This is a genomic window from Pseudomonas sp. LFM046, assembly GCF_000949385.2.
GTDB lineage: Bacteria > Pseudomonadota > Gammaproteobacteria > Pseudomonadales > Pseudomonadaceae > Metapseudomonas.
The window spans coordinates 1,293,560-1,350,470 of record NZ_JYKO02000001.1; the positions used below are offsets into that span (position 1 = coordinate 1,293,560).

At 65.3% G+C, this 56,911-nt stretch carries 49 protein-coding genes and 1 pseudogene (1 of these 50 only partly in view); 41 read left to right on the forward strand and 9 right to left on the reverse strand.

Annotated features, from left to right (window positions below; all coding sequences use genetic code 11):
- Positions 1–123 precede the first annotated feature (123 nt).
- From TQ98_RS06075 to TQ98_RS06100, 6 genes are all read left to right on the forward strand, one after another.
- The gene (locus tag TQ98_RS06075) at positions 124–1,377 is read left to right on the forward strand and encodes an ABC transporter substrate-binding protein (RefSeq protein WP_044875166.1); all 1,254 of its coding nucleotides are present in this window, start codon (positions 124–126) and stop codon (positions 1,375–1,377) included.
- Positions 1,378–1,600: 223 nt separating this feature from the next.
- The gene (locus tag TQ98_RS06080; RefSeq protein ID WP_044875165.1) at positions 1,601–2,509 is read left to right on the forward strand and encodes a sugar ABC transporter permease; all 909 of its coding nucleotides are present in this window, start codon (positions 1,601–1,603) and stop codon (positions 2,507–2,509) included.
- Positions 2,502–3,347: a carbohydrate ABC transporter permease gene (locus TQ98_RS06085; RefSeq protein WP_044875164.1), complete on the forward strand. Its 846-nt coding sequence runs from the start codon at positions 2,502–2,504 to the stop codon at positions 3,345–3,347. Before TQ98_RS06080 ends, TQ98_RS06085 begins: the two co-directional genes overlap by 8 nt.
- A gap of 11 nt (positions 3,348–3,358) precedes the next feature.
- Positions 3,359–4,510 carry a sn-glycerol-3-phosphate ABC transporter ATP-binding protein UgpC gene (gene ugpC, locus TQ98_RS06090; RefSeq protein WP_044875163.1) on the forward strand — a complete coding sequence of 384 codons (1,152 nt, stop codon included), beginning with the start codon at positions 3,359–3,361 and terminating at the stop codon, positions 4,508–4,510.
- A 143-nt stretch (positions 4,511–4,653) separates the two neighbouring features.
- Entirely contained in the window at positions 4,654–5,787 is a 1,134-nt protein-coding gene (locus tag TQ98_RS06095) for a carbohydrate porin (RefSeq protein ID WP_242443188.1), read from the forward strand.
- Positions 5,787–6,674 (forward strand): D-hexose-6-phosphate mutarotase, encoded by an 888-nt coding sequence (locus tag TQ98_RS06100; protein WP_082073329.1) that lies wholly within the window; start codon positions 5,787–5,789, stop codon positions 6,672–6,674. The genes TQ98_RS06095 and TQ98_RS06100 overlap by 1 nt, the downstream gene beginning before the upstream one ends.
- A 135-nt stretch (positions 6,675–6,809) precedes the next feature.
- Here TQ98_RS06100 and TQ98_RS06105 read toward each other — a convergent pair whose 3' ends face one another.
- Entirely contained in the window at positions 6,810–7,670 is an 861-nt protein-coding gene (locus tag TQ98_RS06105) for a MurR/RpiR family transcriptional regulator (RefSeq protein WP_177410211.1), read from the reverse strand.
- 182 nt (positions 7,671–7,852) lie between these two features.
- Between TQ98_RS06105 and zwf the strand changes: the two genes are divergently transcribed.
- The 5 genes from zwf to TQ98_RS06130 all read left to right on the forward strand — a co-directional run bounded on the left by zwf (position 7,853) and on the right by TQ98_RS06130 (position 13,603).
- Entirely contained in the window at positions 7,853–9,322 is a 1,470-nt protein-coding gene (gene zwf, locus TQ98_RS06110; protein ID WP_044875160.1) for a glucose-6-phosphate dehydrogenase, read from the forward strand.
- Positions 9,309–10,022, forward strand: a complete 714-nt coding sequence (gene pgl, locus TQ98_RS06115) for a 6-phosphogluconolactonase (RefSeq protein ID WP_044875159.1) — start codon at positions 9,309–9,311, stop codon at positions 10,020–10,022. The genes zwf and pgl overlap by 14 nt, the downstream gene beginning before the upstream one ends.
- A gap of 16 nt (positions 10,023–10,038) precedes the next feature.
- Positions 10,039–10,728 carry a bifunctional 4-hydroxy-2-oxoglutarate aldolase/2-dehydro-3-deoxy-phosphogluconate aldolase gene (locus TQ98_RS06120; RefSeq protein WP_177410158.1) on the forward strand — a complete coding sequence of 230 codons (690 nt, stop codon included), beginning with the start codon at positions 10,039–10,041 and terminating at the stop codon, positions 10,726–10,728.
- A 264-nt stretch (positions 10,729–10,992) separates the two neighbouring features.
- Positions 10,993–12,618, forward strand: coding sequence for an NADP-dependent glyceraldehyde-3-phosphate dehydrogenase (locus TQ98_RS06125; RefSeq protein ID WP_044875158.1), 1,626 nt, complete (start codon positions 10,993–10,995; stop codon positions 12,616–12,618).
- Positions 12,619–12,781: 163 nt separating this feature from the next.
- Positions 12,782–13,603, forward strand: coding sequence for a shikimate 5-dehydrogenase (locus tag TQ98_RS06130; RefSeq protein ID WP_044875157.1), 822 nt, complete (start codon positions 12,782–12,784; stop codon positions 13,601–13,603).
- A 23-nt stretch (positions 13,604–13,626) separates the two neighbouring features.
- Here the strand turns inward: TQ98_RS06130 and TQ98_RS06135 are convergent, their stop codons facing one another.
- Positions 13,627–14,100: a MarR family transcriptional regulator gene (locus TQ98_RS06135; RefSeq protein ID WP_044875156.1), complete on the reverse strand. Its 474-nt coding sequence runs from the start codon at positions 14,098–14,100 to the stop codon at positions 13,627–13,629.
- Positions 14,101–14,874: 774 nt separating this feature from the next.
- Here TQ98_RS06135 and TQ98_RS06140 point away from each other — a divergent pair.
- The 10 genes and pseudogenes from TQ98_RS06140 to TQ98_RS06185 form a co-directional block, all read left to right on the forward strand.
- Positions 14,875–15,987: an amidase gene (locus TQ98_RS06140; protein WP_044875490.1), complete on the forward strand. Its 1,113-nt coding sequence runs from the start codon at positions 14,875–14,877 to the stop codon at positions 15,985–15,987.
- A gap of 25 nt (positions 15,988–16,012) precedes the next feature.
- Positions 16,013–17,185: an acyl-CoA dehydrogenase family protein gene (locus TQ98_RS06145; RefSeq protein ID WP_044875155.1), complete on the forward strand. Its 1,173-nt coding sequence runs from the start codon at positions 16,013–16,015 to the stop codon at positions 17,183–17,185.
- A 27-nt stretch (positions 17,186–17,212) separates the two neighbouring features.
- Positions 17,213–17,575, forward strand: a complete 363-nt coding sequence (locus tag TQ98_RS06150; RefSeq protein ID WP_044875154.1) for a hypothetical protein — start codon at positions 17,213–17,215, stop codon at positions 17,573–17,575.
- A gap of 5 nt (positions 17,576–17,580) precedes the next feature.
- Positions 17,581–18,096 (forward strand): nuclear transport factor 2 family protein, encoded by a 516-nt coding sequence (locus tag TQ98_RS06155; RefSeq protein WP_044875489.1) that lies wholly within the window; start codon positions 17,581–17,583, stop codon positions 18,094–18,096.
- 43 nt (positions 18,097–18,139) lie between these two features.
- Positions 18,140–19,414: an aromatic ring-hydroxylating dioxygenase subunit alpha gene (locus TQ98_RS06160; RefSeq protein WP_044875153.1), complete on the forward strand. Its 1,275-nt coding sequence runs from the start codon at positions 18,140–18,142 to the stop codon at positions 19,412–19,414.
- Between the two features lie 13 nt (positions 19,415–19,427).
- Complete coding sequence (locus TQ98_RS06165; protein WP_044875152.1) at positions 19,428–19,904, forward strand: aromatic-ring-hydroxylating dioxygenase subunit beta; 477 nt, start codon at positions 19,428–19,430, stop codon at positions 19,902–19,904.
- Between the two features lie 10 nt (positions 19,905–19,914).
- Complete coding sequence (locus TQ98_RS06170; RefSeq protein WP_044875151.1) at positions 19,915–20,655, forward strand: SDR family NAD(P)-dependent oxidoreductase; 741 nt, start codon at positions 19,915–19,917, stop codon at positions 20,653–20,655.
- Positions 20,656–20,746: 91 nt separating this feature from the next.
- Positions 20,747–21,706 carry a PDR/VanB family oxidoreductase gene (locus TQ98_RS06175; RefSeq protein WP_044875150.1) on the forward strand — a complete coding sequence of 320 codons (960 nt, stop codon included), beginning with the start codon at positions 20,747–20,749 and terminating at the stop codon, positions 21,704–21,706.
- Positions 21,707–21,724: 18 nt separating this feature from the next.
- Complete coding sequence (locus tag TQ98_RS06180; RefSeq protein ID WP_044875149.1) at positions 21,725–22,225, forward strand: flavin reductase; 501 nt, start codon at positions 21,725–21,727, stop codon at positions 22,223–22,225.
- Positions 22,226–22,311: 86 nt separating this feature from the next.
- Positions 22,312–22,521 (forward strand): annotated as a pseudogene (locus tag TQ98_RS06185) (NIPSNAP family protein); the annotation flags it as partial.
- Between the two features lie 328 nt (positions 22,522–22,849).
- On the opposite strand, the gene TQ98_RS06190 reads toward TQ98_RS06185, so the two are convergent.
- The gene (locus tag TQ98_RS06190) at positions 22,850–23,734 is read right to left on the reverse strand and encodes a LysR family transcriptional regulator (protein ID WP_044875148.1); all 885 of its coding nucleotides are present in this window, start codon (positions 23,732–23,734) and stop codon (positions 22,850–22,852) included.
- 125 nt (positions 23,735–23,859) lie between these two features.
- Between TQ98_RS06190 and TQ98_RS06195 the strand changes: the two genes are divergently transcribed.
- The 4 genes from TQ98_RS06195 (at position 23,860) to TQ98_RS06210 (ending at position 26,976) form a co-directional block, all read left to right on the forward strand.
- The gene (locus TQ98_RS06195; protein WP_044875487.1) at positions 23,860–24,981 is read left to right on the forward strand and encodes a muconate cycloisomerase family protein; all 1,122 of its coding nucleotides are present in this window, start codon (positions 23,860–23,862) and stop codon (positions 24,979–24,981) included.
- Between the two features lie 16 nt (positions 24,982–24,997).
- Positions 24,998–25,288: a muconolactone Delta-isomerase gene (gene catC, locus TQ98_RS06200; protein WP_044875147.1), complete on the forward strand. Its 291-nt coding sequence runs from the start codon at positions 24,998–25,000 to the stop codon at positions 25,286–25,288.
- Positions 25,289–25,327: 39 nt separating this feature from the next.
- Positions 25,328–26,254 carry a catechol 1,2-dioxygenase gene (gene catA, locus TQ98_RS06205; protein ID WP_044875146.1) on the forward strand — a complete coding sequence of 309 codons (927 nt, stop codon included), beginning with the start codon at positions 25,328–25,330 and terminating at the stop codon, positions 26,252–26,254.
- A 425-nt stretch (positions 26,255–26,679) separates the two neighbouring features.
- On the forward strand, positions 26,680–26,976 hold the full coding sequence (locus TQ98_RS06210) for a hypothetical protein (RefSeq protein ID WP_177410159.1): 297 nt from the start codon (positions 26,680–26,682) through the stop codon (positions 26,974–26,976).
- A 184-nt stretch (positions 26,977–27,160) separates the two neighbouring features.
- Here TQ98_RS06210 and antC read toward each other — a convergent pair whose 3' ends face one another.
- Genes antC through antA form a run of 3 tightly spaced genes read right to left on the reverse strand, consistent with a single transcriptional unit; the run spans position 27,161 to position 30,088 of the window.
- Positions 27,161–28,186 carry an anthranilate 1,2-dioxygenase electron transfer component AntC gene (gene antC, locus TQ98_RS06215; RefSeq protein ID WP_044875144.1) on the reverse strand — a complete coding sequence of 342 codons (1,026 nt, stop codon included), beginning with the start codon at positions 28,184–28,186 and terminating at the stop codon, positions 27,161–27,163.
- A gap of 19 nt (positions 28,187–28,205) precedes the next feature.
- Complete coding sequence (antB, locus tag TQ98_RS06220) at positions 28,206–28,697, reverse strand: anthranilate 1,2-dioxygenase small subunit (protein ID WP_044875143.1); 492 nt, start codon at positions 28,695–28,697, stop codon at positions 28,206–28,208.
- The gene (gene antA, locus TQ98_RS06225) at positions 28,694–30,088 is read right to left on the reverse strand and encodes an anthranilate 1,2-dioxygenase large subunit (RefSeq protein WP_044875142.1); all 1,395 of its coding nucleotides are present in this window, start codon (positions 30,086–30,088) and stop codon (positions 28,694–28,696) included. Before antA ends, antB begins: the two co-directional genes overlap by 4 nt.
- Before the next feature lie 740 nt (positions 30,089–30,828).
- On the opposite strand from antA, the gene TQ98_RS06230 reads away from it, so the two are divergent.
- Positions 30,829–31,842 (forward strand): AraC family transcriptional regulator, encoded by a 1,014-nt coding sequence (locus TQ98_RS06230; protein ID WP_044875141.1) that lies wholly within the window; start codon positions 30,829–30,831, stop codon positions 31,840–31,842.
- A 108-nt stretch (positions 31,843–31,950) separates the two neighbouring features.
- Positions 31,951–32,688 (forward strand): thioredoxin family protein, encoded by a 738-nt coding sequence (locus tag TQ98_RS06235; RefSeq protein ID WP_044875140.1) that lies wholly within the window; start codon positions 31,951–31,953, stop codon positions 32,686–32,688.
- 50 nt (positions 32,689–32,738) lie between these two features.
- Here the strand turns inward: TQ98_RS06235 and TQ98_RS06240 are convergent, their stop codons facing one another.
- Both TQ98_RS06240 and TQ98_RS06245 read right to left on the reverse strand, forming a co-directional pair.
- Positions 32,739–35,813 (reverse strand): efflux RND transporter permease subunit, encoded by a 3,075-nt coding sequence (locus TQ98_RS06240; protein WP_044875139.1) that lies wholly within the window; start codon positions 35,811–35,813, stop codon positions 32,739–32,741.
- Position 35,814: 1 nt separating this feature from the next.
- Complete coding sequence (locus TQ98_RS06245; RefSeq protein WP_044875138.1) at positions 35,815–36,912, reverse strand: efflux RND transporter periplasmic adaptor subunit; 1,098 nt, start codon at positions 36,910–36,912, stop codon at positions 35,815–35,817.
- A 144-nt stretch (positions 36,913–37,056) separates the two neighbouring features.
- Between TQ98_RS06245 and TQ98_RS27870 the strand changes: the two genes are divergently transcribed.
- The 10 genes from TQ98_RS27870 to TQ98_RS06290 all read left to right on the forward strand — a co-directional run bounded on the left by TQ98_RS27870 (position 37,057) and on the right by TQ98_RS06290 (position 51,505).
- A complete protein-coding gene (locus tag TQ98_RS27870; protein ID WP_177410160.1) occupies positions 37,057–37,197 on the forward strand; it encodes a hypothetical protein in 141 nt (46 codons plus the stop codon).
- Positions 37,194–38,393: a multidrug effflux MFS transporter gene (locus tag TQ98_RS06250; RefSeq protein WP_044875137.1), complete on the forward strand. Its 1,200-nt coding sequence runs from the start codon at positions 37,194–37,196 to the stop codon at positions 38,391–38,393. The genes TQ98_RS27870 and TQ98_RS06250 overlap by 4 nt, the downstream gene beginning before the upstream one ends.
- A gap of 182 nt (positions 38,394–38,575) precedes the next feature.
- On the forward strand, positions 38,576–39,052 hold the full coding sequence (locus TQ98_RS06255; protein ID WP_044875136.1) for a chemotaxis protein CheW: 477 nt from the start codon (positions 38,576–38,578) through the stop codon (positions 39,050–39,052).
- Complete coding sequence (locus TQ98_RS06260; RefSeq protein ID WP_052659265.1) at positions 39,039–40,553, forward strand: CheR family methyltransferase; 1,515 nt, start codon at positions 39,039–39,041, stop codon at positions 40,551–40,553. Before TQ98_RS06255 ends, TQ98_RS06260 begins: the two co-directional genes overlap by 14 nt.
- 14 nt (positions 40,554–40,567) lie before the next feature.
- Positions 40,568–41,155, forward strand: a complete 588-nt coding sequence (locus TQ98_RS06265) for a chemotaxis protein CheW (RefSeq protein WP_082073317.1) — start codon at positions 40,568–40,570, stop codon at positions 41,153–41,155.
- 18 nt (positions 41,156–41,173) lie between these two features.
- Positions 41,174–42,805, forward strand: a complete 1,632-nt coding sequence (locus TQ98_RS06270; RefSeq protein WP_082073316.1) for a methyl-accepting chemotaxis protein — start codon at positions 41,174–41,176, stop codon at positions 42,803–42,805.
- 31 nt (positions 42,806–42,836) lie between these two features.
- Positions 42,837–44,597 carry a HAMP domain-containing methyl-accepting chemotaxis protein gene (locus tag TQ98_RS06275; RefSeq protein WP_197708591.1) on the forward strand — a complete coding sequence of 587 codons (1,761 nt, stop codon included), beginning with the start codon at positions 42,837–42,839 and terminating at the stop codon, positions 44,595–44,597.
- 7 nt (positions 44,598–44,604) lie between these two features.
- Positions 44,605–46,803 carry a response regulator gene (locus tag TQ98_RS06280; RefSeq protein WP_044875134.1) on the forward strand — a complete coding sequence of 733 codons (2,199 nt, stop codon included), beginning with the start codon at positions 44,605–44,607 and terminating at the stop codon, positions 46,801–46,803.
- Between the two features lie 47 nt (positions 46,804–46,850).
- Positions 46,851–47,921, forward strand: a complete 1,071-nt coding sequence (locus TQ98_RS06285) for a chemotaxis protein CheB (RefSeq protein ID WP_044875133.1) — start codon at positions 46,851–46,853, stop codon at positions 47,919–47,921.
- Entirely contained in the window at positions 47,918–51,505 is a 3,588-nt protein-coding gene (locus TQ98_RS06290; protein WP_197708592.1) for an EAL domain-containing protein, read from the forward strand. The genes TQ98_RS06285 and TQ98_RS06290 overlap by 4 nt, the downstream gene beginning before the upstream one ends.
- 91 nt (positions 51,506–51,596) lie before the next feature.
- Here TQ98_RS06290 and csiR read toward each other — a convergent pair whose 3' ends face one another.
- Positions 51,597–52,298, reverse strand: coding sequence for a DNA-binding transcriptional regulator CsiR (csiR, locus tag TQ98_RS06295; RefSeq protein ID WP_044875131.1), 702 nt, complete (start codon positions 52,296–52,298; stop codon positions 51,597–51,599).
- Between the two features lie 182 nt (positions 52,299–52,480).
- Here csiR and glaH point away from each other — a divergent pair, with 182 nt between their 5' ends.
- The 4 genes from glaH to gabT form a co-directional block, all read left to right on the forward strand.
- Positions 52,481–53,458, forward strand: coding sequence for a glutarate dioxygenase GlaH (gene glaH, locus TQ98_RS06300; RefSeq protein WP_044875130.1), 978 nt, complete (start codon positions 52,481–52,483; stop codon positions 53,456–53,458).
- A 137-nt stretch (positions 53,459–53,595) separates the two neighbouring features.
- Positions 53,596–54,846 carry an L-2-hydroxyglutarate oxidase gene (gene lhgO, locus TQ98_RS06305; RefSeq protein ID WP_044875484.1) on the forward strand — a complete coding sequence of 417 codons (1,251 nt, stop codon included), beginning with the start codon at positions 53,596–53,598 and terminating at the stop codon, positions 54,844–54,846.
- A gap of 38 nt (positions 54,847–54,884) precedes the next feature.
- A complete protein-coding gene (gene gabD, locus TQ98_RS06310) occupies positions 54,885–56,333 on the forward strand; it encodes an NADP-dependent succinate-semialdehyde dehydrogenase (RefSeq protein WP_044875129.1) in 1,449 nt (482 codons plus the stop codon).
- 79 nt (positions 56,334–56,412) lie between these two features.
- On the forward strand, positions 56,413–56,911 hold the beginning of the coding sequence (gene gabT, locus TQ98_RS06315; protein ID WP_103103132.1) for a 4-aminobutyrate--2-oxoglutarate transaminase. Its footprint extends 782 nt past the window's final position; 499 of the gene's 1,281 nt are visible here — the first part of the coding sequence; the start codon lies at positions 56,413–56,415; the stop codon falls past the right edge of the window.

Genomic DNA, 56,911 nt, shown 5'->3' on the forward strand with positions numbered 1-56,911 from the left:
GTAACCACCCCGTGACCATCCACTATCCCTTTGTTACCCGCGGTCTTGAGGGCCGTGGTTAGACTGCAGGCAAGCGCAAGCACCGACTTGCTCAGTCATAAAAACAAGAAGGTAACCCTGTCCATGAACGCCATCTCCCGCCTGGCCGCTGTCGTTTCCCTCGCTTCGCTGTTCCCGCTTTCCGCCCTCGCCGGTGAAGTGGAAGTCCTGCACTGGTGGACTTCCGGTGGCGAGAAGCGCGCCGCCGATACCCTGCAGAAACTCGTCGAAGAGAAAGGCAACACCTGGAAGGACTTCGCGGTCGCCGGAGGGGGTGGCGAGGCCGCCATGACCGTGCTGAAGACCCGTGCCGTTTCCGGTAATCCGCCGTCTGCCGCACAGATCAAGGGGCCGGACATCCAGGAGTGGGGTGAGCTGGGCCTGCTGGCCGAGCTGGATGACGTCTCCACCGAGGGCAAGTGGGACTCCCTGCTGCCGAAACAGGTGGCGGACATCATGAAGTACGACGGCCATTACGTGGCGGTGCCGGTCAACGTGCACCGGGTCAACTGGCTGTGGATAAACCCCGAGGTGTTCCAGAAGGCGGGCGCTACGCCGCCCACCACCCTCGATGAATTCTTCGTGGCCGCCGACAAGCTCAAGGCCGCCGGCTTCATTCCGCTCGCCCATGGCGGGCAGCCCTGGCAGGACGGCACCGTGTTCGAGGACCTGGTGCTGAGCATTCTCGGCCCAGAGGGCTTCCACAAGGCCTTCGTCGAGCAGGACAAGGCCACCCTCACCGGCGACAAGATGGTCGAAGTCTTCGTTGCCCTGAAGAAACTGCACGGCTACGTCGACCCCGACGCCGCCGGCCGCGACTGGAACAGCGCCACTGGCCTGGTCATCAACGGCAAGGCCGGCATGCAGATCATGGGCGACTGGGCCAAGAGCGAGTGGAGCGCCGCAGGCAAGGTGGCGGGCAAGGATTACCAGTGCCTGCCGTTCCCCGGCACCCAGGGCAGCTTCGCCTACAACATCGACTCCCTGGCCATGTTCAAGCTCAAGGACGAAGCGAACATCCAGGCGCAGAACGATCTCGCACGTACCGTGCTGGAGCCGCAGTTCCAGCAGTTCTTCAACCAGAACAAGGGCTCGATCCCGGTCCGCCTGGACCAGGACATGAGCAGCTTCGACGCCTGCGCCCAGCAGTCCATGAAGGACTTCAAGGAAGCGGCGGCGGGAAAAGGGCTGCAACCCAGCCTGGCCCACGGCATGGCCGCATCCAGCTACGTGCAGGGCGCGGTGTTCGACGTGGTGACCAACTTCTTCAACGACCCAGCCGCCGACCCGAAGAAGGCCGCGCAGCAACTGGCCGCCGCGATCGAAGCGGTGCAGTAAGCGGTCGGGCCGCGTAGGCGGCCCCTGATTCCCATTCCCCACGCCGGTGCAGGCTTCCAGGCCTGCGCCTCGGGGTCGGCCGCGCCGAGCTTTTCTCCCCTCTCCCTCCGGGAGAGGGGCGGGGGGTGAGGGAAGGTCGGCGTGGCTCGATGCATCCCTCACCCCAACCCTCTCCCAAGGGGAGAGGGGGCTGTCCGTGCAACCTGCAACAACGGAGTCTCCCATGAGCTCAACCGCAGTCTTCGCCAAGGCCTCGCCGCTGGACGCGCTGCAACGCTGGCTACCCAAGCTGGTGCTGACGCCCAGCGTGCTGATCGTGCTGGTCGGCTTCTACGGCTACATCCTCTGGACCTTCCTGCTGTCCTTCACCAACTCGCGGTTCATGCCCAGCTACAGGTTCGTCGGCCTGCAGCAGTACGAGCGTCTGCTGGATAACGACCGTTGGTGGGTGGCCAGCCACAACCTGCTGGTCTACGGCGGCCTGTTCATCACCATCAGCCTGGTGCTTGGCGTATTCCTGGCGGTGCTGTTGGACCAGCGCATCCGCCGCGAGGGCTTTATCCGTACCGTCTACCTCTACCCCATGGCGCTGTCGATGATCGTCACCGGGACCGCCTGGAAATGGCTGCTCAACCCCGGCCTCGGCCTGGACAAGTTGCTGCGCGACTGGGGTTGGGAAGGCTTTCGCCTGGACTGGCTGGTGGACCCGGACCGGGTGGTCTACTGCCTGGTGATCGCAGCCGTGTGGCAGTCCTCCGGCTTCGTCATGGCGCTGTTCCTGGCCGGCCTGCGCGGGGTGGACCAATCGATCATCCGCGCGGCCCAGGTGGATGGCGCGAGCCTGCCGACCATCTACCTGCGCATCGTCCTGCCGAGTCTGCGGCCGGTGTTCTTCAGCGCACTGATGATCCTCGCGCACATCGCCATCAAGAGCTTCGACCTGGTCGCCGCCATGACTGCGGGCGGTCCCGGCTACGCCTCCGACCTGCCGGCGATGTTCATGTACGCCCACACCTTCACCCGTGGCCAGATGGGCCTCGGCGCCGCGAGCGCGATGCTCATGCTCGGCGCGGTGCTGGCGATCCTCGTGCCCTATCTGTACTCCGAACTGAGGAACAAGCGCCATGACTAGCCTGGCCGGAAAGCCCGCCTTCAGTTTCAGCCGCCTGGCGATCCACGCCACGCTGATCTTCGCCTGCGCCCTCTACCTGGTGCCGCTGGTGGTGATGCTGCTGACCAGCTTCAAGACGCCGGACGACATCCGCACCGGCAACCTGCTGTCGATACCGGATGTGTTCACGGTGATCGGCTGGGCCAAGGCCTGGGCCAGCGTCGGGGGCTATTTCTGGAACTCGGTGAAGATCACCGTGCCGGCGGTGATCATCTCCACCCTGCTCGGTGCGCTGAACGGCTACGTGCTGTCCATGTGGCGCTTCCGTGGTTCGCAGCTGTTCTTCGGCCTGCTGCTGTTCGGCTGCTTCCTGCCGTTCCAGGTGGTGCTGCTGCCGGCGTCCTTCACCCTCGGCCAGTTCGGCCTGGCCAACACCACCGGCGGCCTGGTGCTGGTGCACGTGGTCTACGGCCTGGCCTTCACCACGCTGTTCTTCCGCAACTTCTACGTGAGCATCCCCAATGCCCTGGTGCGGGCGGCGCGGCTGGACGGGGCGGGGTTCTTCACCATCTTCGGGCGCATCCTGCTGCCCATGTCGGTGCCGACCATCATGGTCTGCCTGATCTGGCAGTTCACCCAGATCTGGAACGACTTCCTCTTCGGCGTGGTGTTCGCCAGCGGCGACACCCAGCCCATCACCGTGGCCCTCAACAACCTGGTGAACACCAGCACCGGGGTCAAGGAATACAACGTCGACATGGCCGCCGCGATGATCGCCGGCCTGCCCACCCTGCTGGTCTACGTATTCGCCGGCAAATACTTCCTGCGCGGCCTCACCGCCGGCGCCGTCAAAGGCTAGGAGTCGCACCCATGGCAACCCTCGAACTGCGCAATGTGAACAAGTCCTACGGCAGTGGCCTGGCGGACACCCTGAAGAACATCGAGCTGTCCATCGACTCGGGCGAGTTCCTGATCCTGGTGGGGCCGTCCGGTTGCGGCAAGTCCACGCTGATGAACTGCATCGCCGGCCTGGAGAGCATCAGTGGCGGCGGGATCATGGTCGACGGCCAGGACATCAGCGGCATGAGCCCCAAGGACCGGGACATAGCCATGGTGTTCCAGTCCTACGCCCTGTACCCGACCATGAGCGTGCGCGAGAACATCGCCTTCGGCCTGAAGATCCGCAAGCTGCCCCAGGTCGAGATCGACGCCGAAGTCGCCCGTGTGGCCAAGCTGCTGCAGATCGAGCACCTGCTGGAACGCAAGCCGGGCCAGCTCTCCGGTGGCCAGCAGCAGCGCGTGGCCATGGGCCGGGCGCTGGCGCGGCGGCCGAAGATCTACCTGTTCGACGAGCCGCTGTCGAACCTCGATGCCAAGCTGCGGGTGGAGATGCGCACCGAGATCAAGCTGATGCACCAGCGGCTGAAGACCACCACCGTCTATGTCACCCATGACCAGATCGAAGCCATGACCCTGGGCGACAAGGTGGCGGTGATGAAGGACGGCATCATCCAGCAGTTCGGCACCCCGCAGCAGATCTACAACGACCCGGCCAACCTGTTCGTCGCCGGTTTCATGGGCTCGCCGCCGATGAACTTCATCCCCCTGCGCCTGCAGCGCCGTGACGGCGGCCTGGTGGGGCTGCTGGACAGCGCGGATGGCCATTGCGAGCTGCCCCTGGGCGAGGTCGCCGGAGCGTTGGAAGGGCGCGAGCTGATCCTCGGCATCCGCCCGGAGCAGATTCAGGTCGGCACCGGTGACCTGCGCGCCATTCGCGCCGAAGTGCAGGTGTTGGAGCCCACCGGGCCGGACACCCTGGCCTTCGTCGAGATCAACCAGACCAAGGTCTGCGTGCGCCTGGCCCCGGATGCCGCGCCCAGGGTGGGGGACGCCCTGGAGCTGCAGTTCGCCCCGGACAAGGTGCTGCTGTTCGACGCGCAAAGCGGCGAGCGTCTCTGTGCTCCGCAAATGGCGGCAAGCCCTGAGCGGCCGGCCAGGGTGGCACAGCTCAAGGGCCTGTAGGGGCGCCACGGAAACGATCCATCGCAACACAACAATAAAAATCTGGAGTGGACATGAGCACGACGATCAAAGGTTTGTGGGTACTGCCTTGCGCGCTGTTTGCGATTTCGGGGGTTGCGCAGGCGGTGGAATTCACCGGCTACATGCGCAGCGGCGCCGGTGGCTCCAGCGAAGGCGGCACGCAATCCTGCTTCCAGCTGCCGGGGGCGCAATCGAAGTACCGCCTGGGTAACGAGTGCGAGCAATACATCGAACTGGACCTGCGGCAGGACGTGTTCAAGCTTGATGACGGCTCGGTGATCAGCGTCGAAGGCATGGCGCAGCTGTTCAACGAATATGGCCATACCCCTGAATTCACCGGCGATCATGGTTTCGCGCGGATGAACCAGATGTACACCGAGTGGAGCAACATGCCGGCGCTCAATGGCGGTTCGTTCTGGGCCGGTCGCCGCTTCTACAAGCGGAACGATATCCACATTTCCGACTTCTACTACTGGAACCAGAGCGCCACCGGCTTCGGCTTTGACGAGGTGGCCATCGGCGACCTGAAGTACAGCTACGTGTTCTCGCGCAAGGACAACGTCTTCCAGGACCCCTACATCAACCGCCACGACTTCGATATCGACGGCTTCCAGACCAATCCCGGCGGGGAAGTTGGCGTAGGTGTGAGCTACATCGACAAACCCGACAGCACCGACGCCCACAGCGGCTGGTCGGTGGCGGCGCAGCACAAGCAGAAGGCGTTCCTCGGTGGGGTGAACACCTTCGCCCTGCAATACGGTCGCGGGCCGGGCACCGCGCTGGGTTACACCGGTGATCCGACCCTGGACAACAGCAACCAGAGCTGGCGTGTGGTGGAGTTCTTCGACTGGCAGGTGACGCCGCGTTTCGGTGGTCAGTTCGAAGTGGTCTACCAGAAGGACAAGCGCCCGGATGGTGACGACCAGAACTGGCTTTCCGTGGGGGTGCGCCCGGTCTACGCCATTACCGACCAGTTCAAGCTGGTCACCGAGCTGGGCCGCGACCAGGTCGAAGCCCCCGGCGGCACTCGCAAACTCACCAAATTCACCCTCGCACCCACCTGGTCGCCCGCCGGCCCCGGCTTCTGGCAACGCCCGGAAATCCGCCTCTATTACACCCACGCCAGCTGGAACGAGGCCGCCCAGCGCGCCGCCAGCGACCTTGCCGCAGGTTCGGCGCTGTCCGATACCGGCGCCTTTGGCGATGCGCTGCACGGCTCCAACTTCGGTGTGCAACTGGAGTACTGGTGGAAGTGATGCGCAGCGCCAGGCCGCATCGGGTGACGGCGGGGGAGGGCACGGACCATCCCCTCGCCGGCCTGCTGCGGCCGGCGTCCGGGCAGCCGTTCCGCTGGAGCGAACAGCAGGGGCGCGAACTGCTGCTGGTGGAGCATCCGCGCTGCCAGGCGGTGTTCAGCTGCCAGGGCGGTCAGCTGCTGCATTTCCAGCCGCGCGGCGAGCGTCCGCTGCTCTGGTGTGCCGCACGCTGGCCGCGCATCGGCGCCATCCGGGGCGGCGTGCCGGTCTGCTGGCCCTGGTTCGGCCGTCATCCCATGGAAGGCGGCTGGCCTCACCACGGCTGGGCGCGCCTTTCCGATTGGCGACTTATCCACAAGGAAGCCGATGCCGAGGGTGTACACCTGAAATGGCGTCTTGATCTGCACGATTGGCAGGTGGAGCTGGAAGCCCAGCTGGGTGAGCGCATGAGCCTGCAACTGGTGACCCGCCACCGCGACAGTGAGCCCTGCGTGCTCAGCCATTCCCTGCATGCCTACTGGCGGGTCAGCGATGTGGCGCGAGTGGCGCTGCTGGGGCTGGATGGCGCCGAAGGCCGCGACCTGATGAGTCGCGATCCATGCCGGCAAGACGGCGAACTGCGGATCATCGACGGTTGCCACCGGGTATTTCAGCGCGGTGGCCGCGTGAAGATTCAGGATGCCGGCTGGCAGCGTCGGCTGTGCATCGACGGAGGCACGAATCCCAATACCGTGGTCTGGCATCCCGGCAGCCGGCCGCTGTCCGAGGTGAGCTGGACGGAGGGGCTGGGGTTCGTCGCCGTGCAGGGCGCGGCTTGTGGAGAAAAAAGCGTCGAGCTGGCGGCGGGGGAGGAGGCGAGGTTGAGTGTGAAGGCGTGGGTGGGGTGATCGGGGGCTGGCCTGGTCACGAGCGGTGTAGGGGCGAATTCATTCGCCAAGCAGGCCGAAGGCCTGCCCGCCAACCCCGCAAGGGGCCGCTGCGCGACCCGTGGCGAATGAATTCGAGGAGGCGGGGCGCTTCACTCAGGAAGGCTCCTCATCCGCCGGATAGCGGCTGGCATTGAGGCTTTCCTTGATCTTGCGCAGGTGCGGCTGGAAGTCGACGCCGCGGCGCAGGGTCATGCCGGTGGCGAGCACGTCGAGCACGGTGAGCTGGATGATGCGCGAGGTCATCGGCATGTAGATGTCGGTGTCCTCCGGCAACGGGATGTCCAGGCTCAGGGTGCTGGCCTTGGCCAGGGGCGAGCCGGCTGCCGTGAGGCCGAGCACCGAGGCGCCGTTCTGCCGCGCCAGCCGCGCCACTTCCACCAGTTCGCGGGTGCGGCCGGTGTAGGAAATGATCACGAAGAGGTCACCCGTATGGGCCACCGACGCCAGCATGCGCTGCATCAGTACATCGGAATGGGCGCTGACGGCGAGGTTGAAGCGGAAGAACTTGTGCTGGGCATCCAGGGCCACGGAAGCCGAGGCGCCGAGGCCGAAGAAGTGGATCTGTCGGGCCTGGATCATCAGGTCCACGGCGCGACTGATCAGTTGCGGGTCCAGGTTCTGCAGGGCGCTGTCCAGGGAGGCGATGGCGCTGCCGAAGATCTTCCGGGTGTAGGCCTCGGGGCCGTCGTCGGCGGCAACCGCCTGGCTCACGTAGGCGGCGCCGCTGGCCAGGCTCTGGGCCAGCTGCATCTTGAGTTCGGGGTAGCCGTTGACGCCGAAGGAGCGGCAGAAGCGGTTCACCGTCGGCTCGCTGACCTGCGCCGCCTGTGCCAGGGCGGCGATGCTGTAGCGGGTGGCCTGTTGCGGGTCGCGCAGGATCACTTCAGCGACCTTGCGCTCGGCCTTGTTGAGCTCGTCGAGGCGGTTCTGGATCTGTTCCAGCAGGTTGTGCACGCGGTCCATTTGGGTTCCTGGAGAGGGGCCTGCAATCGGTGGCCTATCGTACTGAGCGCACCCAGGCGGAGCCACCGTAATCTCGGATGTTGGTAAATGTAGTTTTATTACTACATTTTGTCTTGCTGTAACGCATTCCAAGGTGTATTCATACGCTCATGTTTGATGGAAGAACAAATATCATGGCCTCACGACCTGTCGAACCCTGCACCGTTGGCCTGTTTGGCGCCTTGGGCGACCTGGCGCTCCGCAAGCTCTTTCCGGCCCTCTACCATCTGGATTGCGCAGGGCTGCTGCCCGCAGAAACGCGCATTCTCGCCATGGCTCGGGAGGACGGCGAGCCGGCCTCGCGGCTGGCCACCATCGGCGAGCACCTGCGTCGTCATGTGCCGGCCGGGGAGCTGGAGGAGGGCGCCGTGCAGCGCTTCATGGCGCGCCTGGACTACCTGTCGATGGACTTCCTCGAAGCCGACGGTTACGCGGCACTGGCGGACAGGCTGGGGCCGGCGATGCGGTTCATCGCCTACTTCGCCACGCCCGCTGCGGTCTACGGCTCGATCTGCGCGGGGCTGGCTTCGGTGGGGCTCGCCGAGCGGACCCGTGTGGTGCTGGAGAAGCCCATCGGCCATGACCTGGAATCCTCCCGTGCGGTGAACGAGGCCGTGGCGGCCTACTTCCCCGAAGACCGCACCTACCGGATCGACCATTACCTGGGCAAGGAGACGGTGCAGAACCTGATCGCCCTGCGCTTTGCCAACAGCCTGTTCGAAACCCAGTGGAACCAGCACCACATCTCCCACGTGGAAATCACCGTGGCCGAGCAGGTGGGCATCGAGGGTCGCTGGGGCTACTTCGACCAGGCCGGTCAGCTGCGCGACATGATCCAGAACCACTTGCTGCAGCTGCTCTGCCTGATCGCCATGGACCCACCCAGCGACCTCTCCGCCGACAGCATCCGCGACGAGAAGGTGAAGGTGCTCAAGGCCCTGGCGCCCATCGCCCCGGAACAACTGGGCCAGCAAGTGGTGCGTGGCCAGTACGTGGCCGGCAACATCCTCGGCAAGTCCGTGCCGGGCTACCTGGATGAGGAGAACGCCAACGCCGAGAGCCACACGGAAACCTTCGTCGCCCTGCGGGCGGAGATCCGCAACTGGCGCTGGTCGGGCGTGCCCTTCTACCTGCGTACCGGCAAGCGCATGCCGCAGAAGCTGTCCCAGATCGTCATACACTTCAAGGAACCGCCGCACTACATCTTCGCCCCCGAGCAGCGGCCGCTGATCAGCAATCGCCTGATCCTCCGCCTGCAGCCGGACGAAGGTATCTCCCTGCAGGTGATGACCAAGGACCAGGGCCTGGACAAGGGCATGCAGCTGCGCAGCGACCCGCTCCAGCTGAGCTTCTCCAACACCTATCGCAGCGCGCGTATCCCCGATGCCTACGAGCGGCTGCTGCTGGAAGTGATGAAAGGCAACCAGAACCTCTTCGTGCGCAAGGATGAAATCGAGTACGCCTGGAAGTGGTGCGACCAGCTGATCGCCGGCTGGCGGCAGCAGGGCGACGCACCCAAGCCCTACGCGGCGGGAACCTGGGGGCCGGTGGCCTCCATCGCATTGATCACCCGTGATGGCAGGAGCTGGTATGGCGATCTGTAATCTCGACCTGCCGTCGCAGGTCACCGGGCTCAGCCTCGGCAGCCCTGAACAACTGGCCGGTGAGCTGGCCATTACCGTGGCCAACGCCCTACGCGCGGCCATCGACACCCGTGGTTCGGCCGTGCTGGTGGTGTCCGGCGGGCGCAGCCCGGTGGCGTTCTTCGAGCGTCTTTGCGGCCAGACCCTGGACTGGTCGAAAGTCACCATCAGCCTGGCCGACGAGCGCTTCGTGCCGGTCAGCCACGCTGACAGCAACGAAGGCCTGGTGCGCGTCCACCTGCTGAAGGGCGAGGCCGCCAGCGCGCGCTTCCTCGGCCTCTATCAAAGCGCGCCGAACCTGGAGGAAGCAGCACGCCTGGCTGACGCGGCCCTGGCCGAGCTGGGCGTCATCGACGTGCTGGTGCTGGGCATGGGCGAGGACGGTCACACCGCCTCGCTGTTCCCCGGCAGTCCGAACCTTGAGAAAGCCCTGAGTGCCACCTGTTCGCAGCGCTGCCTGCCGATGCAGGCGCCCAGCGTGCCGCGCCAGCGCCTGAGCCTGACGCTACCGGTCTTGGCCGGTGCTCACCTGACCCTGCTGGCCGTGCAGGGCCTGGCCAAACTGGCCACGCTGGCCGATGCCCTGGCGGGTGACGACGTGGCGGCCATGCCGATCCGCGCCTTCCTCCGTCGTCCCCTTGAAATTCACTGGTGCCCCTGAGCCCGAAGGAACGCCCATGACCAGTCTCCCCAACAGCCGGGCCGCCAACCGTGACGCGGTGCCGAGCATGGCCGACAAGGCTGCCCTGATCGACGTACTTTGCGGCGCCGCGCGCATCCTTCCGGTGATTACCATCGAGCGCGAGCAGGATGTGCTGCCGCTGGCCGATGCGCTGGCCGCTGGCGGCCTGCACACGCTGGAAATCACCCTGCGCTCCGAACATGGCCTCTCCGCCATCCGCACCCTGCGTGAGCAGCGCCCGGAGCTCTGTGTGGGCGCCGGCACCGTGCTCGATGAGTGGATGCTTGCCGAAGCGGAAGCCGCAGGCTCGCAGTTCATCGTGACCCCCGGTTGCACCGCCGAGCTGCTGCGCGCCGGGGTCTACAGCCCGCTGCCCTTGCTGCCGGGTATCAGCAGTGCCTCGGAAATCATGCTCGGCTACGCCCTGGGCTACCGCCGCTTCAAGCTGTTCCCGGCGGAAGTCTGCGGTGGGGTGAAGGCGCTGAAGGCCTTTGGCGGACCGTTCCCGGGCATCCGGTTCTGTCCCACCGGCGGGGTGACTCCCGACAACCTGCTGGACTACATGGCACAGCCCAACGTGATGTGCGTGGGCGGCACCTGGATGATGGACAAGGAATGGATCCGCAGCGGCGACTGGCAGCGTATCCAGGAAACCACGGCAGCGGCATTGGAGCTGTTGCACTGACGTCCGGCACAGCACGTTCTGCATTTTTTGTGGGAGCGATTTCAATCGCGATGCAGGCCGCAGGCCTGCCCTGCAAGATCCAATAGGGGGCACTGCGTGCCCCTTGGCGAATGAATTCGCCCCTACAGGTTTCTACCCACTTTTGATCCAGGCCGATCCCCGTGCGGGAACGAATTCCGCCAAACGGATTGCTGAAACGATTTACCAAACGAATAAACCGCGCTAAAACCGACTTCCAGTGGTTCCGACCCAGAGGAAAGTGCAATGACCCACAACAACAACCTCGACGCCCTGTTCCCCACTGCCGACCAGATCCCCGAACGCTATCGCCCCGGCGCGCCCATCGAGCAGCGCGAATATTTGGTGAACGGCGAACTGCTGCGCTGGGACGGCTCGCTGGCCGCGGTGCGCAGCCCGATCTACCTGGCCGGCGACCAGGGCGATGCACAAGTGGTGCTGGGCAGCACGCCGCTGCTGGATGCCGACGCCGCCCTGGCCGCGCTGGACGCCGCAGTGACCGCCTATGACCACGGCCAGGGCCTGTGGCCGACGATGCGGGTCGCCGAGCGCATCCAGCACGTGGAGAAATTCCTCGCCCGCATGCGCGAGCAGCGTGAAGCGGTGGTCAGGCTGCTGATGTGGGAAATCGGCAAGAACCTCAAGGATTCGGAGAAGGAGTTCGATCGCACCTGCGATTACATCGTCGACACCATCGAGGCGCTCAAGGAGCTGGATCGCCGTTCCAGCCGCTTCGAGCTGGAACAGGGCACCCTTGGCCAGATCCGCCGCGTGCCCCTGGGCGTGGCGCTGTGCATGGGGCCCTACAACTACCCGCTGAACGAGACCTTCACCACGCTGATTCCGGCGCTGATCATGGGCAACACCGTGGTGTTCAAACCGGCCAAGTTCGGCGTGCTGCTGATCCGTCCGTTGCTGGAAGCCTTCCGCGACAGCTTCCCGGCTGGCGTCATCAACATCATCTACGGCCGTGGCCGCGAGACCGTCAGCGCCATCATGGCCAGCGGCAAGGTGGATGTGTTCGCCTTCATCGGCACCCACTCGGGCGCTGCCGACCTGAAGAAGCTGCACCCGCGCCCGCACCGCCTGCGCGCCGCCCTGGGCCTGGACGCCAAGAACCCCGGCATCGTCCTGCCCAAGGTCGATCTGGACAACGCGGTCAGCGAAGCCATCACCGGCGCGCTGTCCTTCAACGGCCAGCGCTGCACGGCGCTGAAGATCCTCTTCGTCCACGAAGACGTGATCGACCCCTTCCTCGACAAATTCTGCGCCAGGCTGGCCAAGCTCAAGCCCGGAATGCCCTGGGAGGAGGGCGTCGCCCTGACGCCTCTGCCTGAGCCGGGCAAGGTCGATTTCCTCAATACGCTGCTGGAAGATGCCGTGGCCAAGGGTGCCAGGGTGGTCAATCCGGGAGGCGGCAGCCATCGGCAGAGCTTTTTCTACCCCGCCGTGCTGAGCCCGGTCAGTCCGGACATGCGTCTCTACAACGAAGAACAGTTCGGTCCGCTGATTCCGGTGGTGCCCTACCGCGAGCTGGATGAGGTGATCGACTACGTCCTGCACTCCGACTACGGCCAGCAGCTCAGCCTGTTCGGCAACGATCCGGCGCAGGTGGGGCGCCTGGTGGACGCCTTCGCCAACCAGGTGGGCCGGATCAACATCAACGCCCAGTGCCAGCGTGGCCCGGACACCTTCCCCTTCAACGGCCGCAAGAACTCGGCGGAGGGGACGCTGTCGGTACATGACGCCCTGCGCGTGTTCTCCATCCGCACCCTGGTGGCGACGAAGTTCCAGGAGGACAACAAGCAGCTGGTCAGCGACATCATCCGCAATCGCGAGTCGAACTTCCTGACTACTGATTACATCTTCTGAGGATCTACCCTTGTGGGGCTTTGGCTTTCTGTAGGGGCGAATTCATTCGCCAAGCAGGCCGAAGGACTGCCCTGCAGGGTCAATTGGGGGCACTGCGTGCCCCTTGGCGAATGAATTCGCCCCTACAAGAAACCGGCCCGATAGTGGTCAATGGAGACACCCCATGCCCCGCCCCATCAGCCGGGACACCCGGCTCTGCATGTCGCTGTCCGGCCGCCCCGGCAACTTCGGCACGCGCTTCCACAACTACCTCTACGAAGCCCTCGATCTCGACTTCATCTACAAGGCCTTCACCACCACCGACCTGCCGGCGGCCATTGGTGGCATCCGCGCCCTGGGCATTCGCGGTTGCGCGGTCTCCATGCCGTTCAAGGAGGCCTGCATCCCGCTGCTGGATGAGCTGGACGCCTCGGCGTCGGCCATCGATTCGGTCAACACCATCGTTGCCGACAACGGCCGGTTGAAGGGTTACAACACCGACTACAGCGCCGTGGCCAGTCTGCTGGCGAGCCACGGCGTGCCCCGGGATATCGACTTTGCCCTGCGCGGCAGCGGCGGTATGGCCAAGGCGGTGGCCAGCGCCTTGCGCGACAGCGGTTTCCGCCATGGCCGCATCATTGCCCGCAACGCCGCCGCCGGCCCGGCCCTGGCTGAAAGCTGTGGCTACGAATGGCAGCCGGAACTGGGCGAAGCGCGCCCGCGGATGCTGGTCAATGTCACCCCACTGGGGATGGAAGGCGGACCGGAGGCCAATGCCCTGGCCTTTACCCGGCAACAGGTCGAAGCAGCGGAATGGGTCTTCGATGTCGTGGCCCTGCCGGTGGAAACCCCGCTGATCCGTCTCGCCCGCGAGCTGGGCAAGCCGGTGATCACCGGCGCCGAGGTGATCGTGCTGCAGGCGGTGGAGCAGTTCGTGCTCTACACCGGCATCCGGCCGGAGGCGGGGTTGATCGAGAAGGCAGCGGCGTACGCAAGGGCGGTGTAGGGGATGAGCCACCTTTGGACGGCTCAATCCTCCGGCAGGTTCGCGTAGATCTTTTCCAGGGTGCCGTTGAGCTTGGTGATCTGGGCTTCGGTGAGGTCCTTGAAGCTGTTGGTGAAAATGTGCGCGGTGTTCACCTGGATCTCTTCCACCATGTGCCGGCCCTTATCGGTGATGGTCACCTGGGTGACGCGGCCGTCGCTGCTGCAAGGCGCGGTGTCCACCAGGCCGTCGTCCTTCATGCGGTAGACGATCTTGGTGACGGTGGAGAGCTTGGCGATGGCGTGCTCGGAAATCTCCGAGATGCTCGACTGGCCGTTCTCCTTGAGGATGAAGAGGATGCGCCAGCGCGGGATGTCCAGGTCGATCTTCTTCAGTGTCTTTTCCATGGCCATGTTGTAGCGGCCGTAGACGCGGGCGATCCAGTAGAAGGGGAATTCTTCCTTCTTGAAGTCGTCGCTGGCGGGGTTGTAACGGTTGAGGCGCTTCTTCGGGCTCATGCGAATGGGGCACAGGTTCTGCTGACAGGGGGAGAGTTATAGGGCGTTGCGCCGAGGCTGTCGACAGCCACGTGGCGTCTCCTTGGTCCCGGTCAGGCTCGCTGTTTACCGCGCCAGGGTGCCCAGTCCGCCCTTAGAAAGCGTCGAGCCTGGTTCTTCCGATTCTCCGAATCATTCCTGGGTGCTGCGGGTGGGGGCGATGCATTCCTCGGCATGCCCCTGGCCGTCTCCCTCACTTTTCCTCACGTGCCCTTCGCGGCTCCCTTTCCGGTCCACCTGACAGCCCGTATGGGGGCTTTGTCGTGCTCGTCTGCGAATACCTGTTCGCCGGTGGAGGTCGGTTTTTCACGGCGTTGGACAGCGCATTTTCAGTGCCTGAATAGGGAAATTTTCGGTGCAATTTTTCGAGAATTCCAGGTCGGGCATATTTCGCTGATTAGATCAATTATGTTCGATTATCGATCATTTCTGTGAGCAAAAAGAAAGCTCGGTTTTGCTGGGGTGTGCGATGGAAACACATCCGCTTTTTAAGAATAACTGCCTGTATTTGAATGTTTTTATTTTTGAATTTACGTGAAAGTTACACCTTTTGTTTGTTACGAAACTCCACGGAAATAGAGAATTTTTGCGAATGCTGAGGTGCTTTTACACAACTGTTTTTGCGTGACCATTCAATTGACATTTCACGTAATTCTGTTGATTTTAGATCTGCGCGATCGGCACTCCAGACCCGTACCGATCGAGTACCAACAAGAACGCCAATAGGTGAAGCAGATGACGATAGTGGTCGAGAAGCTGGCGCTGGGTAGCACGGGGCGGACTGTCATGGTGAAGGACACCATCGACATCGCCGGCCACCCCACCCGCGCTTCCAGCCGTGCCCTGGACGATGCACCGGATGCCGAGTGCCATGCCGAGGTGGTCCAGGCGCTGCTGAATGCGGGCTGCCGCATCACCGCCAAGACCGGCCTGCACGAGTTGGCTTTCGGAACCACCGGCCTGAACGCCTGGACCGGCACTGCCGAGAACCCGCGTTACCCCGGCCGCATCCCGGGCGGCTCCTCCAGCGGTTCCGCCGCCGCCGTGGCCGCCGGCCTCTGTGACTTCTCCCTGGGAACCGATACCGGTGGCTCGGTGCGGGTGCCGGCGGCCTGCTGCGGTGTGTTCGGCCTGAAGCCCAGCTTCGGCCGCATCAGCCGCGCCGGAGTGATGCCAGCCGAGACCTCCCTGGATTGCGTCGGCCCCTTCGCCGCCAGCATCCACCTGCTGATCGAAGCCATGTCGGCCATCGACCCGTCGCTCAAGGCGCTGCCGTCGGTGGAAGGCATCCGCATCGGCGTGGTGCCGGTGGAGGCCAACCCGGAAGTGCTGGCCGCCGTGGACACCGCCCTGGGGGCCTCTGGCTTCGCCCTCGAATCCCTGCCGTTGCCCGGCATGCAGGCCGCCTATGACGCGGGCCTGGCCATCATCAACCGGGAAACCTGGAACGCCTGCGGCCACCTGGTGGAAACCGGACGGGTGGGCGCCGATGTCGCCGCCCGCCTGCTCGCCGCGCGGAACACCACCGACGCCGACCTGGCTGCCGCCGAACGCTGCCGCGCCGCCTTCACCGCCGAGGTGGATGCCGCCCTGGCCCGCTGCCCGATCCTTGCCTTGCCGACCATGCCGGATTACCCGGCGCTGGTGGCGGATGCCTTTGACACCCGTGCGGCCGTCGGCATGACCGCCTTCGTGCGGCCTTTCAATCTCACTGGCCACCCGGCACTGAGCATTCCCTTCGAGGGCGCCTCGAAGCTGCCGGTGGGCCTGCAACTCGTTGCCGCCAAGGGCGCGGATGAACTGCTGCTGGCAGTCGCCCGCGAGCTCGTGCAGCGCCTCGAACAATAACCAACAAGCCCACCTGGAGAGCCCCATGTCTTCGCTAAGCGAGCTGGATTACCAGCACCCCGCCCCCATTACCGCGAGTGAAGGATTCCAGGCACTGCTCGCCGACATCCGCGAGCGTGCCCTGCGCGAGGAATTCGACCGGCAGAAATTCATTTCCCAGGACGTGATCGAACGCTTCAAGGCACTCGGCGTCTACCGTGCCCTGGTGCCCACCCGCTTCGGCGGCGATCAGCGCTCGCCCATGGAGTTCTGCCAGATGGTCGAGGACATCTCCGCCGCCGACGGTTCCGCCGGCTGGGTCGCCAGCTTCGGCATGAACCCGGTGTACCTGGCGGCGCTGCCCCTGGCGACCCTGGAACAGGTCTACGCCAATGGCCCGGACGTGGTCTTCGCCGGCGGCATCTTCCCGCCCCAGCCGGCGGCTTTCGTCGACGGCGGCCTGGAAGTGCACGGGCGCTGGAAGTTCTCCAGCGGCTGCATGGGCGCCAGCCTGATCGGTGTCGGCATCAGCCCGAAGAACGGTGACACCGTCGGCCTGCCGCGCCTGGCCGTGATGCCGCGCGAAAAGGTGAAGATCGAGGAAACCTGGGACGTGGTCGGCCTGATCGGCACCGGCAGCCATGACGTGGTGATCGACGGCGTGGTGGTGCCCGAGGACTGGACCTTCGTCCGCGGCGGCCCGTCCAACCTCGACGAGCCGATGTTCCGTTACCCGTCCCTGTCCTTCGCCACCCAGGTGCTGTCCGTGGTGGGGCTGGGCGTCGCCCGCGCCGCCCTGGACTACCTCTCCGGCCTGGCCAGCGGCCGCTTTTCCGTCACCGGCGCCCCGGCCCTGGCCGACCGCCCGCTGGCGCAGATGCAGATGGCCAAGGCCGAGGCCGAACTGCGCGCCGCCCGTGCCTGGTTCTACGAGGCCATGGAAGACGCCTGGGCCAGCGTGGTGGCCGGTGATCCGGTGAGCGTCGAGCAGACCAACCTGCTGCGCCTGTCCTCCACCCACGCCACCCGCGTATCCGCCGAAGTGGCGCGCACCGCGCAGATGCTCTCCGGCATGACCGGCGTGTACCGGGACAGCCCGCTGTCGCGCTTCGTCAACGACACCCTGGTGATCACCCAGCACGCCTTCATGGGCGACATGACCTACCAGAACGCCGGGGCGATCTTCTTCGGCAACAAGCCGCTGCCCGGCTACCTGTGAATTCCAACTGACTGATCGGTGATTGTGATGAGCGAGAAAAAAGCCCTGCGCGTCCTCTTCTGCATGGGGATCAACCAGAACTTCTTCGATGCCCCGCGCGAGGAGCAACTGCAGGTCTGGGCCGCCTTCAGCGAAATGTGGAACGGCATCCACGACCTGCCCGGCGTGAAGGTGTTCGGCAACATGGACGACGACCAGAGCATGGTCGGACCAAGCACCGGCTACCCCTGGACCACCTACCTGCTGGCCGACGTACCGGACATCGAAACCGTCCACGCCGCCTGCAACCTGTTCCGCACCACGCCGGTGGGTGATGGCACCTACAAGCTGTGGCGCTACGCCAAGGTCGAGGCCCGCACCGGCCGCGAACTGATCATCCAGCGTGCGTGACCGCCATGAGCCAAGCCCTCGAAGCCCGACTGCGCCAGCTGGAAAGCGAACATGCCGTGCGCACCTGCATGAACCGCTACATGGCGCTATGCGACGCCCTGGACGCGCGCACGCCCCTGGACGAACTGGCCGGCCTGTTCACCTTTGATGCCGTCTGGGAAGGCAAGGGCGCCAAGTACGCCAAGAGCTTCGGCGGCTACCAGGGCCGTGAGGCGATCCGCGCCATGTTCGCCACCTACGTGGTGGCGCCGGCGCACTTCGCCCTGAACGTGCACTTCCTCTGCTCGGAGCTGATTCGCGTGGAGGGTGCGCAAGCCACCGGCAGCTGGGTGATGTTGCAGACCTCCACCTTTGCCAGCGGCGCCTCGCACCTTAACGCGGCACGCCTGACGGTGAAGTTCCGCGAGGAGGAGGGCGCCTGGCGCATGGCCCATTTCCAGACCGAGAACCTGTTCAGCCGGCCGGTGGAGGCGTGGAACAGCGACGCGCACCTGCCAGTGCCGGGCAAGAACGGCGAATGACCTTTTTTTGTGAGTCGGTGCCCTGCGCCGACGAGGAGTGACCGTGACCAACCTGATCGAAAGCGTGAACCTGGCCAGCTCGCCGGCCGACCTGGTGCTGCACGACCGCGTGCACACCGCCCTCTACACCGACGCCCGCCTCTTCGACGAGGAGCTGGAGAAGGTCTTCTACAGCACCTGGGTCTGGGTCGCCCACGCCAGCGAGATTCCCGAGGCCGGCAGCTACAAGAGCACCTACATCGGCAAGCAGCCGGTAATCGTCGTGCGTGACCGCAAGAAGGACGTGCACGTGCTGCTCAACCGTTGCCGCCACCGTGGCGCCACCGTTTGCGAGCACAAGAAGGGCAAGACCAACAGCTTCGTCTGCCCCTACCACGGCTGGAGCTACGCCCTGGACGGCAGCCTGCGCGGTGTGCCGCACCCGGAAAGCTACGCCGACTGCCTGGACAAGGGCGAACTGCCCCTGGTGAGCCTGCGCGTCGAGCAATACAACGGCATGATCTTCGCCACCTTCAAGGACGACATCGAGCCGCTGGTGGACTTCCTCGGCCCGGCCAGGAAGTGGATCGACCTGTTCATGAAGCAGGGCGCCGGCTACGGCGTGAAAGTGTCCGGTGAGCACCGCTTCCGCTTCCCCGGCAACTGGAAGATCCAGCTGGAAAACACCACCGACGCCTACCACTTCCCGCTGGTGCACAAGTCGTTCCTGTCCTCGGTGGACGAGCAGACCCTGGAACTCTTCGACTTCGTGAAGGGACCGGGCTACGTCGAAGACCTTGGCAACGGCCACAGCGTGATGGTGATGATCCCCGAGCTGGTGGACCTGGAAGCCGACCTGGACAAGCCGATTCCCGAGCGCTTCGAAGCCCTGGCCGAGGAGCTGCGCGCCGAAGGCATCGAAGAACAGCAGGTGCGCCGTATCGTCCGCGCCGTCGGCGGTTCCGGCTTCAACCTCAACCTGTTCCCCAACGTGGCCTGCTCCATGGCCTTCTTCCGCGTGCTGCAGCCGATCTCGGTGAACGAGACTGAAATCCACCACGCGGTCATCACCATGGACGGCGGCCCGGCCGTGGCCAACCGCTACCGCCTGCGCCTGCACGAACACTTCCAGGGCCCCATGGGCTTCGGCACCCCGGACGACTCCGAAGCCTGGGAGCGCGTGCAGAAGGGCGCCCAGGCCGGCACCGACCTCTGGATCATGCTCAACCGCGGCCTGCCCGGTGAGAAAGAGAGCGAGGACGGGCTGATCAGCGACGTGAGCGCCGAGACCGGCATGCGTGCGGCCTATCAGCAGTGGAAAAAGATGATGTCGGCGTGAGGAGAACACAACCATGAACCTTGAATTGCTCAATCACGTCAGCGCCTTCATCTGGCAGGAAGCGGACATGCTCGACCACGGCGAATTCGACGCCTGGTTGAACCTGTGGACCGACAAGGGCACCTACATCATCCCGATCGATCCCACCGAGACCGACTTCGAGAACACCCTGAACTACGCCTACGACGACCACCACATGCGCCAGCTGCGCGTGCAGCGTCTGATCGGCGGTGAGTCCATCTCCACCAGTCCGCGTGCCCGTACCGTGCGCGCCCTGTCGCGCTTCCGCGTGCTCGGCGAGGAAGACGGCGTGGTGACCGTGCGCTGCGCACAGAACCTGCGGGAATTCCGCAAGGACGTGCTCAAGCACTACACCGCCGACATCACCTTCCAGCTCAAGCGCGAAGGCGAGGGCTTCAAGATCCAGCGCAAGCTGATCCAGCTCATCAATTCCACCGACACCCTGGCGGGTATCGGTTACATCCTCTGAGGCGCCGGCCATGACCCAAGTAGCTTTGGTAACCGGCGCGGCGCAAGGCCTGGGCCTCGCCATCGCCAGCCGTCTGTTCGCCGCCGGTTACGCGGTGGCGATCACCGACCTGTCGCTGGAGCGCGCCCAGGCCGCCGCCGACAGGCTCGACCCGAGTGGCCAGCGCAGCCTGGCGCTGAAACTCGACGTGGCCAGCAAGGCTGACTTCGAAGTGGCCCTGGCGGCGACGCTGGAACGCTTCGGCGCCCTGCACGTGGCGGTGAACAACGCCGCCATGACCATGACGACGCCTGTGATGCAGATCAGCCCGGAGGAGTTCGACCGCGTCCTCAGCCTCAACACCCGCAGCGTGTTCGTCGGTTGCCAGGTGTTCGGTGCGCACATGGCGGCGGCCGGCTACGGGCGGATCGTCAACATGGCCTCCCTGGCCGGGCAGAACGGCGGCACCGCCACCGGCGCGCACTACGCCGCGTCCAAGGGCGCCATCGTCACCCTGACCAAGATCTTCGCCAAGGAGCTGGCGGCCGGCGGTGTCACCGTCAACGCCATCGCCCCGGGGCCCATCGAGTCCCCGGCGGTGCGCGCGGCAGTGCCGCCGGAGCGCATGGAAGGGCTGCTCGCCAACATTCCGGTCAAGCGCCTGGGCGATGCCGATTTCCTCGGCGACCTGGTGGTGCAGCTGGCGCGTCCGGAAGCCTATTTCACGACCGGGGCGACCTGGGATGTGAATGGAGGCCTCTTCATGCGCTGATTGCGCGAAGTGACAAAGCAGGGCCGTGCGTGCAGTGCGGTGAGTACAAACGAGAACGAAACAGCACCCACGAGGGTGCGGGAAGGCCGGTATGAGTGAGCAAGTGTTGAATCTGGTGGTCCGCAAGCGGGTGGAGCAGGGCGAGGGCGTGGTAATCCTCGACCTTGCCGACCCGTCGGGCAGACCCCTGCCGGCGTTCGACGCCGGCGCCCATGTGGATATCCACCTCAAGCCAGGCCTGGTGCGCCAGTACTCCCTTTGCGGTGACCCGGCCAACGCCTCCGTCTACCGCCTGGGCGTGCTGCGCGACCCGGCTTCCCGTGGTGGTTCGGTTGCGGTCCACGAACTGCTGCAGGAAGGCAGCGAGGTCGCCATCGGCGCACCGCGCAACCTGTTCCCCCTGGCGGCCGGCGCGAGCCGCTCGATCCTCATCGGCGGTGGCATCGGCATCACCCCGATGATCGCCATGGCTCACGAGCTGACCGCGAAGGACAGCGCCTTCGAGCTGCACTATTGCGGCCGCTCGCGCAGCCGTACCGCCTTCCTCGACGAACTGCAAAGCGCCGCCTTCGCCGCCTGCGTGCGCACTCACTTCGACGATGAAGACGCCGCGCAGAAGCTCGATCTGCCCGCCGTGCTGGGTCAGCCCGCCGAGGGCGTGCATGTGTACGTCTGTGGCCCCGCCGGGTTCATGGACTGGGTGATCGCCGAGGCGCGCAAAGCCGGCTACGCGGATGATCACATCCATCGCGAGTACTTCCAGGTGGAAGTGGATGCCAGCGGCGAGAGCTTCGAAGTGGTCGCCCAGCGCAGCGGCAAGACCGTGCAGGTGGCCGAGGGTCAGAGCATCCTCGACGCGCTGGCCGGTGTCGGCATCAAGATCGAGATTTCCTGCGAACAGGGCGTCTGCGGCACCTGCTTGTGTGACGTGCTGGAAGGCGAGCCGGACCACCGCGACGTCTACCTGACCGATGACGAGAAGGCCGCCAACGACCAGATCCTGGTCTGCTGCTCGCGGGCCAAATCAAAAAAACTGGTGCTGGACATCTGACAGGAGAGGGGCAAGACCATGGTCGATACCACTGGATTCCGTAATGCCATGGCGCTGCTGGGCGGCGCCGTTTCCGTCATCACCACCGATGGTGCCGCCGGACGCTTCGGCTTTACCGCCTCGGCGGTGTGCAGCGTCACCGACCAGCCGCCGACGCTGCTGGTGTGCATGAACCGCTCCTCGTTCGCCAACGGACATTTCAAGCAGAACGGCGTGCTCAGCGTGAATGTGCTGACCGCCGAGCTGAAGGAGATTTCCGCCGTGTTCGCCAACCGCGAGCTGGACTCCGAGCAACGCTTCGCCCGCGCCAGCTGGAGCACCCTGGAAAGTGGCTCCCCGCTGCTGGACGACGCCCTGGTGAGCTTCGACTGCCGCATCGCCCAGGCCCATGAAGTGGGTTCGCACACCATCTTCTACTGCGAGGTGCTGGGGATCGTTCATGGCAAGAACCAGGAAGGCCTGGTGTATTTCAATCGCGCCTACCATCGCCTGGGCGATGCCTCGCGTTCGGCCTGCTGATCACCCCCTGCACCTTCATGTTCTGCGCCGCACAGGGCCGGCCGGTCACGGTCGGACCTGCTCCCGGCAACGCCCAAGAGACCCCGATGCGACTCTACGAACTCATCACCTTCACCCTGCGCGTGCGCACTCCGGCCGCGGCCCTGGCGCGCCTGGAATCCACCCTCGCCGAGGCGCTGCCGGGGTGCACTCTGGTGGGCTGCTGGGCCTCGGAAATCGGCCCGCTGAACCAGATCGCCGTGTTGCGCGGCTTCACTGACGAGACGACCCGCCAGACCGAGCGCGAGCGCTACCTGCCGGCGACGTTCTCGCCGCTGCAGTAGCCGCTCTTTTTTCACGCTTTACCTCGGCCCGTTCCACTCCTTTGCGGGCTTTTTTTCTTGTGCGAGCGGTGTGGCCGCTCTTCGTAGGATGGGTTGAGGTACGAAACCCATGCGGACCATGGTTGATGGGTTTCGCAAGCTCTACTCATCCTACGGACTGCTTTTCGTGGGGGCGAATTCATTCGCCAAGGGCAGCGCAGCTGCCCCGTAGGGTGGATGTCGCGTTTTACATCCACCAATGGAGTTCGGGTGAGCCACGGACGGTGGATCGGTGAAGCGTGATCCACCCTACATCGGCTGGCTAGCCGATCCGCCCTTCGGACAGTTCTTCGATCAATGACAGGCAATGGGTCAGCGCCGGCGAGGCGTCGCCCACGCGGCGGCTGATGATGATGGGGGAGGTGGCCTGGGCTTCCTGCAGGCTGGCGTAGCCGATGTCGATGCGGTGCAGCACCTGCACCGAGGCCGGCACCAGGGTGATGCCGATGCCGGCGGCGACCAGGCCGATGGCGGTCTGCAGTTCGTTGGTCCACTGCGCCACCTCGATCTGCAGGCCGTAGGCGGCGAACAGCGACAGCACATGGTCGGCATAGCTGGGGCGCGGATTGCCCGGATAGAGCACGAAGGGCTCCTGGGCGAGGTCGGTGAGGCTTACCGGGCCGGGCAATAACGGATGCCCGGCAGGCAGGGCGGCCACCAGCGGGTCGAGGGTCAGCACCTGCTGCTGGATTGCCGGATCGTTGATGTGGATACGGCCGAAGCCAACGTCGATGCGCCCGGCCTTGAGGGAGTCCACCTGTTGCAGGGTGGTCATCTCCGACAGGCCCAGCTCCAGGCCGGCATCGCTGCGCAGGCGGCGGATCAGATCGGGAAGCACGCCGTAGAGGGTGGAGGGGGCGAAGCCAATGCCGAGCCAGGCCTTTTCGCCCGATCCAATCCGGCGGGTATTGTCACAGACCTTCGCCAGTTGCTCGAGGAGGGTGCTGGAATGCTCGTGGAAAAAACGTCCGGCCTCGGTCAGGCGCAGGGGGCGGCCACGGTCCAGAAGGGCTACCCCCAATTCGTCTTCCAGCTGCTGGATCTGCCGGCTCAGCGGCGGTTGGGCGATGTGCAGGCGCTCGGCGGCGCGGGTGAAATTGAGGGTTTCGGCAAGCGCCTGGAAGTAGCGCAGGTGGCGAAGTTCCATGGAGGCCTCCATTCCAGATTGGCGATACCTGGCAGGTATCGTTGCAGACAAAATCAATATTGGAACCAAAACCGGCAGGGACTCAATATCCAGGCACAGAGAAATTCAACCTGATGGGTATTGAAGTGAGCCAAGTCCTGATCGAAAGCGTCGAGGCAATCATCGTCGACCTGCCGACCATCCGCCCGCACAAGCTGGCCATGCACACCATGCAGAACCAGACCCTGGTGGTGATCCGCCTGCGCTGCTCCGATGGCATCGAAGGCCTGGGCGAGTCCACCACCATCGGTGGCCTGGCCTACGGAAACGAGAGCCCGGAAAGCATCAAGCAGAACATCGACAGCCACCTGGCTCCGCTGCTGGTCGGCCAGGACGCCGCCAATATCAACGCCGCCATGCTGCGCCTGGACAAGGCAGCCAAGGGCAATACCTTCGCCAAGTCCGGCCTGGAAAGCGCACTGCTCGATGCCCAGGGCAAGCGCCTTGGCCTGCCGGTCAGCGAACTGCTCGGCGGCCGTGTGCGTGACAGCCTGGAAGTGGCCTGGACCCTGGCCAGCGGCGACACCGCCAAGGACATCGCCGAAGCCGAACACATGCTGGAAGTCCGTCGCCACCGCATCTTCAAGCTGAAGATCGGCGCCGGCGAGGTGAACAAGGACCTGGCCCACGTCATCGCCATCAAGAAGGCCCTGGGCGATTCCGCCAGCGTGCGCGTCGACGTCAACCAGGCCTGGGACGAATCCGTGGCCCTGCGCGCCTGCCGCATCCTCGGCGACAACGGCATCGACCTGATCGAGCAGCCCATCTCGCGCATCAACCGTTCCGGCCAGGTACGCCTGAACAAGCGCAGCCCGGCGCCGATCATGGCCGACGAATCCATCGAGAGCGTCGAGGACGCCTTCAGCCTGGCCGCCGACGGCGCCGCCAGCATCTTCGCCCTGAAGATCGCCAAGAACGGCGGCCCGCGTGCCGTGCTGCGCACTGCGCAGATCGCCGAGGCGGCGGGTATCGCCCTCTACGGCGGTACCATGCTGGAAGGCTCCATCGGCACCCTGGCGTCGGCCCACGCCTTCGTCACCCTGAAGCAACTGACCTGGCACACCGAGCTGTTCGGACCGCTGCTGCTGACCGAGGAAATCGTCACCGAAGCCCCGGTCTACCGCGACTTCCAGCTGCACGTGCCGCGTACCCCAGGCCTTGGCCTCGCCCTGGACGAAGAGCGCCTGGCGTTCTTCCGCCGCAAGTAAACAGGAGACCGATCCGATGCTGTTCCACGTGAAGATGACCGTAAGACTCCCGGTCGACATGGACCCGGCCAAGGCCGCCACGCTCAAGGCCGACGAAAAAGAGCTGGCCCAGCGCCTGCAGCGCGAGGGCAAGTGGCGCCACCTGTGGCGCATTGCCGGCCACTACGCCAACTACAGCATCTTTGACGTCGCCAGCGTCGAGGAGCTGCACGATACCCTGATGCAGCTGCCGCTGTTCCCGTACATGGATATCGAGGTCGACGGCCTTTGCCGCCACCCGTCGTCGATTCATGAAGACGATCGCTGATCGTCCCGTGCCCGATAACAACAAGATGAGGAAATAGCCATGACTATCAAACTGTCCAGCTCCGAAAGCGTTCAAAAGTTCTTCCAGGAAGCCAGCGGCTTCAACAACGACCAGGGCAGCCAGCGCATGAAAAAGCTGGTCAACCGCATCCTGCTCGACACCATCAAGATCATCGAAGACCTGGAAGTCACCACCGAAGAATTCTGGAAGGCGGTGGACTACCTCAACCGCATGGGCGCTCGTGGCGAAGCCGGCCTGCTGGTGGCCGGCCTCGGCCTTGAGCACTACCTGGACCTGCTGCTGGACGCCCAGGACGAGCAGGCCGGCCTGAGCGGCGGTACCCCCCGCACCATCGAAGGCCCGCTGTACGTGGCGGGTGCGCCGATGTCCGAAGGCGAAACCCGCATGGACGACGGCACCGATCCAGGCACCGTGATGTTCCTGCAGGGCCAGGTGAAGGACGCTGATGGCAAGCCGATCGCCGGTGCGGTCGTCGACCTGTGGCATGCCAACACCAAAGGCACCTACTCCTACTTCGACACCACCCAGTCCGACTACAACCTGCGCCGCCGCATCGTCACCGACGCCGAAGGCCGCTACCGTGCCCGCAGCATCGTACCGTCCGGCTACGGCTGCCCGCCGGATGGCACCACTCAGGAAGTGCTGAACCTGCTGGGCCGCCACGGCAATCGCCCCGCGCACATCCACTTCTTCATCTCCGCGCCGGGCTACCGTCACCTGACCACCCAGATCAACCTGTCGGGCGACGAGTACCTGTGGGATGACTTCGCCTACGCCACCCGCGACGGCCTGGTGGGTGAAGTGCGCTTCACCGAAGATGCCGCCGCTGCCGCTGCCCGTGGTGTAGAAGGCCGCTTCGCCGAGATCGACTTCGACTTCCAGCTGCAGAACGCCCTGACTTCCGAACAGGAAGCCATCCGCGACCGCGTACGCGCTGAAGCCTGAGTCACCGACTTGGTGGGGGAGGCTGGTTCCCCCGCCATTTGAGCCGGCCGTTTGGCCGGCTTTTTTATGCCCGGGATTTCTCAGGGTCCGGAAGCCCCTTCACTCCCGTGCCGTACTCCCCCCGGAAGGGCGAGGAGCCCACTTTCCCCGCGACATGATTCCGGCGCCTGGCGACTGTAGGGTGCGCTGTGCGCACCGCTTTCCAGGCTCAGACCTGGCGCTACGTCCAGCCATTGGTGCGCGCAGCGCACCCTACGAGGTGGTTCCGTCGTTCCGTTCAATCCACGTGGCTTACCAACGGCCGAGGGGGCCTGTGCCAGGTTCGGCAGCCCAGGCCATCACCCTCGCCACCACGGGAAGCGGGCCGCAGAGCTCCGCCATCTGCCATCGCCCTGGCCCTGAGCGGCACCCAGTTGGGCGATGCCATGGCCTTGCTGCTGATGGTCTTCGTGGTCGGCTTCACCCTCACCGGCGCGCTGAATAACCTGAGCATCCTGGCCGCCACCTTCTACCCGACCCAGGCCCGCGCCACCGGCGTGGCCTGGGCCCTGAGCGCCGGCCGCGCCGGTTCGATCATCGGCTCGTCCCTGGGCGCCTGGCTGTTCGCCGCAGCGGGCGGCTTGCAGCTGTTCTTCCTGTGGCTGGCGGTGCCGCTGCTGGTGGCCAGCCTTGCGCTGTTCGCCATGGCGATGCGGCGGTCGGGGGTGACCCAGGTGGCCTGATTGCTGATTGGAAACGGAAACGGCCGGCGCTATGCGCCGGCTTTTTTTTGCGTCTCGGAGGGGCCGCGAGTGGAGTGAAACCCATGCTGGCCGGTGTCCGGGCGATGAGTCCGAATACGCCTGACGTCGCGGATTGATGGGTATCGCAAGCTCCACCCATCCTACGGAGGGGGCGGAGCGGGTCTTAGGTATTGCTTTCGGTGAACTTCTCGAAATACAGGTGGCCGTTGTCGATGCCGTTGTCGGTGAGCCAGGTCTTCACCGACTCCACCATGGGCGGCGGGCCGCAGAGGTACATGTCGAAGGGCGCCTCGCGCAGGGTGGCAGCGTCGAAGTGGTCGGCCACGTAGCCGCACTTGCCGTGCCAGTCCTGGCCTTCGTCGCTGATCACCGGGGTGAAGCTGAAGCCGGGGATACGCTCGGCATAGCCCTGGATGCGCTGCAGTTCGCAGAGGTCGGCCACCTGGCGCACGCCGTAGAACAGGTGCACCGGCTGGCCACAGCCGCCACGGTCGGCGATTTCGTCGAGCATGCCCAGGAAGGCCGAAAGGCCAGTACCGCCCGCCACCAGGAGCAGGGGCTTCTCCACATGGCGCAGGTAGAACGCGCCCAGCGGGGCCTCGAAGCGGATTTCGTCACCCACCTTGCAGCGTTCGCGGATGTAGTTGCTCATCACCCCGTCCGGCAGCAGGCGGATGAGGAACTGCAATTTGTTTTCCGCATTCGGCCGGTTGGCGAAGGAGTAGGAGCGTTTCGAATCCGTGCCCGGTACCTGCAGGCGGGCGTACTGCCCGGGCAGGAAGTCCAGCTGTTGGCCGTCGACGCCGGCATCCAGATGCAGGATCGCGGTGGTGGGCGAGACCTGCTCGACGTGGGTGACGATGCCGCGCTCTTCCACCGTCTTCGACGCGCCGCAGAGCGCCGAGTCGAAGTCGAAGTAGAAGGAGGCGTCGGACTGCACGCGGGTCTGGCAGGTGAGGACCTTGCGCTGCTCCAGGTCCTTGGCCGACAAGGCCTCCTCGTCCACGTAGTCCATGGCGTAGCGGCCGGACTCGCAGCGGCCCATGCAGGTGCCGCAGACGCCCTCGCGGCAGTCCAGCGGAATGTTGATGCCGTTGCGCAGGGCGGCATCGAGAAGGATCTCGTTGCCCTGCACGGGGAAGAACAGGGTTTTGCCGTCGGCAAAACTGAAGGCGACCTTGTGGTTCATGGCGCGTACATCCCGCAGATCAGAGGTGGTAGAAGTCGAGCACCGAGTTGATGGTGTCGTTGAGCAGCAGCATGTGCTTGCGGGTGATCTTCCAGCTCTCGCCCTCGGGCTTGAGGTGGTAGGTGACGTACCCGTAGAACTGCTCGCTCTGGCCCAACCGGTAGTAGAGGGTGTGCCAGTTGGCCTTCACCTCCAGTTGGCCGTCGTCGCGCTCGGCGATGCGCACGTTGTTGATCAGGTGCGCGGTGCGCGGCATCGGGATGGTCGAGGCGGCCTTGCCGGTGCGGATGCGGAACACGCGGTCTTCCAGGCCCGAGCGGTTGCTGTAGTAGATCAGCGACATGCCGCGCTTCGGGTCTTGGGTGTACTCGTGCTCGGAGTCCCACTGGGGCAGGTGGTACTCGCACTGCTCGTCGAACAGGTCCAGGTAGGCGTCCCAGTCCTGGGCGTCGCACAGGGCGGATTTCGTGTAGAGGAACTGTTCGATCTGGTATTGCAGCTGCGGATTCATTGCTCCACCTCCGTCAGTTTCAGGGCTTTGTTGTCCAGGCCCTGGAGCAGGAACCGCTGCCAGTTGCTGTGCTGGTTCACGTACAGGCCTTCATGGGTGAACTCGGTGCCGGTCATGGCCGGGGCGATACCGATGGTTTCGCTGTTGGCGGTGGGGCCGGTGACCCACTTGCCGTGACCGCGGGAGATATCGCTCCAGCGCTCCAGGCGCCCCTGGAAGCCGCGCTGCTGTTCGCGGAATTCCACCAGGTCGTCGGGTGTGCCCATGCCGGAGACGTTGAAGAAGTCTTCGAACTGGCGGATGCGGCTTTCGCGATCAGCGTCGGACTCGCCCTTCACGCCGATGCACTGGCTGATGATCTCGGTCTTGTTCCAGGCCAACGGGCGCACGATGCGCAGCTGGGAGCTGATCTGGTCCATGAAGAACAAGCTGGGGTAGATGTTCAGGTTGCGCAGGCGGTGCATCATCCACTCCGCCTTGGCCTGGCCGTATTCCTCCACCAGACGCGGCATCACAGTGGCGTAGCCGGGGCGCACGGTGGGGTTGGGCATGTCGCTGAACAGCACGCTGTGGCCGTTGTGGAAGGAGAACCAGCCGTCGTCGGTCTCCGCGTCGCCGGCGCCGAGCTTGCTGTAGTCCAGGGTGTCGCTGGTACTGCCGTTGGCAGCGTTGACCTGCTGGCGGTGCTGCACGGTGGCCACGTAGTTGTAGTGAACGGTGCTGACGTGATAGCCGTCCAGGCCGTTCTCGTTCTGCAGCTTCCAGTTGCCGTCGAAGGTGTAGGTGGACTTGCCGGGCAGCACTTCCAGTTCGCCGGTGGGGGACTGGGCCACCATCATGTCGAAGAACACTTTGGTGTCACCGAGGAAGGCTTCCAGGCTGTCGGTGCCGGCGGCGTCCAGGCTGATGAAAACGAAGCCTTTGTAGCTGGCGATGCGCGCCTTCTTCAGGCCGCGGGTGGCCTTGTCGAAGCCTTCCGGGTATTCGCCCGGCGCCTTGACCTTCACCAGGCGGCCGTCGCTCTTGTAGCACCAGGCGTGGAAGGGGCAGGTGAAGGTGGACTGGTTGCCCTTGCCGACGCGGGTCAGGGTGGCGCCACGGTGCTGGCAGGCGTTGATCAGGGCGTGGAGCTGGCCGTTGCCATCGCGGGTGATGATCATCGGCTGGCGGCCGGCGCGCAGGGTCATGAAGTCGTTCGGGTTGGCGATCTCGCTCTCGTGGCAGGCGTAGATCCAGTTCTTCTCGAAGATGAGTTCCATCTCCAGGTCGAACAGTTCCGGCTCGGTGAACATGTCCCGGGCGATGCGGAACACGCCTTCATCCGGACGGAAGTCCAGGCAACCGCTGACGTACTCTCTCCACTGGGCAATGTTTTTATTCGAAGTATTCATGGCGTGGCGCCTCCACATCGGGTGAATCAGTGGAGGTCATTAGAAGGAGCCGGGACTGGCCCGGTCTATCCGCTTAGTTGGCGAAGCCACGCCATAAATTTTGCCCTCGGTTTCCAGTGCGGAACGCAGCAGGGGCGGGGCCTCCAGCGATTCAAGGTGCAACGGAAAAAACGGATAGCCTTAGCCCGGAAAACGGATAGCGGCGAGGTGTGAAGGGGATCTGAATCCTGCCTGCCGACGCACTGCCGGGGGGCGCGGTAACGGTCGGCGGGGCTGGATTGGCCGCAGGTAACGCCTGGTGGCGGAAATTGACCGTCGCTAGCCGATCAGGCTGGCGTGCGCTATCCGAAAATTCTGCAATGGCTATCCGCTGGTTTTGCGCGGGTAACCCTTGGCCTGTGCGCGATTCCCAAACCGGGTAACACCATGGCCTTTTGCCGGCCTGTCGAGGCAGCGCTGGGTTGGGCCGGGCACGCTGAGGGTCCACCCGCCGAATGGTGCCAATCCCTGCGCCGAGGCGCCGCAGAATGGCCCTGGGATGGGGCGTCCAGACGAATGGGTTCACGCCTTGCCGTGACCGGATGGGCGGGCCGGGCAACGGCCCGTCCGCAAAATTGGCCAATGCTATCCTCATTTTTTGATACGTGACGGATTGCTCCGGCGTGGCATGGAGCTTGCCTTCTTCAAGGCGACGCGCCGCAAGAGCGCGCAATTCAAAAAGCCGTGTTGGGTGCCGCGTGATGAGTACGAAGAACAACCCTCATTTCAAAGACATTTCCGCCGACCGCTACGACCTGGCCGGGGCGCGATCGTGGATGTCGAACATCTGCGGGCCGCACCTGCTCAAGGCCCCGAGGCCTGACTGCATCCAGTTCCACCACAGCGGTAACGTGCTGCGTTCCATGTCCACCACGCTGGGAAGCGTCGAGTACGGCACCGATGTCACCATCGGCGTGGGCGATGAAATGAACCTCAACTGCTACAGCGTCAGCCTGCCGCTGCGCGGTGAGCAGGAGCTGGCCAAGTCCGGCCGCCTGCTGCGCTCGGATCGTGACTGGGGGTTGATCGTTTCGCCCCATGAGCCCCAGGAACTGACCATCGCCGGTGACTGCCACAAGCTGCAGGTGGCAATTCCCCGCGCCGCCATGCAGAAGACCCTGGAAGACCTCCTCCAGCACAGGGTGGACGTGCCGTTGTGCTTCCAGCCGGAAATGGATGCGGTGGAAGGCGCCGCCGCGTCCTGGTGGCGCATGGCCCGGCACCTGATCGATGAAATGGAGCGCAGTCGCGAGCTCTACGGCCAGCTGTTCTTCACCCGCGACCTGGAGAGTGCGCTGATCAAGGGGCTGATCCTTGCCCAGCCGAACAACTACTCGGAGGAGCTGCGGGGGCGCCTGGAGATCAAGCTGCCCCACTATCTGGTACGGGCCCGCGACTTCATCCATGCGCACGCTCGCGAGGAAGTCTGCCTGGAGGACATCGAACGGGCCGCCGGGATATCGCGCTTCAAGCTGTTCGAGGGTTTCAAGCGCTACTTCGGTCAGTCACCCATGGCCTACTTGAAGAAGCACCGCCTGACCGCCGTGCGCCAGGAACTGCTGGAAGACCGCTGTGCGCGGAATATCTCGGTGATCGCCATGGGCTGGGGCTTCACCCATCTGGGCCGCTTCTCCGCCGAATACCGCAAGCTTTTCGACGAAACGCCGAGCATGACGATCCAGCGCCTGGAGGCGCGTCGCGGGCGTTCTCTCTGACGCGGTGCCGCCTGTCGAGAAATGAACGGGTGATTGTCGAACGGGCCTGAAATCAGACGACTAGCAGGGGCGAGTCCCTTATTTCCGTCAGGTTCAGGAGTCCGCACCATGAAAATCGACAAACACCCTGTGGTGTCCCGCGAGGAATGGCTGCACGCCCGCGAGGAGTATCTGCGCAAGGAAAAGGCCTTCACCCGTGAGCGCGACCGGCTCAGCGCCGAACGCCGGGCGCTGCCCTGGGTCCGGATCGACACGCCCTATTTCTTCGACGGACCGGACGGCCGCGAGAGCCTGGCCGACCTGTTCGCCGGGCGCAGTACGCTGGTCATCTACCACTTCATGTTCGGCCCCGGCTGGGAGGAGGGTTGCCCCGGCTGCTCGTTCCTCGCCGACCATATCGACGGGCCGAATCAGCACCTCAAGCACCACGACGTGACGCTGCTCTGCGTCTCGCGGGCGCCCTGGCAGGAATTCCAGGACTTCCGCAAACGCATGGGCTGGAAGTTCAAGTGGGTGTCATCCCACGGCAGCAGCTTCAACTTCGACTTCGGCGTGGCCGCCCGACCGGAGGACATCGCCGCCGGCACCGCCCGATACAACTACGGCACCAGCAAGGACCCGGGCCAGGACATGCCGGGCCTCAGCGTGTTCTACCGCAACGACGCGGGGGAAATCTTCCACACCTACTCCACCTACGCACGCGGGCTGGACCTGCTGGTGGGCGCCTACAACTTCCTCGACCTGCTGCCCAAGGGGCGGGACGAGCAGGAAATCATGGACTGGATGACCTACCACGATCGGTACGAGGGGGAGTCGGTGAAGCCGCATAGCTGCTGCGCGGAATAGCGTCCTATGGGGCTTTTGCTTGTAGGGGCGAATGAATTCGCCCCTACACCTCATGCCACTGCCACCGCCGCCGCCACCGGTTTCTTCGCCCGCAACACCAGCGCACACAGCGCCGGCAGGAACAGCAGGGTCAGGACCGTGCCCACCAGCACGCCGCCGATCAGCACATAGGCCAGGGATGACCAGAACACCGAGAAGGTCAGCGGGATGAAAGCCAGGGCGGCGGCCAGGGCGGTGAGCAGCACCGGGCGGGCGCGGCGGACGGTGGCTTCGATGATGGCTTCGCGCAGGGGCCGGCCGTGGGCCTGCTCCTGTTCGATCTGGTCGGTGAAGATCAGGGTGTTGCGCATCAGGATGCCGCCGATGCCGATCAGCGCCAGGATGGCGTTGAAGCCGAACGGCTGGCCGAACAGCAGCAGGGCCGGTACGGCACCGATCAGGCCCAGGGGCGCGGTGGCGAAGACCATGAACATCTGCGCGAAGGAACGCACCTGGAACATGATCACCACCAGCGTCAGCAGGATCATCACCGGGAACAGCACGGCCAGTGCCTTGTTGGCCTTGGCGCTTTCTTCCACCGGGCCGCCGATGGTCACCTTGTAGCCCGCCGGCAGCTTGGCGATCAGCGGTTGCAGGTCGGCGTAGACGGCCTTTTCCACATCCGGCGGTTGGGTGCCCTTGATGATGTCGGCGCGCACTTCGAACGTCAGCTCGCGGTCGCGGCGCTTGAGGATCGGTTCCTCCATCACCGGCTGGAAGCGGCCCACCTGTTCCAGCGGCACCGAAACGCCGGCGGCATTGGTGATGGTCAGGCCCTCGATGCCGCCAAGGTTCTCCCGCTGGGCATTCAGCGCACGCACCATCACCGCCACGGTGCGGGTGCCTTCGCGTACTTCGGTCACCGGGTTGCCGGTCAGCAGGGCGTTGAGCTGGCTCTTCACCTCGTTCGGGGTGAAACCCAGCAGGCGCAGGCGGTCCTGGTCCAGCACCAGGCGATAGCTGCTGCTGCGTTCGCCCCAATCGACGAAGGTGTCGCGGGTCATGGCGTTGGCGGCCACCACCTGGCGCACTTCTTCGCTGATCTGGCGCAGCTGGTCGAGATTCGGGCCGGAGACGCGGAACACCACCGGGAAGGGCACCGGCGGGCCGAACACCAGCTGGGTCACACGTACCCGCGCCGAGGGGAATTCACCGGCGGCGATGCGTTCCTGCATGCGTGCCCTGAGGGCATCACGGGCCTTGGAATCCGCGGTCTGCACGATGATCTTGGCGAAGGCCGGATCGGGCAGCTCGGGGTTCAGGGACAGGAAGAAGCGCGGCGCGCCGCCCCCGACGTAGGCATCCACCAGTTTGGTCTGGGGTTCTTCCAGCAGGGCTTTCTCCACCTGGGCGACCACGGACTCGGTGGCCTTGAAGGCGCTGCCCGGTGGCAGGTAGATCTCCACCAGCAGTTCGGAGCGGTCGGAGTTGGGGAAGAACTGCTTCTTCACCACGCCCATGCCCAGCCCGCTGACGATGAAAGCCGTCACCACCAGCACGGTGACCAACTTGCGGTGGTTCACGCACCAGGTCACCAGGGCCCGCAGGCGCTGGTAGAGGCGGGTGGCGTAGAGGGCTTCATGGCCGCCCGCCACCGGCTGGATCTTCGGCAGCAGCTTCACCCCGAGGTACGGCGTGAAGAACACCGCCACCCCCCAGGAGGCGATCAGGGCGAAGCCGACGATCCAGAAGATGTTGCCGGCGTATTCCCCGGCGCTGGACTTGGCAAAGCCCACCGGCAGGAAGCCGATCACCGTCACCAGGGTGCCGGTGAGCATGGGCGCGGCGGTGGAGGTCCAGGCAAAGGTGGCAGCCTGCAGGCGGTCGAGGCCTTCCTCCAGCTTCACCACCATCATCTCGATGGCGATGATCGCGTCGTCCACCAGCAGGCCCAGGGAGAGGATCAGCGCGCCGAGAGTGATGCGGTCGAATTCGCGGCCGGTCATCAGCATCACCACGAAAACGATGGAGAGGGTGAGCGGCACAGCGGCGGCCACCACCAGGCCGACGCGGAAGCCCAGGGCCAGCAGGCTGATCAGCATGACCACGCCGAGGGCCACGAAGAACTTGATCATGAACTCGCCCACGGCCAGGCGAATCTTCTCGGCCTGGTCGGACACCTTGTCGAAGCGCACGCCCAGCGGCAGTTCCGCCTGGATGCGGTCTTCCTCGGCCTTGAGCGACTTGTCCAGTTCCAGGCCGTTGAAGTGCGAGTCCATGATCACGCCGAGCATCAGCGCCGGTTCGCCCTGGTGGCGGATGCGGTAGGTGGGCGGGTCTTCGTAGCCGCGCTTCACCGTGGCCACATCGGCGATGCGCAGCAGCTTGCCGTTGGCGTTGATCGGCACGTTCTCGATCAGCTTCAGGCTGTCGAACGCGCCATCCATGCGGATGTAGGCGCGCGGGCCGGCGGTCTCGACGAAGCCGGCCGGGGCCACGCCGTTCTGCTTGGCCAGGGCTTCGAAGATCTGCTCGGGCTTGATGCCCAGGGTGGCCAGGCGTTCGTAGGAGAACTCGACGAAGATGCGCTGCGCCTGTTCACCGAGGATGTTGACCTTCTTCACCCCGGGCAGGCGCAGCAGGCTCTGGCGCTGGTCTTCGGCCATCTGCACCAGTTGGCGGTGCGGCAGTTGCTCGGCTTTCAGGGCGTAGAGGGCGAAGTAGACGTCGTTGTACTCGTCGTTGAAGAAGGGGCCGATCACACCCTGGGGCAGGCGATTGGCCTCGTCGGAGAGCTTCTTGCGGGTCTGGTAGAAGAGTTCCTGGATGTCCTTCGGGCGGGTGGAGTCGAGGTACTGGATCTTCATCGAGACGAAGCCGGGCTGGGCGATGGTCTCCACCCGGTCGTAGAGGTCCAGTTCCTGCAGGCGCTTCTCCAGGCGGTCGGCCACCTGTTCCTGCATTTCCCGCGCGGTGGCGCCCGGCCAGGCGGCGGTGATGGTCATGGTCTTCACCGTGAATGACGGATCTTCCGCGCGGCCCAGCTTGCTGAAGGCGATGGCGCCGGCGATCAGGGTGGCGATGATCAGGAAGAGGGTGACCGCCGGGTTGTGTACCGCGAAGGCCGAGAGGTTGAAGCGGCTCATCTCAGCGCTCCATGGCCAGCGACGGGGCCGGCAGTTCGCGGACGCTGTCGCCCGCATTCAGCAGATGGGCGCCCAGGGCGACGACGCGCTCGCCGGGCTGGACGCCGCCTTCCAGAACCGCTTCTTCCTGCTCCAGTCGCACGACGCGCACCGGGCGCAGCTGCACCTTGCCGTCCGTCCCGATGACCCAGACGCCGGTGCCCTGGCCCTTGTCGTGCAGGGCGCCAAGGGGCACGCGCACCTGTTGCTGGTGGGCTGCGCCATCCAGGCGCAGGGTGATGGTGGAGCCGATGGCCAGGGCGTTCGAGTCGCCGCCCAGGGTGTAGCGGGCGCGGAAGGTGCGGGTGGTGGCATCCGCCGCGGCGGAGAGTTCGCGCAGGGTGGCGGGCACCGCTTCGCCGGTGGCGCCATAGGGATAGGCGCGGGCGGGGTGGTTGGCCAGGGTGCGCTGGGTTTCCGGGATGTCGATCACTGCTTCGCGGGCGCCGTTGTGGGCCAGGCTGGCGACGATCTGCCCTTCGGCCACCACCTGGCCGCGATCCACCCGGACGTCGGTGATCACGCCATCGGCGTCGGCCGTGAGGGTGGAGTAGGCGCGGCGGTTTTCCACCTGGGCCGCTTCCGAGGTGGCGGCGGCCTGCTCGGCCTGGGCCACCCGCAGGCGCGTATTGGCCTGATCGTAGATCTGCCGGGACACCGCGCCGGTGCCGGTCAGGCGGCGGTAGCGGGCTTCGTCGTCGCGCGCCTGGCGCAGCTCGGCTTCAGCGGCATTGACGCGATTGCGGGCGGTGCGCAGGGCCAGTTCGAAGTCGGTGTTGTCCAGCACCAGCAGCACGTCGCCGCGCTTGACGCGGGTGCCCGGGTCCACCTTGCGGGCGATCACCTTGCCGCCGACGCGAAAGCCGAGGTCGCTGGCGGTGCGGGCGGCGACCACGCCGGTGTAGATCGCGTCCTGCTGGGAGGCGGCCTGCACCTCGGCCACCAGCACGGCGCGTGGCTGGGGCGCGGTAACCGTGGTGTCGGCCTGGCTGTTGCAACCGCTCAGGGTCAGCAGGGCGGTGGGGATCAGGGCGAGCAGGGCAAGGTGCGGGCGGTTCATGGAGCGATCCTCGGGTTCGGCGGCAACAGGGCGGGAGTACCGCAGGTCGAAAATATGATAGGCATAATTTAATTTCACGTATATATGTCACTCATAATTTAAAACGTCGGCCCAAGGGCGAAGCGACCAACGGAGGTACGTGTGATGAGCAATGAACAGCAGGTAGAGAAGCGCGAAACGGTCTGCGGGGCGCCGTCCGGCGTCAGCAGCGACGACTGGCAGGCCCTGGAATGGCAGCTGATGGCCCTGGCGCTGGACGCCAAGGAAGAAGGAGCGCAGTCATGAACCCGTCGCGCCTGCTGTTGGTGCTCCTCATGGCGCTGACCGCCCTGGGGGAAATCTCCACCCAATTGATCATTCCTGCCCTGGGCCGCATCGAGCAGGGCCTGGGCGCCGCCCATGGTGCGAGTCTGGCCGCCCTGTCGGTGTTCGTCGCCGCCTTCGGCGTGGGGCAGCTTCTATTGGGGCCGCTGTCGGACCGGGTCGGCCGTCGTCCGGTGCTGATCGGCGGACTCAGCCTCTACCTCGCCGCCACGGCCTGGATGCTGCTGGCCGACAGCATGAGCGACTTCATTATCGGGCGTGCGGTCCAGGGGTTCGGCGCTTGCACGGCGCTGGTGCTGGCGCGTGCGATCGTGCGTGATGTCTGGAAGGCCCAGGCCGCGCCGGCCCTGGCGCTGACCGTGATCGGCATGCTCAGCACCATCGCCCTGGCGCCGATGGTCGGCGGTGCCCTGACCCAGTGGGGCGGCTGGCATGCGCCCATCCTCGCCTCGCTGACGATCGGCAGCCTGGCTCTGCTGACGGTGCTGGCGTTCTACCGGGAATCCAATCCCAGCCTCGATCCCAAGGCCGGCCATCCGGCGACCCTGGCGCGGGATTACTTCGACCTGCTCAAGCAACGCTCCAGCCGCGCCCTGGCCCTGACCCTGGCAGGCACCTACGGGGCGATGTTCGCCGTGGTCGCGGGATCGTCTGCGGTCTACATCGGCCTGCTGGGACTGAGTTCCGCCGAGTACGGGCTGGCCTTCGGCGCCACCATTTCCGGCCTGATCGGCGGAGCGCTGTTCACCCGGCGGAAGATCACGCAGCTGGGGCCGCAGCGCATCGTCGGCATCGGCGTCAGCCTGGTGGCCACCGGTGCCACGGCCACCGTGCTGGTGCATGCCACGCTGGGGCTGTCGGTGCTCGGCATTTCCTTGCCGCAAGTGCTGGTGACCCTGGGGGGCGGCATGCTGATTCCCGCCTCGGTCGCCGGCGTGGTGATGCCCAACGCGCACCGTGCGGGCCTGGCCGCCGGCCTGATGGGCTTCTCCCAGATGCTGGGTGCCACGTTGAGCGGCCTGCTGCTGGGCGCGCTGCAGGACGGTACGGCCTGGCCGATGATCGGAGTCCAAGGCCTGTTCGCCCTGGCGGCCTTCAGCACATTCATGCTGATGACCCGCAAGCCGCGCAGTGCGGCGGTGTCGGTAGCGGGGTGATGGGCGTTCCTGCCCCGGACCGCTGGTCGGGGCAGGGCAGCAGATTCGTGCCTTGATGGGGCCGCAGGTCTCCGCTTCAGGGCCGGCGGTCCCGGTGAGGCGGTGTGTTGTCGGTTCTCACTGGACGCGTGCTGGCCCTGAGCTAGCTTTATGGCAATGCTAGCGGCAGCAGGGATGCCACTATGGATAGATATTTCGTGCTGCCGTTCTGGCTGGCGGGGCAGCACTTGGCGGTGAGCCTGGACACTGTCGTCCGCGTGCTCCCGGCCCTGGCGTGGACGCCTCTCCCCGGTGCGCCTGACACGGTAACCGGGCTGGTCAACGTGCGCGGGCAGGTTTTGCCCGTGGTGGATCTTGCGCGACGTTTTTCCTGGCCTTCGGCCGCTCCCGCCCTGTGGCAACCCTTCCTCTGGCTGAAAACCCGGCAACGTGAACTGGTGGTGCCCGTGGAGGCCGTGGAGGCCGCCACCAGCTGCGCTGCCGCGGATTTTTCCCCCGCGCCCCACCCGCAGGTACCGTCCGCCATCCTCAAGGGGGTGGTGCGCACGGCCGAGGGGCTGCTGCTGATCCAGGATGTCGAGCAGGTCTTGTCCGATGCGGATGAAGAGCGCCTGACCGCAGCCCTTGCCCAGGCAAGGAGCGCCGATGGAAACGATTGAGGCCCTCTGCTCGGCGCGCGTACTGAACGTGCTGCTCAATAAGGTTCATCAGCACCTTGGACAGGATTTCTCCGGGGGGCGCACCAGCGACCTGCTTCGCCGCCTGAAGTTGCTGGCGCTGGAACGGGGCGAGGGCGACCTGCAGCTCTGGCTGGAGACACTGGCTTTTGCGGAATGGGACGACGCCTTGGTCCAGAGTCTGACGCCGGTGTTCTCCGTTGGCGAAACCTATTTCCGGCGCGATTCCGAGGCCCTCGACTGGGTGGCCCGCCAGCACCTGGCGCCGTTGATTGCGCGTCGCCGTGAGGATGGGCGGCGGCGTCTGCGTATCTGGAGCGCCGCCTGTTGCACCGGCGAGGAGGCCTACAGCTTGCTGTTCATCCTCGATGACCTGCTGGGCGCCGAGCGCGCCAGTTGGACCGTCGAGCTGCTGGCCAGCGACCTCAATGCCAGCTTCCTGCAGCGCGCCGAGCACGGCAGTTATGGACAGAACGCCTTCCGTCGCAATGAAGACGACTTCCGCCGCTGCTATTTCCAGGCGGAAGGCCGGCAGTGGCGGGTGCGGCCACAGTGGCGGGGGCGTATCCGTTTCTTCCAGCACAACCTGGTGCAAGGGCAGCTGCCGGACGCCGCCAAGGGACTTGCGGAGGCCGACCTGATCCTCTGCCGCAATGTGCTGATGTATTTCTCGCCGGAGCAGGCTTCCGGCGCCTTGCGCCGCCTGCTCGCGAGCCTGGCGGCTGATGGTCTGCTGTTGCTCAGCGCAGTGGAGGCCGGCATCGCCACCCAGGCGGGGCTCAATGGTTTCTGGGCCGGCAGCAATTACGCACTGGTGCCCGGTAGCCGGCGTCCGGCACTCCGGACCGCCGTGGCGCCGCCCCCTGTAGCGCCTGTGGAACCGGCCACGCGCCGGACGCCGCCACCCGCTCCACGGCTGGTTGAGAAGAAAGCGGCGGCGCCCAGTCCCGCCCCGCCGCCCGTGGCCAGCGCCAGCGACTCGAATTGGCAGCAGGCCAGGGATGCCTTGGCCCACGGGCGTTACCCACAGGCCCAGCAGGCGCTGCTGGATTACCTCGCCTGCGCCGGCCTTGGTCAGGCGCAGAAACGCGATGCCTGTCTGCTGATGGCGCGCAGTTGGGCGAACCAGCAGCGCGCGGACGAAGCGGAAACCTGGTTGCAGCGTGCGCTGGCGCTGGACCCGGCGTCGGCCGCTGCCTACTGGCTGACTGCAATGTTGGCGCAGCAGACTGGCGCGGAACAGGCGGCGCTGGTGGCGCTGCAGAAGGCGCTCTACCTGGAACCGGACTTCATCCTGGCGCACTTCTACCAGGCCCGGTTGCTGCGCCTGCGGGGCCAACTGGCCGCCAGTGACAAAGCCCTGCGCAATTGCATGCAGCTGCTCGGCCGGCGGGCGCCGGACGACCTGGTGTCCGAAGGCGACGGGCTGAGCTGTGCGCAGCTCCTGCGCCTGTGCGAGCAACTGAAAGAGGGACGACGCTGATGGCCGGAGGGAGCATGGGTAACTGGGCTGAGATCCATCAGCGCCTGGCGGATTTCGAACGGCGGATCGAGGGCGGCTTTGCCGTCAGCGCCGAGGAGCGCCAGGCCCGTCTGGAGACACGCAGCCGCGAGTGGGCGCGGACCAGTCCGCAGGACGAGGATGACGCCTGGCTGGAAGTGCTGAGCTTCAACCTCAGCTCGGAAATCTATGCGGTGGAGGCCTGCCATGTGTCGGCTGTGCTGCCGCTGCCACAGTTCACCCCGCTGCCGGGCACGCCGCCGTTTGTGCTGGGCATCGTCAACGTACGCGGGCACATCGTTTCGGTGCTGGATTTGCGGGTGTTCTTCGAGCTGCCCATCGAGGGGCTTTCCGACAAGAACTTCCTGGCGGTGTTGCGGGGGCCGGAGATGGAGTTCGGCCTGCTGATCGACCGGGTGCGGGGCATCGTGCGTATTCCGCGCGCAAGCCTGCAGAACGGACTGGCGAATCTGACCGGGATACGAGCGAGTTATCTGCTGGGGGTCACCCCTGATCAGTGGACGGTGTTGGACGGCGCACGGCTGCTGGGCGACCCCAGCCTTCGCATCACGGCCGACGAGTAGGTACAAGGAGGAACGACCATGCTGGGCAATGTCATGAACCTGCGGATCGGCAACAAGCTGATGCTTGCCTTTGGCGTATTGATCCTGGGCTTTGGCGCGCTGTTGTTCGTCACCCTGGAGAGCTTCTCCGACCTGCAGACGGTCGAGGAGCAGCAATTCAAGCGCCGCTACGCGCGAATCTCCGACGTGAAGGAGCTGATGCTCAACCTCACCCTGCAGCGCGTCGCGGTGCTGCAGGCGCTGCACGAAGGCTCGACAAAGAGCCAGGAAGACAAACTGCGGGACAACGTCGCGGCCAATGACAAGGTACTGGACCGCCTGCGTGATGCTGTGGTCGACGACCAGACGACCGTCGATCTGCTCGACCAGATCAAGGTCCTGCGTGCCGACTATCAGCGTACGCGCGACGGCGAGGTGCTGCCGCTGATCGACAGCGGCAAGGTCGAAGAGGCGCGCACGCTGATCGAAGGTCCGCAGAAGCAGCGGCTGGAGAATATCTACGCGCTGGGACAGCAACTGGTGGAGCAGACCGACAATCGCATCCATGCCGGCATCGAACAGTCGAGCCAGGCCCTGGACGCCATGCGCGAGCGGATTTTCCTGATGGCGCTGGGCCTGGTGATGATCACTGGTTTGCTCGCCTGGTTGCTCAGCCGGCACATCGCTCAACCCTTGTCGCGCCTGACCGGCTGGGCCGAGCAGATCGGCCGGGGCGAGATCCCCCGGGATATTCCCAACAGCGATCGCCAGGACGAAGTGGGCCGCCTGGGCGTGGCCTTCGTCGCCATGAGTCGTTACCTGCGTGAGCTGGTGCAGGAGTTGAATGAAGGGATTTCGGTGCTGGCCACCGCCAGCGAGGAAATCCTCGCGGTGACCACGCAGGTGGCTTCGGGCACCCAGGAGACCGCCACGGCGATCAGCGAGATTGCCACCACGGTGGAAGAGGTGAAGCAGACGGCGGTCCTCTCCGGCGGCAAGTCGCAGGCGGTGACCGACAGCACCGAGCGCACCCGCCAGGTGGCCCTGGCCGGGCGCCAGGCGGTGGAGGAAACCCTCAAGGGCATGGGGCAGATTCGTGTGCAGATGCAGGCGGTGGCGGAAAGCGTGATGCGTCTGGGGGAGCAGAGCCAGACCATCGGCGAGATCGTCGCCTCGGTCAACGACCTGGCCGAGCAGTCCAACTTGCTGGGGGTGAACGCCTCGATCGAGGCAGTGAAGGCCGGCGAGGCGGGCAAGGGCTTCTCGGTGGTGGCGCAGGAGGTGAAGACCCTGGCCGAGCAGTCCAAGCAGGCCACCGCGCAGGTGCGCAGCATCCTCAGCGACATCCAGAAGGCGATGACCAAGGCGGTGCTGCAGGCGGAGGAGGGCAGCAAGTCGGTGGAGAGCGGCTACGAGCGGGCGCAGGCCAGTGGCGAGGCGATCCGCAGCCTGAGCGACAGCATCGAGGAGTCCAGCGAGATGGCCTTGCAGATCGCGGTGACCAGCCAGCAGCAGATGATCGGCATGGACCAGATCGGCAGCGCCATGGTGAACATCCGCCAGGCCAGCCAGGACAACGTCGGCGGTACCCGCCAGGTCGACCAGGCCGCCCGCAACCTGCACCAGCTGGGTTTGCGGCTCAAGGGGCTGTCCGGCCAGTTCAAGCTGTAACGCGGCGCCCTGGGCGCAAGGAAGGGCACGGATGATGGACAAATTGGCGGACTTGCGAATCGGCAGCAAGCTGATGCTGGCATTCGCCGTTCTGATTCTCGGCTTCAGCGGCATCTACTACTTCAGCCTGGCGAGCAACGCCGAACTGCAGCAGCGGGAGGCCGAGGCCTTCAGGCGCAGCTATGAGCAGCTGTCCGATGTGAAGGAGTTGCGCATCAATATCCTGGCGCAACGCATCAACCTGTTGCAGGAGATGGCCCAGGGTACGCAAATCGCCGAAATGGAGGCCATGGAACAAGACGTCGAGCGCCTGAAAAACCTCAATACCGTGCTGCTGGAGCGCCTCCGGGAAGGGCTGGGCGAGGACCGCGAAGGGCGCGAAATCCTTGCGCAATTGCTGACGGTACGCACGGCCTATGCCGCGACCCGTGATACGGAGGTCTCCCCCCTGATCCGTGCCGGAAAGTTGGAGCAGGCCCGCACCCTGGCCTTCGGGGTGCAGGCCGAGCGGCTGGTGCAGATCCATAAGCTCGGCGAGCAGTTCGCCGATTTCACGGAGCGGCGCGTCGAGGAGAACCTCGTGCGGGCGCAGGATGTCCTGAAGGCTCAACACGATTGGATGCTGAAGCTGGGCGTGCTGCTGGTGCTGCTCAGCGCAGGGGTCGCCTGGCTGCTCAGCCGGCACATCGCCCAGCCGGTGGCGCGCCTGACGGGCTGGGCCGAGCGCATCAGCACCGGTGAGATTCCCAACGACATGACCAGCATCGAGCGCCAGGACGAAGTGGGCCGTCTCGCCCAGGCTTTTACGCGCATGGGGCACTACCTGCAGGGGATGGCAGGCAGGGCTGAGTCCCTGGCCCAGGGCATCTTGCACGAGACGGGGCAGGACGTGCCGGAGACGGATGTGCTGGGTCGCGCCTTCGCCACCATGGCCGGCAATCTGCGCGCACTGGTGCAGGAGCTGAACGAAGGGATTTCGGTGCTGGCCACCGCCAGCGAGGAAATCCTCGCGGTGACCACGCAGGTGGCTTCGGGCACCCAGGAGACCGCCACGGCGATCAGCGAGATCGCCACCACGGTGGAAGAGGTGAAGCAGACGGCGGTCCTCTCCGGCGGCAAGTCGCAGGCGGTGACCGACAGCACCGAGCGCACCCGCCAGGTGGCCCAGGCCGGGCGCCAGGCGGTGGAGGAAACCCTCAAGGGCATGGGGCAGATTCGTGTGCAGATGCAGGCGGTGGCGGAAAGCGTGATGCGCCTGGGGGAGCAGAGCCAGACCATCGGCGAGATCGTCGCCTCGGTCAATGACCTGGCCGAACAGTCCAACTTGCTGGGGGTGAACGCCTCGATCGAGGCGGTGAAGGCCGGCGAGGCGGGCAAGGGCTTCTCGGTGGTGGCGCAGGAGGTGAAGACCCTGGCCGAGCAGTCCAAGCAGGCCACCGCGCAGGTGCGCAGCATCCTCAGCGACATCCAGAAGGCCATGACCAAGGCGGTGCTGCAGGCGGAGGAGGGCAGCAAGTCGGTGGAGAGCGGCTACGAGCGGGCGCAGGCCAGTGGCGAGGCGATCCGCAGCCTGAGCGACAGCATCGAGGAGTCCAGCGAGATGGCCCTGCAGATCGCGGTGACCAGCCAGCAGCAGATGATCGGCATGGACCAGATCGGCAGCGCCATGGTGAACATCCGCCAGGCCAGCCAGGACAACGTCGGCGGTACCCGCCAGGTCGACCAGGCCGCCCGCAACCTGCACCAGCTGGGCTTGCGGCTCAAGAGCCTGTCCGGCCAGTTCAAGCTGTGAGGCGGCCATGAGTATGGATCGGGAAGTCCTCAAGCAACGCCTGTTGGCCAGCTTCCGCGGCGAGGCGGAAGAGCGTCTGGCCGTGCTGGCCGACGGTCTGGCCAACTGGCGCGAAGCCACTGCCACGGCGGACTCCCTCGAGTCCCTGTTCCGCGAGGTGCACAGCCTCAAGGGGGCGTCGCGGGCGGCCGGGGTCACGGAAATCGAACAACTCTGCCACGCCTGGGAAAGCCTGTTGGCGGCGGTGCGCCAAGGCCGGCTGACCCTGACGCTGGAGCGCGTCGAGCTGAGCCGGCGTGCCCTCAAGGCGGTGCAGAAACTGCATGACGGCCAGGCGTTGGACGAGACGGAGCGGCGGCGCCTGATCGACAACCTGGAAGCGGCCGCCCAGGGCGAGGCCATCGAGTTGCCGCAGGAACAGGCCGAAGTGCCCCAGGCACCCCACGACCCGGCGACCGTGCGGGTGCCGGCGCAGCGTCTGGATGCCCTGCTGTTTCAGGGCGAATCCCTGTTGCAGCACAAGCTGGAGGCCCAGGCCCACGCGCGCAGCCTGCAGGCTCACATGGCCGCCTTCGACCCGCAGCGTGCCAAGCGCCTGCTCACCGGTGGCGTACTCAAGCAATTGCGCGACGGGCTCGAACACCTGCCACCGAGCACCGAGGATGCCCTGAGGAGTGTCCTCGATTACCTGGACTGGAGCCTGGCGCAGATGGACCGCCTGCACTTCGGCGCGACACGCCTGGCCAAGGCCGGCAACCACCTGGCGCAGGGACTCGCGCAGTTGTCGGACGGCCTCAACGATGAATTGCAGCGGGTGCTGCTGCTGTCCGGCGCGAGCCTGATGGAAGGGCTGCCGGCGATGGTTCAGGACCTCGCCAGCCAGGCCGGCAAGCGGGTCGCGTTCGAGGTCCGTGGCGAAAGCCTGCAGATCGACAAACGCATCCTCGACGAATTGCGCACCGTGCTGACCCACCTGCTGCGCAATGCGATCGACCATGGGGTGGAAGCACCGGATCTGCGCAGCCGCGTGGGCAAGGACCCGGTCGGCCGCCTGCACGTGGAGCTGGTGCAGGAGTCAGCGGACCGCTTCGAGCTGCGGGTGAGCGACGACGGCCGTGGGCTCGACCTCGATCGCCTGAAAGCCAAGGCGGTGTCCAGCGGTCTGCTCAGCCAGGATCAGGCCGAGGAGCTGTCGGACGCGGAGGCGTGCAAGCTGATCTTCGCCTCTGGCCTTTCCACCAGCGCCATCATCACTGACCTCTCCGGGCGCGGCCTGGGCATGGCTATCGTGCAGGAGACGGTGGAACGGCTGGGTGGGCGCATCGAACTGGAGTCCCACGCCGGCAAAGGCACCTGCTTCCACCTGCACCTGCCGCTCAGCCTGTCGACGTTCCGCGCGGTGATCGTGCGCGACGCGGAGCGGGTGTTCGCCATTCCGGCGCTGGCGGTCGAGCGCTGCCTGCGCCTGCCGTTGAGCGCCATGAAGAACCTGGAGAACCGTCCCTCGGTCACGGTGGATGGCGAAGTCATGCCGCTCTGGACCCTGGCCGAAGTGCTCGGCCTGGGGCAAGTGGCGCAGAGTGGCGACATCCTGACCTTGCTGTTGCTCAAGGTGCGCGGCGAGCGCTTTGTGCTGCTGGTGGAGGAATTGCTGGGCGACCAGGAAATCATCGTCAAGGGCCTGGGCCAGCAGTTGGTGCGAGTGCGCAACCTGCTGGGCGCCACGGTGCTGGGCGACGGCCAGCTGGTGCCCATCCTGCATCCTGCCGACCTCTATCGCAGTGCCCTGGATACCCGTGATTCGAGCTTCAGCCAGCAGGAGCGGGCACGTACCGGCGTGGCCATGCAGCGCTTGTTGATCGCCGAGGACTCCTTCACCTCGCGGGGGCTGCTCAAGGCCATCCTCGAAGGCGCCGGCTACCAGGTCGCCACCGCCAACGACGGCCTGGAAGCCTGGAATGCGTTGAAGCAGGGGCAGTTCGACCTGCTGGTGTCGGACGTGGAAATGCCGCGGCTGGACGGTTTCACCCTGACCAGCCGGATTCGCGCCGACCGCGAGCTCGCCAGTCTGCCGGTGGTGCTGGTGACGGCCTTGCACTCGGCCGAGGACCGCGCGCGGGGCCTGGAGGCCGGCGCCAATGCCTATCTGGTGAAGAGCGGATTCGACCAGGAAAGCCTGCTGGATGCGATTCGCCGGTTGATTTGAGGGGCGCAGGTCCATGGGGGGCCTGCGGGGGAGAATGAGGTGGAACCATGCGCGTACTGATAGTCGACGACTCGGTGGTAGCACGCATGCTGCTGCGCGCGGTGTTCGAAGGGGAGGGTTATCTGGTGCGGGAGGCCTCCTCCGGTGACGAGGCGCTGAAGGTGTTGCTGGGCTTCACCCCCGATATCGTCACCATGGATGTGCACATGCCCGGCATGGACGGTTACGAGACCACCGAGCACATTCTTGAACGCTATCCGCTACCGGTGGTGGTGCTGACCGCCAGCGCCAACGCCTATGCGGCAGCCACCGCCATGCGTGCCCTGGAGGCGGGCGCCCTGGCGGTGCTGGAGAAGCCGTCCGGCCTGGATTCGCCGGATTTCGACGAGCGCGTGGCCGAAGTGCTGCGGACGCTGCGCAGCATGGCCCAGGTGAAGATCGTGCGGCGTCCTCGCCGGGGCAACGGCGAAGGCCCTCAGCAGCAGTCGATATCCCAGCTGGTGGCGCATGCCGCACACCTGTCGCCGAAGATCGTGACCATCGCCGCCTCGGCGGGGGGGCCGGCAGCGCTCAAGAGCCTGCTGGAGCGGCTGCAACCGCCGCAGCCCTGGCCGCTGGTGCTGGTGCAGCACATCGCCGCCGGTTTCCTGCCGAGTTTCCGCGAGTGGCTGGAAACGCTCACGCACCTGCCGGTAGTGATCGCCGAGGACGGCCAGGTTTTGGTCCCGGGGCGGCTTTATCTTGCGCCGGATGGCCATCACCTGGGCTTTTCCAGCGACCGCCGGGTGGCCCTTGATGGAGGCCCTCTGGAGGAACTGGTGCGGCCGTCGGCCAACTTCATGTTCCGCTCCGCTGCCCGTCATTTCGGCAACCAGGTCATCGGTATCCAACTGTCCGGGATGGGGCGCGACGGTGCCCAGGGGCTGGCCGAACTGCATCGCGCCGGCGCCCTGACGCTGGTGCAGGAACCGGCCAGCGCCATGATCGATTCGATGCCGCAGGCTGCCATCGGCTTGCAGGCGGCTCGCCAGGTACTGACGACGGACGCGATGGCGGCCGTGCTCAATCTGATTGCTGAACGTGTGGCGTCGAAGGGCGCAGGTGTGGGGAGGGAATGACCATGTACGCCGATGCGGACATCCTGGTGGTGGAGGACAGCCCGACGCAGGCCACCGAGTTGCAGTACATGCTGGAATCCGTCGGTTGCCAGGTGCGTATTGCCCGAAACGGGGTCGAGGCCCTGGCGCGCATTGCCGAGCAGCGTCCGACCATCGTCATCAGCGACATCGTGATGCCGGAAATGGACGGCTACGAGCTGTGCCGTCAGCTCAAGGGCTCGGCCCAGACCCAGGCCATCCCGGTCATTCTGGTCACCTCCCTGGCCGATGCCCGCGATGTGGTCCACGGGCTGGCTTCAGGGGCCGACAACTTCATCGTCAAGCCGTTCGACGAGAAGTACCTGATGTCGCGCATTCGCTACTTCCTGGTCAACCTGGAGCTGCGCACCCACGAGCGGGTGCAGATGGGCGTGGAAGTGGTGCTGGAAGGGGAGCGCCACTTCATCACCGCCGGACGCCAGCAAATCCTCGACCTGCTGATTTCCACCTATGAGCAGGGTGTGCGCCTGAATCACGAGTTGCAGGCCAAGCACGACGAGCTGGCCCGCAGCAACTCGCTGCTCAACTGCCTGTTCCATTTCACCAGTGGCCTGACCGACGCCCAGAGCGAGCAGCATGTGATCGACGCCTCGCTGCGGCGCATCCTGGAGTTCCCCGATGCGGAAGCTGCCTGGTTGTTGATGGCCGATTCCCTGGAGGCTGGTGATTCGGCCCGCGTGGCGGGGACGCGCGCGCGTGGGCGAGCCTTTGGCCTGGAGACGCTGTCGGCCTGCGCGCGCAGTTGCCCATGCCGGCACGCCTGGGTCAGCGACGCGATGAGTCAGCCGTGCAATTTCGAAGGCTGTCCCGCCCTGGCCGAGCTGCCCGGTAGGCCGGTGCATGCCAGCATTCCGTTGATACTGGGTGGCGAGATCATCGGCATGCTCAACGTGGTGCAGCGCGACGCCAAGGCCTGGAGCGACGAGTCGCTCAACGCGCTGGCCTCGATCGGCCGGCAGCTGGCGATGGCGCTGGGCCGGGTGCGCCTGTTCGAGAGCATGGAGAAGCTGGTGGAACAGCGCACCGAGGCGCTGGCCAAGAGCGAAGCCTTGTTGCGCAACGTGCTGGACAGCCTGCCGGTGGGCGTGTTGGTGAGCGACCCGCAGGGCCGGCTGATCATGAGCAACCCCGAAAGCAGTCTGATCTGGGGTGGCTCACATCCCATCGGCGTGGAAAGCGATCATCAGTACCGGGGTTGGTGGGCCGACAGCGGCGAGCCGATCAAGTCGGACGACTGGTCGGTGATGCGTGCGGTCAAGCAAGGACTGGTGTCACGCAACGAGATGATCGACATCCAGACCTTCAACGGCCGGCACAAGACCATTCTCAATTCGGCGGTGCCCATCCTCGACAGGAACGACACGGTCCAGGGGGCGATCGTGGTTTTCCAGGACGTCACCGAGCAGCGCCGCCGCGACCTGGAAATCCGCATCCGCACCCGTGCGGTCGAGGCCAGCGTGAACGCCGTGGTGATCACCGACAACGAGCAGCCGGACCAGCCCATCGTCTACGTGAACCCGGCCTTCGAGCGCATCACCGGCTACTCGGCCGAGGAAGTGATCGGCCGCAACTGCCGTTTCCTCCAGGGCGAGGACCGCGACCAGCCGAGCCTCGACAACATCCGCCGGCTGCTCCACGCCCAGGAGGAGGGCGGTGCGCTGTTGCGCAACTACCGCAAGGACGGCTCGGCATTCTGGAACGACCTGAAAGTGGCGCCGGTGGTGAACGACCGGGGCAAGGTCAGCCACTTCGTCGGCATCCTTCACGACATCACCGAAGCCAAGCGCTACCAGGAAGAACTGGAGCACCAGGCCAACCATGACAGCCTCACCGAGCTGCCCAATCGCAATCTGCTCAACGACCGTATCAGCCAGGCCATCGCCCAGGCCGCGCGCAAGCATGGCAGCTTCACCCTGGCGTTCATGGATATCGACCGCTTCAAGGTGGTCAACGACAGCCTCGGCCACAACGCCGGTGATCAGTTGCTGATCCAGGTGGCGAACCGCCTGCGCAGCCGGGTGCGAGAGATCGATACGGTGGCGCGCCTGGGGGGCGACGAGTTCGTCATCCTGCTGACCGATACCGACCAGCTCGGCGAGCAGGTGTCCTGGCTGGAGCGGCTCAAGCAGAGCATCGCCGCACCGGTGATGCTGGGCGAGCAGGAGGTGGCGGTGAGTTGCAGCATCGGCTTCTGCTGCTACCCCAGCGACGGTCGCGATGCCAGCACGCTGCTGCGTAATGCCGACACGGCGATGTATCAGGCCAAGCACCAGGGACGTAACCGCATCTGCGCTTTCATGCCGGAGATGAACCAGCAGGTGCAGATGCGCCTGTCGGTGGAGCGGGAGACCCGTCTGGGCCTGCAGAACCACGAGTTCATGGTGGTCTATCAGCCGCAGCTGGATCTGCAGAATGGCCGGTTGTGCGGTTTCGAAGCCCTGGTGCGCTGGAACCGTGGCGGCAAGATGATCAGCCCCAACGAGTTCATCCCGCTGGCGGAGGAGACCGGCTGGATCGTCTCGATCGATTTCTATGTGTTTGAAATGGTCTGCAAGCAACTCTCCATCTGGCGCCGCGTGTTCAACCACGGGCTGAGCGTGGCGGTGAACTTCTCTGCGATCAGCTTTGCCGAGACCGACTTCATCGAGCGGGTGCTCGGCATCCTCAAGATGCACGGGATCTCACCGCGCTGGATCAAGATCGAGCTGACCGAAAACATCCTGATGACCAACGCCGATGACGCCCTGCAGAAGATGCGTGTGTTGTGTGACGAGGGCATTCGCTTCTCCATCGACGATTTCGGTACGGGTTACTCCTCGCTCGGCTACCTGAAGCGCTTCCCCTTCAGCCAACTGAAGATCGACCGCAGCTTCGTCACCGATGTGCTGACCGAGCCGGACAGCGCCTCGCTGGCGCGCTCGATGATCTCGATCGGCCACAACCTGGGCATCAAGGTGATCGCCGAAGGCGTGGAGCAGGTGGAGCAGCTGGGCTTCCTGCGCGCCGCCGGCTGTGACGAGTTGCAGGGTTACTACTACTCCCCGCCGCTGCCACCCCAGGCGTGCATGCAGTTCCTGCAGGAGGGCGCGTCACTCTCGTTGCCGTCGAACATCCTCGACGGCAGTGAGCGCTACCTGCTGATCATCGACGACGAGCCGGGCATCCTCAACGCGCTGAAGCGGACCCTACGGCTGGAGAACTATCGGATTCTCACCGCCAGTTCCAGCGCCGAAGCGATGAACCTGATGGCGACCTATGGCGTGGACGTGGTGCTGACCGACCTGCGCCTCGCCGACATGAACGGGGTGGAATTCCTGCGCCGGCTCAAGGTGATCTTCCCTGACGTGATCCGCATGGTGCTCAGTGGCTCCACCGAGGTCAGCAGCATCCTCAAGTCGGTGAACGAAGGCGTGATCTATCGCTTCATCACCAAACCCTGGGACCCCGACGACCTGCGCATTCAGTTGCGCGAGGCCTTCCAGCAGCGGGAGCTGCACCGCGAGATCAAGCGCATGCGCCAGCAGATCGCATTGGCCCAGGGGTGACCGTGCATGGGGCCGTTGGGTCTGGATCGTAGGGTGCGCTGTGCGCGCCGATTTCCGGATCGGCTTCATCCTGCCAGCTCGGGCATTCGCGTCAGCGGGACGCGCCGCCCATCCCTTCGGCCCGCATGATCTCGGCGATGATCGGCACCGGGGTCATCAGGTGGGCGCGCATCATTTCGCTGGCGCGTTTGGCGTCGCGGGCGAGGATGGCTTCCACCAGCGCCGCGTGTTCCTGGCGCTTGAGTTCCAGGGCTTCTTCGGAGAACACGGTCTGGGTCAGCCAGAGGTGGCGGTAGCGTTCGGCCTGGTCGAATAGGTAGGTGCGCGCCTGCAGCAGGTGCTTGGAGCCGCAGCCTGAGGCGATGGCGGTGTGGAAGGCCTTGTGGCGCTGGTCCCAGACGTCCAGGCGCTGCTCGCGGGTCTTCACTTCCATCACCTTGGCCAGGGTGTGGGACTGGGCCAGCACCGAGGCTTCCCAGGCGTCGTCGCCGCGCTCGATGGCCAGGCCGACGATCATCGCCTCCAGGTTGGCGCGGGCGTCGTAGATGTCCTTCATCTCTTCCACGGACATGGGCGCCACGCGGTAGCCCTTCTGGCTGATGGCGACCACCAGCTTCTCCGCCACCAGTTGCGACAGGGCTTCCCGCAGCGGGCCCACGCCCAGGTCGTAGCGTTCCTTCAGGGTGCTCATCAGGAGCTTTTCACCGGGCTTGAACACGCCACGGATGATGTCCTGCTTGAGCCACTCATACCCGCTGAAAGCCGAGTTCTGACGAGGGGCGAGTGCTTCCAAGGTGCTGTTCCTCAAAACGTTTTGCGGATCATACCCAAACGTCTTTTCTGCGAAAAACAGTGGACAAACGTGTGTTTTATTTTCGTTTTTCAAAAATGTAGACATTTTTAATTTGTGGCGATATTTTTTACTCGCCCGACTGATCCGGGCACTGCCCACCACCCCTTTGCCAGGAAACCGCCATGAACGCCTTTACGAAGATCGAGGACCCTGTGATGCCGATGCCGCTGGAGACCCGCGGGTTCACCGTCGCGCCTTCCCAGCAGTCGCCGCGCCTGCTCGAACTGACCTTCGCCCGCGAAACGGTGGAGGCCTTCATCAAGGCGGTGGGCGAGTGGCCGGTACAGGCCCTGGAGTACAAGTCCTTCCTGCGCTTCCGCGTCGGTCAGATCCTCGACGAGCTGTGCGAAGGCACCCTGCGCCCGGTGCTGCTGAACACCATCCTCAGCCGTGCGACCGGCGGCATGCTGATCACCCCCGTCGGGCTGGATGACGTGAGCCAGGCCGAGGACATGGTGAAGTTCACCACCGCCTGTGCCCACCTGATCGGCCGTTCCAACTACGACGCCATGAGCGGCCAGTTCTACGCCCGCTTCGTGGTGGTCAACACCGACAACTCCGACAGCTACCTGCGTCAGCCGCACCGCGTCATGGAGCTGCACAACGACGGCACCTTCGTGAACCAGATCACCGACTACGTGCTGATGCTGAAGATCGACGAGAAGAACATGGAAGGCGGCAACTCCCTGATCCTGCACCTGGACGACTGGGAGCAGTGCGACGAGTTCTTCCGCCACCCGCTGGCCCGCCGCGAGATGCGCTGGACCGCGCCGCCGAGCAAGAAGGTCACCGAGGACGTGTTCCACCCGGTGTTCGACACCGACGCCGAAGGCCGCCCGACCATGCGCTACATCGACCAGTTCGTGCAGCCGGAAAACTTCGAGGAAGGCATCTGGCTGAACGCCCTGTCCGAGTCCCTGGAAGGCAGCCCGCAGAAGCTTTCCGTACCGGTGCCGGTGGGCAGCTTCCTGCTGATCAACAACCTGTTCTGGCTCCACGGCCGCGACCGCTTCATCCCCCACGAGGGCCTGCGTCGCGAACTGATGCGCCAGCGCGGTTTCATCAGCTACCAGAAGCCGCGTTACCTGCGCGGTCAATAATCAATGAAGCACGACGGAGGGCTGCCACGGGCGGCCCTTCGCCGTGCTCGACGAGCATGTTCGACCGTAGGTTGGCGCCGAGCGCAGCGAGGCCCAACGCCATGAAGGTTGCTGCGCGAACGCGCGAGGTAATGGCTGTGTACGATTTCATCATCATCGGCGGCGGTATCGTGGGCATGTCCACGGCCATGCAGCTGATGCAGGTTTACCCGGACGCCAAGGTTCTCCTCCTGGAGAAGGAATCCGGCCCGGCCCGGCACCAGACCGGCCACAACAGCGGTGTGATCCACGCCGGCGTCTACTACACCCCCGGCAGCCTCAAGGCGCGCTTCTGCCTGGAAGGCAACAAGGCCACCAAGGCCTTCTGCAACAAGCACGGCATCCGTTACGACGAGTGCGGCAAGCTGCTGGTGGCCACCAACGACCTGGAAATGGAGCGCATGAAGGCGCTCTGGGAACGCACCGCCGCCAACGGCCTGGAGCGTTACTGGCTGTCCGCCGCCGAGCTGCGCGAGCGTGAACCGAACATCGTCGGCATGGGCGGCATCTTCGTGCCCTCCAGCGGCATCGTCAGCTACGCCGAAGTCACTACCGCCATGGGCCGCGAGTTCCAGGCCGCCGGTGGCGAGATCCGCTATAACGCCGAGGTCACCGGCCTCGACGAGCGCGCCGACGAAGTGGTGGTGCGCACCCGCACCGACGAGTTCCGCAGCCGCTACCTGATCACCTGCTCGGGCCTGATGGCCGACCGCGTGGTGCGCATGCTCGGCATCGAGCCGAGCTTCATCATCTGCCCGTTCCGGGGCGAGTACTACCTGCTCCCCAAGCAGCACAACCAGATCGTCAACCACCTGATCTACCCGATCCCGGACCCGTCCATGCCGTTCCTCGGCGTGCACCTGACCCGGATGATCGACGGCACCGTCACCGTCGGCCCGAACGCTGTGCTCGCCATGAAGCGCGAGGGCTACCGCAAGGCCGATATCTCCGTCTCCGACATGTTCGAGACCCTGACGTCTCCCGGCATCCTCAAGGTGCTGGCGAAGAACCTGCGCCCCGGCCTGATCGAGATGAAGAACTCCCTGTTCAAGGGCGGCTACCTCAAGGAAGTGCAGAAATACTGCCCGAGCATCACCAAGGCCGACCTCACCCCCTATCCGGCCGGTGTGCGCGCCCAGGCGGTGTCCCGCGAGGGCAAGCTCATCGACGATTTCCTCTTCGTGAACACCCCGCGCAGCGTGAACGTGTGCAACGCACCGTCCCCCGCTGCCACCTCCGCGATCCCGATCGGCGCTCACATCGTCGACAAGGTGCGTGAGCAGATCGCCGCGTCTGGCGCCCGTTTCACCGTCAAAGCCACCGATAACAAGCAGCGGGCCGCCGGCTGAGCCGTCGTCACCACCGCCCATTCCAGAGGATGACAAGCGTGCAACTGAAAGACTCCACCCTGTTCCGCCAGCAGGCGTACATCGATGGTGCCTGGGTCGATGCCGACAACGGCCAGACCCTCAAGGTGAACAACCCGGCCAGCGGCGAACTGATCGGCACCGTGCCGAAGATGGGCGCTGCCGAAACCCGCCGCGCCATCGAAGCCGCCGAGCGCGCCCTGCCGGCCTGGCGTGCGCTGACCGCCAAGGATCGCGCCAACCGCCTGCGCCGCTGGTTCGAGCTGATGATGCAGAACCAGGACGACCTGGCCCGCCTGATGACCCTGGAGCAGGGCAAGCCGCTGGTGGAGTCCCGTGGCGAGATCGCCTACGCCGCCTCTTTCCTTGAGTGGTTCGGCGAAGAAGCCAAGCGCGTCTATGGCGACATGATTCCCGGCCACCAGCCGGACAAGCGCCTGATGGTGATCAAGCAGCCCATCGGCGTCACCGCCGCCATCACCCCGTGGAACTTCCCCTCCGCGATGATCACCCGCAAGGCCGGCCCGGCCCTGGCCGCCGGCTGCACCATGGTGCTCAAGCCTGCCTCGCAGACCCCGTACTCCGCCCTGGCCCTGGCCGAACTGGCTGAACGTGCCGGCATCCCCAAGGGCGTGCTGAGCGTGGTCACCGGCTCCGCTGGCGAAGTGGGCGGCGAGCTGACCAGCAACCCCATCGTCCGCAAGCTGACCTTCACCGGTTCCACCGAGATCGGCCGCCAGCTGATGGCCGAGTGCGCCAAGGACATCAAGAAGGTGTCCCTGGAGCTGGGCGGCAATGCCCCGTTCATCGTCTTCGACGACGCCGATCTGGATGCCGCCGTGGAAGGCGCGCTGATCTCCAAATACCGCAACAACGGCCAGACCTGCGTCTGCGCCAACCGCCTGTACGTGCAGGACGGCGTGTACGACGCCTTCGTCGACAAGCTGAAGGCCGCCGTGGCGCGCCTGAAGATCGGCAACGGCCTGGAAGACGGCATCACCACCGGCCCGCTGATCGACGCCAAGGCGGTGGCCAAGGTGCAGGAGCACATCGAGGACGCGGTTTCCAAGGGCGCCAACGTCGTTTCCGGCGGCAAGCCCCACGCCCTGGGCGGCACCTTCTTCGAGCCGACCATCCTGGTCGACGTACCGAAGAACGCGGCTGTGGCCAAGGAAGAAACCTTCGGCCCGCTGGCGCCGCTGTTCCGCTTCAAGGACGAAGACGAGGTCATCGCCTTCTCCAATGACACCGAATACGGCCTGGCTGCCTACTTCTACGCCCGCGACCTGGGCCGCGTGTTCCGCGTGGCCGAGGCCCTGGAATACGGCATCGTCGGCATCAACACCGGGATCATCTCCAACGAAGTCGCGCCTTTCGGCGGCGTGAAGGCATCGGGCCTGGGCCGTGAAGGCTCCAAGTACGGCATCGATGACTACCTGGAAATCAAATACCTCTGCATCGGCGTGTAAGCACGGCGGATCAACAACCTTTCCTGTACGGGCGGCCGCTGCGGCGGCTTCCCGTGCGGACGATTGCAACAGTGGAGTGATCATGAATACCAACCAGAGCCTGCAACAACGCCGTATGGCCGCCATTCCCCGTGGCGTCGGCCAGATCCACCAGGTCTTCGCCGAGCGCGCCGAGAATGCCACCGTATGGGACGTCGAAGGCCGCGAGTACCTGGACTTCGCCGGCGGCATCGCCGTCCTGAACACCGGTCACCTGCACCCCAAAGTCATGGCTGCCGTGCAGGAGCAGTTGGCCAAGCTGACCCACACCTGCTTCCACGTCTTCGGCTACGAGCCCTACGTGGCCCTGGCCGAGAAGATCAACCAATTGGTGCCGGGCAGCTTCGAGAAGAAGACCCTGCTGGTCACCACCGGCGCCGAGGCTGTGGAAAACGCCATCAAGATCGCCCGCGCCGCCACCGGCCGTAACGGCGTGATCGCCTTCACCGGTGCCTACCACGGTCGTACCCAGTACACCCTGAGCCTGACCGGCAAGGTGGTGCCGTACTCCGCCGGCATGGGCCTGATGCCGGGCGGCG

Excerpts from the sequence above, each read along its gene's own strand:
- TQ98_RS06075 (WP_044875166.1), top strand. The coding sequence starts at position 124 with ATGAACGCCATCTCCCGCCTGGCCGCTGTCGTTTCCCTCGCTTCGCTG.
- TQ98_RS06080 (WP_044875165.1), top strand. The coding sequence starts at position 1,601 with ATGAGCTCAACCGCAGTCTTCGCCAAGGCCTCGCCGCTGGACGCGCTG.
- TQ98_RS06085 (WP_044875164.1), top strand. The coding sequence starts at position 2,502 with ATGACTAGCCTGGCCGGAAAGCCCGCCTTCAGTTTCAGCCGCCTGGCG.
- ugpC (WP_044875163.1), top strand. The coding sequence starts at position 3,359 with ATGGCAACCCTCGAACTGCGCAATGTGAACAAGTCCTACGGCAGTGGC.
- TQ98_RS06095 (WP_242443188.1), top strand. The coding sequence starts at position 4,654 with ATGCGCAGCGGCGCCGGTGGCTCCAGCGAAGGCGGCACGCAATCCTGC.
- TQ98_RS06100 (WP_082073329.1), top strand. The coding sequence starts at position 5,787 with ATGCGCAGCGCCAGGCCGCATCGGGTGACGGCGGGGGAGGGCACGGAC.
- zwf (WP_044875160.1), top strand. The coding sequence starts at position 7,853 with ATGGCCTCACGACCTGTCGAACCCTGCACCGTTGGCCTGTTTGGCGCC.
- pgl (WP_044875159.1), top strand. The coding sequence starts at position 9,309 with ATGGCGATCTGTAATCTCGACCTGCCGTCGCAGGTCACCGGGCTCAGC.
- TQ98_RS06120 (WP_177410158.1), top strand. The coding sequence starts at position 10,039 with ATGACCAGTCTCCCCAACAGCCGGGCCGCCAACCGTGACGCGGTGCCG.
- TQ98_RS06125 (WP_044875158.1), top strand. The coding sequence starts at position 10,993 with ATGACCCACAACAACAACCTCGACGCCCTGTTCCCCACTGCCGACCAG.
- TQ98_RS06130 (WP_044875157.1), top strand. The coding sequence starts at position 12,782 with ATGCCCCGCCCCATCAGCCGGGACACCCGGCTCTGCATGTCGCTGTCC.
- TQ98_RS06135 (WP_044875156.1), bottom strand. The coding sequence starts at position 14,100 with ATGAGCCCGAAGAAGCGCCTCAACCGTTACAACCCCGCCAGCGACGAC.
- TQ98_RS06140 (WP_044875490.1), top strand. The coding sequence starts at position 14,875 with ATGACGATAGTGGTCGAGAAGCTGGCGCTGGGTAGCACGGGGCGGACT.
- TQ98_RS06145 (WP_044875155.1), top strand. The coding sequence starts at position 16,013 with ATGTCTTCGCTAAGCGAGCTGGATTACCAGCACCCCGCCCCCATTACC.
- TQ98_RS06150 (WP_044875154.1), top strand. The coding sequence starts at position 17,213 with ATGAGCGAGAAAAAAGCCCTGCGCGTCCTCTTCTGCATGGGGATCAAC.
- TQ98_RS06155 (WP_044875489.1), top strand. The coding sequence starts at position 17,581 with ATGAGCCAAGCCCTCGAAGCCCGACTGCGCCAGCTGGAAAGCGAACAT.
- TQ98_RS06165 (WP_044875152.1), top strand. The coding sequence starts at position 19,428 with ATGAACCTTGAATTGCTCAATCACGTCAGCGCCTTCATCTGGCAGGAA.
- TQ98_RS06170 (WP_044875151.1), top strand. The coding sequence starts at position 19,915 with ATGACCCAAGTAGCTTTGGTAACCGGCGCGGCGCAAGGCCTGGGCCTC.
- TQ98_RS06175 (WP_044875150.1), top strand. The coding sequence starts at position 20,747 with ATGAGTGAGCAAGTGTTGAATCTGGTGGTCCGCAAGCGGGTGGAGCAG.
- TQ98_RS06180 (WP_044875149.1), top strand. The coding sequence starts at position 21,725 with ATGGTCGATACCACTGGATTCCGTAATGCCATGGCGCTGCTGGGCGGC.
- TQ98_RS06190 (WP_044875148.1), bottom strand. The coding sequence starts at position 23,734 with ATGGAACTTCGCCACCTGCGCTACTTCCAGGCGCTTGCCGAAACCCTC.
- catC (WP_044875147.1), top strand. The coding sequence starts at position 24,998 with ATGCTGTTCCACGTGAAGATGACCGTAAGACTCCCGGTCGACATGGAC.
- catA (WP_044875146.1), top strand. The coding sequence starts at position 25,328 with ATGACTATCAAACTGTCCAGCTCCGAAAGCGTTCAAAAGTTCTTCCAG.
- TQ98_RS06210 (WP_177410159.1), top strand. The coding sequence starts at position 26,680 with ATGGCCTTGCTGCTGATGGTCTTCGTGGTCGGCTTCACCCTCACCGGC.
- antC (WP_044875144.1), bottom strand. The coding sequence starts at position 28,186 with ATGAACCACAAGGTCGCCTTCAGTTTTGCCGACGGCAAAACCCTGTTC.
- antB (WP_044875143.1), bottom strand. The coding sequence starts at position 28,697 with ATGAATCCGCAGCTGCAATACCAGATCGAACAGTTCCTCTACACGAAA.
- antA (WP_044875142.1), bottom strand. The coding sequence starts at position 30,088 with ATGAATACTTCGAATAAAAACATTGCCCAGTGGAGAGAGTACGTCAGC.
- TQ98_RS06230 (WP_044875141.1), top strand. The coding sequence starts at position 30,829 with ATGAGTACGAAGAACAACCCTCATTTCAAAGACATTTCCGCCGACCGC.
- TQ98_RS06235 (WP_044875140.1), top strand. The coding sequence starts at position 31,951 with ATGAAAATCGACAAACACCCTGTGGTGTCCCGCGAGGAATGGCTGCAC.
- TQ98_RS06240 (WP_044875139.1), bottom strand. The coding sequence starts at position 35,813 with ATGAGCCGCTTCAACCTCTCGGCCTTCGCGGTACACAACCCGGCGGTC.
- TQ98_RS06245 (WP_044875138.1), bottom strand. The coding sequence starts at position 36,912 with ATGAACCGCCCGCACCTTGCCCTGCTCGCCCTGATCCCCACCGCCCTG.
- TQ98_RS27870 (WP_177410160.1), top strand. The coding sequence starts at position 37,057 with ATGAGCAATGAACAGCAGGTAGAGAAGCGCGAAACGGTCTGCGGGGCG.
- TQ98_RS06250 (WP_044875137.1), top strand. The coding sequence starts at position 37,194 with ATGAACCCGTCGCGCCTGCTGTTGGTGCTCCTCATGGCGCTGACCGCC.
- TQ98_RS06255 (WP_044875136.1), top strand. The coding sequence starts at position 38,576 with ATGGATAGATATTTCGTGCTGCCGTTCTGGCTGGCGGGGCAGCACTTG.
- TQ98_RS06260 (WP_052659265.1), top strand. The coding sequence starts at position 39,039 with ATGGAAACGATTGAGGCCCTCTGCTCGGCGCGCGTACTGAACGTGCTG.
- TQ98_RS06265 (WP_082073317.1), top strand. The coding sequence starts at position 40,568 with ATGGGTAACTGGGCTGAGATCCATCAGCGCCTGGCGGATTTCGAACGG.
- TQ98_RS06270 (WP_082073316.1), top strand. The coding sequence starts at position 41,174 with ATGCTGGGCAATGTCATGAACCTGCGGATCGGCAACAAGCTGATGCTT.
- TQ98_RS06275 (WP_197708591.1), top strand. The coding sequence starts at position 42,837 with ATGATGGACAAATTGGCGGACTTGCGAATCGGCAGCAAGCTGATGCTG.
- TQ98_RS06280 (WP_044875134.1), top strand. The coding sequence starts at position 44,605 with ATGAGTATGGATCGGGAAGTCCTCAAGCAACGCCTGTTGGCCAGCTTC.
- TQ98_RS06285 (WP_044875133.1), top strand. The coding sequence starts at position 46,851 with ATGCGCGTACTGATAGTCGACGACTCGGTGGTAGCACGCATGCTGCTG.
- TQ98_RS06290 (WP_197708592.1), top strand. The coding sequence starts at position 47,918 with ATGACCATGTACGCCGATGCGGACATCCTGGTGGTGGAGGACAGCCCG.
- glaH (WP_044875130.1), top strand. The coding sequence starts at position 52,481 with ATGAACGCCTTTACGAAGATCGAGGACCCTGTGATGCCGATGCCGCTG.